Annotated in this window: 43 protein-coding genes and 2 pseudogenes; 5 read left to right on the top strand and 40 right to left on the bottom strand. The window is 41.7% G+C overall.

Annotated features, from left to right (window positions below):
- Nucleotides 1-56: 56 nt before the first annotated feature.
- Nucleotides 57-3,425 carry a type I restriction endonuclease subunit R gene (locus HT719_RS07535; protein ID WP_240156563.1) on the bottom strand — a complete coding sequence of 1,123 codons (3,369 nt, stop codon included), beginning with the start codon at nucleotides 3,423-3,425 and terminating at the stop codon, nucleotides 57-59.
- A 409-nt stretch (nucleotides 3,426-3,834) separates the two neighbouring features.
- On the opposite strand from HT719_RS07535, the gene HT719_RS07530 reads away from it, so the two are divergent.
- Both HT719_RS07530 and HT719_RS07525 read left to right on the top strand, forming a co-directional pair.
- Complete coding sequence (locus tag HT719_RS07530; RefSeq protein ID WP_000335401.1) at nucleotides 3,835-4,383, top strand: ImmA/IrrE family metallo-endopeptidase; 549 nt, start codon at nucleotides 3,835-3,837, stop codon at nucleotides 4,381-4,383.
- A 10-nt stretch (nucleotides 4,384-4,393) separates the two neighbouring features.
- Entirely contained in the window at nucleotides 4,394-5,671 is a 1,278-nt protein-coding gene (locus HT719_RS07525; RefSeq protein ID WP_023941419.1) for an FRG domain-containing protein, read from the top strand.
- A 115-nt stretch (nucleotides 5,672-5,786) separates the two neighbouring features.
- On the opposite strand, the gene HT719_RS07520 is transcribed toward HT719_RS07525, so the two are convergent.
- From HT719_RS07520 to HT719_RS07505, 4 genes are all read right to left on the bottom strand, one after another.
- A complete protein-coding gene (locus HT719_RS07520; protein WP_172928744.1) occupies nucleotides 5,787-7,034 on the bottom strand; it encodes a toxic anion resistance protein in 1,248 nt (415 codons plus the stop codon).
- A gap of 21 nt (nucleotides 7,035-7,055) precedes the next feature.
- The gene (locus HT719_RS07515) at nucleotides 7,056-7,862 is read right to left on the bottom strand and encodes a hypothetical protein (RefSeq protein ID WP_166731410.1); all 807 of its coding nucleotides are present in this window, start codon (nucleotides 7,860-7,862) and stop codon (nucleotides 7,056-7,058) included.
- Between the two features lie 635 nt (nucleotides 7,863-8,497).
- Entirely contained in the window at nucleotides 8,498-9,643 is a 1,146-nt protein-coding gene (locus HT719_RS07510; RefSeq protein ID WP_172928742.1) for an N-acetylmuramoyl-L-alanine amidase family protein, read from the bottom strand.
- 12 nt (nucleotides 9,644-9,655) lie between these two features.
- Nucleotides 9,656-10,894, bottom strand: coding sequence for a caspase family protein (locus HT719_RS07505; protein WP_172928740.1), 1,239 nt, complete (start codon nucleotides 10,892-10,894; stop codon nucleotides 9,656-9,658).
- 91 nt (nucleotides 10,895-10,985) lie between these two features.
- Between HT719_RS07505 and HT719_RS07500 the strand changes: the two genes are divergently transcribed.
- Entirely contained in the window at nucleotides 10,986-11,840 is an 855-nt protein-coding gene (locus tag HT719_RS07500; RefSeq protein ID WP_000427006.1) for an Rgg/GadR/MutR family transcriptional regulator, read from the top strand.
- Nucleotides 11,841-11,964: 124 nt separating this feature from the next.
- Here the strand turns inward: HT719_RS07500 and HT719_RS11650 are convergent.
- The 19 genes and pseudogenes from HT719_RS11650 to HT719_RS07410 all read right to left on the bottom strand — a co-directional run.
- Nucleotides 11,965-12,176: pseudogene (locus tag HT719_RS11650) on the bottom strand (IS3 family transposase); the annotation flags it as partial.
- Between the two features lie 88 nt (nucleotides 12,177-12,264).
- Nucleotides 12,265-12,612 (bottom strand): type II toxin-antitoxin system RelE/ParE family toxin, encoded by a 348-nt coding sequence (locus HT719_RS07495; RefSeq protein ID WP_000395510.1) that lies wholly within the window; start codon nucleotides 12,610-12,612, stop codon nucleotides 12,265-12,267.
- The gene (locus tag HT719_RS07490; protein WP_023939238.1) at nucleotides 12,602-12,889 is read right to left on the bottom strand and encodes a type II toxin-antitoxin system RelB/DinJ family antitoxin; all 288 of its coding nucleotides are present in this window, start codon (nucleotides 12,887-12,889) and stop codon (nucleotides 12,602-12,604) included. Before HT719_RS07490 ends, HT719_RS07495 begins: the two co-directional genes overlap by 11 nt.
- Before the next feature lie 162 nt (nucleotides 12,890-13,051).
- A complete protein-coding gene (rpsD, locus tag HT719_RS07485) occupies nucleotides 13,052-13,663 on the bottom strand; it encodes a 30S ribosomal protein S4 (RefSeq protein WP_000092760.1) in 612 nt (203 codons plus the stop codon).
- Nucleotides 13,664-13,857: 194 nt separating this feature from the next.
- Nucleotides 13,858-14,910, bottom strand: a complete 1,053-nt coding sequence (locus HT719_RS07480) for a HAMP domain-containing sensor histidine kinase (protein ID WP_101514402.1) — start codon at nucleotides 14,908-14,910, stop codon at nucleotides 13,858-13,860.
- A complete protein-coding gene (locus HT719_RS07475; RefSeq protein WP_000520643.1) occupies nucleotides 14,907-15,605 on the bottom strand; it encodes a response regulator transcription factor in 699 nt (232 codons plus the stop codon). Before HT719_RS07475 ends, HT719_RS07480 begins: the two co-directional genes overlap by 4 nt.
- 166 nt (nucleotides 15,606-15,771) lie before the next feature.
- Nucleotides 15,772-18,015 carry a PavB family fibronectin-binding SSURE repeat adhesin gene (locus HT719_RS07470; RefSeq protein WP_172928739.1) on the bottom strand — a complete coding sequence of 748 codons (2,244 nt, stop codon included), beginning with the start codon at nucleotides 18,013-18,015 and terminating at the stop codon, nucleotides 15,772-15,774.
- A gap of 115 nt (nucleotides 18,016-18,130) precedes the next feature.
- The gene (locus HT719_RS07465) at nucleotides 18,131-19,147 is read right to left on the bottom strand and encodes a glycosyltransferase family 2 protein (protein WP_023935431.1); all 1,017 of its coding nucleotides are present in this window, start codon (nucleotides 19,145-19,147) and stop codon (nucleotides 18,131-18,133) included.
- A gap of 277 nt (nucleotides 19,148-19,424) precedes the next feature.
- On the bottom strand, nucleotides 19,425-20,090 hold the full coding sequence (locus HT719_RS07460; protein ID WP_001283900.1) for a TrkA family potassium uptake protein: 666 nt from the start codon (nucleotides 20,088-20,090) through the stop codon (nucleotides 19,425-19,427).
- Between the two features lie 13 nt (nucleotides 20,091-20,103).
- On the bottom strand, nucleotides 20,104-21,483 hold the full coding sequence (locus HT719_RS07455; protein ID WP_138702530.1) for a TrkH family potassium uptake protein: 1,380 nt from the start codon (nucleotides 21,481-21,483) through the stop codon (nucleotides 20,104-20,106).
- A 213-nt stretch (nucleotides 21,484-21,696) separates the two neighbouring features.
- A complete protein-coding gene (locus HT719_RS07450) occupies nucleotides 21,697-22,461 on the bottom strand; it encodes a nucleoside phosphorylase (RefSeq protein WP_172928737.1) in 765 nt (254 codons plus the stop codon).
- Between the two features lie 140 nt (nucleotides 22,462-22,601).
- Nucleotides 22,602-23,456 carry a VOC family protein gene (locus HT719_RS07445; protein WP_172928735.1) on the bottom strand — a complete coding sequence of 285 codons (855 nt, stop codon included), beginning with the start codon at nucleotides 23,454-23,456 and terminating at the stop codon, nucleotides 22,602-22,604.
- Between the two features lie 200 nt (nucleotides 23,457-23,656).
- Entirely contained in the window at nucleotides 23,657-24,694 is a 1,038-nt protein-coding gene (locus HT719_RS07440) for an aldose epimerase family protein (protein WP_172928733.1), read from the bottom strand.
- A gap of 116 nt (nucleotides 24,695-24,810) precedes the next feature.
- Complete coding sequence (locus HT719_RS07435) at nucleotides 24,811-25,977, bottom strand: SIS domain-containing protein (RefSeq protein ID WP_172928731.1); 1,167 nt, start codon at nucleotides 25,975-25,977, stop codon at nucleotides 24,811-24,813.
- Between the two features lie 267 nt (nucleotides 25,978-26,244).
- Nucleotides 26,245-26,649, bottom strand: coding sequence for a PTS sugar transporter subunit IIA (locus HT719_RS07430; protein WP_172928730.1), 405 nt, complete (start codon nucleotides 26,647-26,649; stop codon nucleotides 26,245-26,247).
- Between the two features lie 6 nt (nucleotides 26,650-26,655).
- Complete coding sequence (locus tag HT719_RS07425; RefSeq protein ID WP_172928728.1) at nucleotides 26,656-27,471, bottom strand: PTS system mannose/fructose/sorbose family transporter subunit IID; 816 nt, start codon at nucleotides 27,469-27,471, stop codon at nucleotides 26,656-26,658.
- Nucleotides 27,458-28,363, bottom strand: coding sequence for a PTS mannose/fructose/sorbose/N-acetylgalactosamine transporter subunit IIC (locus tag HT719_RS07420; RefSeq protein ID WP_000617000.1), 906 nt, complete (start codon nucleotides 28,361-28,363; stop codon nucleotides 27,458-27,460). The genes HT719_RS07425 and HT719_RS07420 overlap by 14 nt, the downstream gene beginning before the upstream one ends.
- A 27-nt stretch (nucleotides 28,364-28,390) precedes the next feature.
- Entirely contained in the window at nucleotides 28,391-28,867 is a 477-nt protein-coding gene (locus HT719_RS07415; protein ID WP_000156967.1) for a PTS system mannose/fructose/N-acetylgalactosamine-transporter subunit IIB, read from the bottom strand.
- Nucleotides 28,864-30,651, bottom strand: a complete 1,788-nt coding sequence (locus HT719_RS07410) for a beta-galactosidase (RefSeq protein ID WP_016398676.1) — start codon at nucleotides 30,649-30,651, stop codon at nucleotides 28,864-28,866. Before HT719_RS07410 ends, HT719_RS07415 begins: the two co-directional genes overlap by 4 nt.
- Nucleotides 30,652-30,998: 347 nt before the next feature.
- On the opposite strand from HT719_RS07410, the gene HT719_RS07405 reads away from it, so the two are divergent.
- Nucleotides 30,999-31,715 (top strand): GntR family transcriptional regulator, encoded by a 717-nt coding sequence (locus tag HT719_RS07405; protein WP_001007202.1) that lies wholly within the window; start codon nucleotides 30,999-31,001, stop codon nucleotides 31,713-31,715.
- Between the two features lie 312 nt (nucleotides 31,716-32,027).
- Nucleotides 32,028-35,981 (top strand): LPXTG-anchored beta-N-acetylhexosaminidase StrH, encoded by a 3,954-nt coding sequence (strH, locus tag HT719_RS07400; protein WP_172928726.1) that lies wholly within the window; start codon nucleotides 32,028-32,030, stop codon nucleotides 35,979-35,981.
- 54 nt (nucleotides 35,982-36,035) lie between these two features.
- Here the strand turns inward: strH and purB are convergent, their stop codons facing one another.
- From purB to comA, 16 genes and pseudogenes are all read right to left on the bottom strand, one after another.
- On the bottom strand, nucleotides 36,036-37,334 hold the full coding sequence (purB, locus tag HT719_RS07395) for an adenylosuccinate lyase (RefSeq protein ID WP_100104650.1): 1,299 nt from the start codon (nucleotides 37,332-37,334) through the stop codon (nucleotides 36,036-36,038).
- A 63-nt stretch (nucleotides 37,335-37,397) separates the two neighbouring features.
- Nucleotides 37,398-37,625, bottom strand: coding sequence for a hypothetical protein (locus tag HT719_RS07390; RefSeq protein ID WP_023935448.1), 228 nt, complete (start codon nucleotides 37,623-37,625; stop codon nucleotides 37,398-37,400).
- Between the two features lie 9 nt (nucleotides 37,626-37,634).
- Complete coding sequence (gene purK, locus HT719_RS07385) at nucleotides 37,635-38,726, bottom strand: 5-(carboxyamino)imidazole ribonucleotide synthase (protein ID WP_023935450.1); 1,092 nt, start codon at nucleotides 38,724-38,726, stop codon at nucleotides 37,635-37,637.
- A complete protein-coding gene (gene purE, locus HT719_RS07380; RefSeq protein ID WP_000165491.1) occupies nucleotides 38,713-39,204 on the bottom strand; it encodes a 5-(carboxyamino)imidazole ribonucleotide mutase in 492 nt (163 codons plus the stop codon). The genes purK and purE overlap by 14 nt, the downstream gene beginning before the upstream one ends.
- 193 nt (nucleotides 39,205-39,397) lie before the next feature.
- Nucleotides 39,398-40,660: a phosphoribosylamine--glycine ligase gene (gene purD, locus HT719_RS07375; protein ID WP_172928724.1), complete on the bottom strand. Its 1,263-nt coding sequence runs from the start codon at nucleotides 40,658-40,660 to the stop codon at nucleotides 39,398-39,400.
- Nucleotides 40,661-40,781: 121 nt separating this feature from the next.
- Nucleotides 40,782-42,329 carry a bifunctional phosphoribosylaminoimidazolecarboxamide formyltransferase/IMP cyclohydrolase gene (purH, locus tag HT719_RS07370; RefSeq protein WP_000161907.1) on the bottom strand — a complete coding sequence of 516 codons (1,548 nt, stop codon included), beginning with the start codon at nucleotides 42,327-42,329 and terminating at the stop codon, nucleotides 40,782-40,784.
- Nucleotide 42,330: 1 nt separating this feature from the next.
- Nucleotides 42,331-42,795, bottom strand: coding sequence for a GNAT family N-acetyltransferase (locus HT719_RS07365; protein WP_050261349.1), 465 nt, complete (start codon nucleotides 42,793-42,795; stop codon nucleotides 42,331-42,333).
- Nucleotides 42,796-42,838: 43 nt separating this feature from the next.
- Entirely contained in the window at nucleotides 42,839-43,207 is a 369-nt protein-coding gene (locus HT719_RS07360; protein ID WP_002224354.1) for a hypothetical protein, read from the bottom strand.
- A 2-nt stretch (nucleotides 43,208-43,209) separates the two neighbouring features.
- Entirely contained in the window at nucleotides 43,210-43,764 is a 555-nt protein-coding gene (gene purN, locus HT719_RS07355; protein ID WP_002256676.1) for a phosphoribosylglycinamide formyltransferase, read from the bottom strand.
- The gene (gene purM, locus HT719_RS07350) at nucleotides 43,761-44,783 is read right to left on the bottom strand and encodes a phosphoribosylformylglycinamidine cyclo-ligase (protein WP_023935458.1); all 1,023 of its coding nucleotides are present in this window, start codon (nucleotides 44,781-44,783) and stop codon (nucleotides 43,761-43,763) included. Before purM ends, purN begins: the two co-directional genes overlap by 4 nt.
- 217 nt (nucleotides 44,784-45,000) lie before the next feature.
- Nucleotides 45,001-46,443, bottom strand: coding sequence for an amidophosphoribosyltransferase (gene purF / locus HT719_RS07345; protein WP_172928722.1), 1,443 nt, complete (start codon nucleotides 46,441-46,443; stop codon nucleotides 45,001-45,003).
- A 93-nt stretch (nucleotides 46,444-46,536) separates the two neighbouring features.
- Nucleotides 46,537-50,262: a phosphoribosylformylglycinamidine synthase gene (locus HT719_RS07340; protein ID WP_172928721.1), complete on the bottom strand. Its 3,726-nt coding sequence runs from the start codon at nucleotides 50,260-50,262 to the stop codon at nucleotides 46,537-46,539.
- A 56-nt stretch (nucleotides 50,263-50,318) separates the two neighbouring features.
- A pseudogene (locus HT719_RS12045) lies at nucleotides 50,319-50,461 on the bottom strand (phosphoribosylaminoimidazolesuccinocarboxamide synthase).
- Between the two features lies 1 nt (nucleotide 50,462).
- The gene (gene purC, locus HT719_RS07335) at nucleotides 50,463-51,170 is read right to left on the bottom strand and encodes a phosphoribosylaminoimidazolesuccinocarboxamide synthase (RefSeq protein ID WP_172928719.1); all 708 of its coding nucleotides are present in this window, start codon (nucleotides 51,168-51,170) and stop codon (nucleotides 50,463-50,465) included.
- A gap of 169 nt (nucleotides 51,171-51,339) precedes the next feature.
- Nucleotides 51,340-52,689: a competence pheromone export protein ComB gene (gene comB / locus HT719_RS07330; RefSeq protein ID WP_172928718.1), complete on the bottom strand. Its 1,350-nt coding sequence runs from the start codon at nucleotides 52,687-52,689 to the stop codon at nucleotides 51,340-51,342.
- A 12-nt stretch (nucleotides 52,690-52,701) separates the two neighbouring features.
- Nucleotides 52,702-54,855 carry a peptide cleavage/export ABC transporter ComA gene (gene comA, locus HT719_RS07325; RefSeq protein WP_138699534.1) on the bottom strand — a complete coding sequence of 718 codons (2,154 nt, stop codon included), beginning with the start codon at nucleotides 54,853-54,855 and terminating at the stop codon, nucleotides 52,702-52,704.
- Nucleotides 54,856-54,927: the final 72 nt, after the last annotated feature.

The raw sequence follows: 54,927 nt of genomic DNA, 5'->3' as shown, positions 1-54,927 counted from the left end.
TATATACGGCAAGGCGACGTTGACGTGGTTTGAAGAGATTTTCGAAGAGTATAAACCTATCTCCCTCTTAGCGGTAAGATATCCTCTGAAATCATGCGCATATAGTCCTCTTTGAGGGCTTTTTTGTATTTGAGTTTTGGTAGTGCCTTGTCTCCGTGGGCTTCCTTATAGGCCAGATAGTCCTGAGATTCCGTAATGGCTTTTTCACCATTTTGCTTGTCTCGTCCGATGCGGTAGTTGTCCACTACGAACTGGAGTTCATCCTCTCCTATCTGCCAATAATCTGCCGTTTCACGAATCTTTTTCTGGGTTGTTAGCTCAATCATCTCATCCAACTTATGGGTCACAGACTGCCCCTGATAGCTCTTAGCATCTGCTTGGACATTCTGCCAGAGTTTGGAGATGAGGCTGGATAACTTGGGATTGGATTTGTTCAAATCTTCGATATAGTTATCTACCAGACCCTTTTCCTTTTTACCGATAAGGTTTTCCCGATTTTCGATCAAGGCTTGGATGAGAGAGAGGATATAGTGATAGTTTATCTCGTCGGTGCGGATGGATTCGAGCTCATACTCGATATCCAGCAGCACACCTTCATCTTCTTGGTCTTCTTTTCTGCGTCTACGGAGCTCTTCGATGACATTTTGATATTGGCCGGCAAAGTTCTCGATATCTGCTAGGCTGAGACCAATCTCTCTGAGAATGACTTTCTCATCATAGTCCGAATAGACTTGTATAGAAGATAGGAGCTTGTCAAATTCTTGGAAGGCCTTGGCAAAGCGTTTTAATTCTGCATCTGTCGCTGTATCCAAATCAGGCACCTGCTCTGGACTTGGAGCGATGGCTAATAGTTGATGAACCTTCTCAAGAAACTTGGCCTTCTCCTCCTGCCATTCTGGGGCTAAGACACTGGTTTCACCACCATTTGAGTAGAGGCTCAGAGCTTCATCCACCTTTTCTTTAAAACGGCCAGGCGTTTGGAAGGTGACGATTTGGCCGAATTTCTTGCCTTCATCAAAGAGGCGATTGGTTCGTGAAAAGGCCTGAATGATATGCTGTGGTTTCATGGGCTGACGATCCATGAACAGGGTCGATAGGCAAGGGGCATCAAAGCCTGTCAACAAGCGGTCCACAACGATAACCAAGTCCAACTGTTCCTCACAGAAGGCAAAGCGTTCTTTCTTACGGGCCAGACGGTCGTTGAGGTCACTATTGTAGGAAGCAATTGTTGCTAGGCTAAAGTGGGTACCAAACATGGCATTGTAGTCTTCTAGGCTCTCCTCCATGTAGGCTTGGTTGACATAGGAGTTTGCTTCATTTTCTGTCACAGAGTAAGTAATGGCAACCTTAGGGAAGTCTGGCAAAACCTTTTTAACATTTTCCGAAATGCTTAGAGACTTCTCTCCATTTTTGACTTGCTTAATCAGGTTATAATAGGCCTGCGCACGGGCAATGCTTTTGACGGTCAAAATGGCTTCATAGGTTTTTCCTACCCCATTTTGGAAACCGAGTTTGCGTCTTGAGCGATTGAGAATGGCATCTAAAACGGCAAGCATATGGCCTTCGTCATCATAACGCTCCTCGTCAATCTCATCTTCTGCCCAACCAGGCATAGTTGTCTGATACTCCACATTAAAGCCAAGAACCGCCTTGTCATGGATGGCTTCTTTGACAGTATATTGGTGGAGGCAGTCACCGTACTGCTCTTCGGTCGTCTGAGCAAGGTCTCCTTTTTGTTCACGTTTATTTTCTGTAAAGATAGGAGTCCCTGTAAACCCATACCAGAGAGAATTTGTAAAGAAATGCTCTAGGTGGCGCTGGCGTTCAGGAGTCACTGCGCGATGGCATTCATCGACGACAAAGGCTAGTTTGAGTTGTTTGATACGATTGTAGACCTTTTGGTGACGTCCTTCATCAAACTGACGAATCATAGCATTGATTTTCTGAATTGTCGTCACAACGACACGGCGGTCATCAGAAGCCAGATTTTTAACCAATTCCTGTGTATCATCGGTCTCGTCGATATCAATCATATCGTTCTCTGCGTAAGACTGAAACGAACTGGTCGTCTGCTGGTCAAGGTCTGTCCTATCAATCACGAAGATTGTCTTCTCAATGGATGGTATCTGGAGCAGATTGCGCGAAACTTTATAAGAGGTCAGGGTCTTTCCTGAACCAGTCGTATGCCAAATATAGCCCGACTGGCGCTTGCGACTGGCTTCACGGATAGCCTCAATGGCATGTACCTGATAGGGACGCAATAAAATCAAGGCCTTCTTGTCATCATCGATGACAGAATACTGCATGACCATCTCGTGGGCTCTCGGTATCGACAAGACAGACTCTGCAAAGTCAAATAGTTGAGGTTGAGGTCTATTTTCACTATCCACCCACTTGGTCAAGAAGCGTTCATTTAGCTTGTTGGCTTTGGCAGCTGCGATGTAGCGAGTGTCTGTGACATTAGAGACGACAAACATCTGAAGACTTGAAAAAATACCTCTGAACTGTCCTTCTTGGTCGTATTTCTTAATCTGACGAAAGGCATCCATATAAGGATGAGAACGGCTTTTCAGTTCAATCTGAATCATGGGCAGACCATTGATTAACAAAGTCACATCCCCACGGCGCTGGCGAATCCCTTCTCCTCCTGTGATGACTTGGTTGACAACCTCATAGCTGGATCTGCCACCTGCGACATTGTTTCTCCACAAGACTTCCAAGCGAATGGTGCCTAGACTGGCATCTTCACGTTGAACCTGTACCTTGGCAATGCCATTTTCCCCTGCTATCCACTTGGCTGCTTCATAAAAGTTGACAAAATTGAGCTGGTTTTTGATTTGATTTTTCTCTGAATTTGTAAGGGGATGGTCTTGCAAAATGCGGACATTATTGGCTTCCAGCTTGGCAAAAAAGTTTCCCCATAGGAAGTCTTCTGTATTTAACTCAGGTCGATACACCCATTGACTTTCTCCCTTTGTCAGCTGATTGATTAAATCTCGCTCGATAGGCAATTCCTGTTTGGTTTTGGCTTTACCTGCTACAGGGATAGCAGTCTCATCTTTGGGAGAGAGTCTCTGGCTGATATGGAAATCCTGCAAGGCTGCTTGATTGAGATGTTGCAATTTTTTGAGAAGATCTTGCTCCGTCCCTTTTATGGCTTGATAGGCTGCCGTCAAGTCTTTATCTGCATCTAGGTAGTGATGCGGTTTCTTCTTTATTTGGATATAGCCCTGCACCAAATCTTCTAAACGTCCCAGCTGAATAGTAAGCTGGTTCTGGAGTTCCTGAGAATTGCTTCCAGATGCTTCTTTCTGGTTGATAGCTTCTAGGTATTCTACGATGGCAGCATAACTAGGCTGTAACTCAGGTGCTGAAACGATAAGTTCTTGCTCTAATTCTTTTGATAAAGTGTAAGCCATGTTCATACCCCATTTCTACAACGCAAAAAGCCTACCAAAAAGATTGGCAGGTTTTGAAAATGGGTATGAAAACGCGAGTTTATATATATATATATATGCAAGCTACTTATTTGCTTAAATCTGAAAACCATAGGGACTCTTCCTTTTCATTCATCCAAGGCGTTGCAGCATCGAAAAAACAGCGCCTTTACTTCCTTCTATTGTATCATAAAAGACTAGTAGTGAAAAGGTTTCCCATGGTTTTATCTCTTATTTCAGAGTAAAGGTAGTTTCTTTCTTAAATTTTCAATCTATCTATAGACTAAAAGATCTTTTTAGTTTAGAATAGTAATATAAACTATTTTTGTATCATGATAACTTAGAATAATTCATAATTTTTTAATAAAAATAAAAAATATAAATAGGAGAATTTATAATGTGTAAAGTCTATAAATATAGCGAACTATACTCAACAGATTTTATGTCTTATTTTGACAATAAAAAAGAAGTAATATCAGACATTGAACTTCAATCAGATGAATATAGTATAGATATTGATAAAATTATTGCTGAATTAGGAATTGAGGTTATAGAAACATACTTCGATTCGCATTCTGGAAAATATGATGCTGACACTAAAAAAATGTATGTTAATATTTTGGAACCGCTACAGCGTCAACGATTTACTAAGTCTCATGAATTAGGCCATTTTGTGTTAAAACATGAAGGAATTTCTGAACGTGAACAAACACCAGTAGCGAATGCTAAAGAAAGAGCTGCTAACCAGTTTGCAGCAGAACTACTAATGCCGCAAAAGTTAATCATAAAAGCAATCGATAGAATGGCAATAGATTATTCTATGACCTGGGAAGAATTAGATACTTTAAATGATGAAATTATTATTACTTATCTTGCTGAAAAATTAAATGTGTCCAATCCGGCTATGAAATATAGACTTATTAATTTGGGTGTATTGTCCATTTAAGGAGAATTTTATGTTACTTAGGGATAAATTCTATGAAAATTTAGGGACCTATTATTCATCCCCTGAAGAAATAAAAAATCAACTGAATTCAAAAATCTTTAATGATTTTAAAATAGTAATAAATATAATTGGAATAAACCAACCTCAGGAAGATTTAACACCAATTTACAAAATTCAAAATCTAGAACTCTCATCAACAAATAAAAACTCTAAATTGCAAGATGAAATCGATGATATCAATAAATATTTATTAAGTGCAGGTACGGGATTAGGATATAAAGATGAAAAAAATTCATGGAGTTTATTTTACTTAATAAAAGAAATGATTACATCGTTTCAAAGACAAGGCTATAATTACTATAGAGGACAAAGAGAAGATTGGGAAACAGTACCAGGGATATTTAGAAATTTACAAAATAGTGAAGGAAATAAATACTGTAACACTTTTGAATCTCTTTATCTAAATATCTCTAGAGAATTTCCTGATGAAGTTAAATATGTCCCTTTAAATCAAGAAATGTTAGATATCCGAGCTGATGAATTAGCTATCTTACAACATTATGGTTTGCCAACAAGTCTACTAGATATTTCCGAAAATCCATTCATAGCCATGTTGTTTATGTTAGGTTTTGGGAAAATAAAAAATCCTCAGTTAGAGTTCTATAAAATTGACTCCAGCAATGATAGTGAGAATGGAATAATTTCTTTAGTTCATAAGAAAATTACAAATAAGAGAATACGGGCACAAAAAGGTGCTTTTATAAATTTTGATAAACTTATTAAATTTATAAATTTTAAAAAAAATGAAATAGAATTAGAAAATTATAAACCTATCGATAGAATTATTCTAAATATCAAATTTAATATAGAGGCCTCTATTAAGTCTTTAAAAAATCAGCAAAGCTCTAATCATACTAAGCCAGAAGATGATCTATCTTCTAAAAATTTAGACGGAGTAATTAAATTTTTAGAAGGAAAGTCTGTCAAATCAGGTTCTGATAAAAATAATCAAGAGGAAAGAATTTCTGGCGACTACTATGAATTAATTCAAAGAGAACTTTTACGAAAGTTAAAAGAGTACAATTATGAAACAAATGCCTTATTTCCAGATTTTTCAGACTATTTGATTTATAAATCTAAAGAATTCGAATTAAAAGATGATAAAAAATCTAATAGAGCGGTACTTAATGAATTAAAAAAAAATTCAAATAACCTGCCTTATCATAAAAGCAAAAAGAATAGAAAAGGTAAATATAGAATCACAAGAGTCTGGAGAAAAAGTCTTTGAAATCAAAAAAACGCATAATATCAAGAATTATACAACCTTGATATTATGCGTTTTATTGTAGAAAGATTTACTTCATTTTCTCCTGAAATTGAGTTTTTCCCAGCATCCTTGTGTATTATTCTTGTACTTCTTTCTGGGCGTCCTTGCCTTGGTCGAGAAAGGCTTGGACGATTTTCTCATCGCGTAGTTTGACAGAATCGTTGATCATTTCTGCGGACTTGACGATAGTTGTTTCTAGTTGGGCACGTTTCTGACGACCCAATTCAATGGCAGCGACGATACCCTGGTTTTGAGCGACCAGACTTTCAGCCAGTTTGGTAACAGACTCAACAGCGACTGTCGGGCTTTGGGCAATTCGTTCCATCTGCGGAATCACTTCCTTACTGGTTTCAGCTAGCATCTGAAGGGCAGCATTATTGGCATTGACAATGGCATCTGCCACGACACCTGATTTCATGGATTGTTGCAAAATACCCAGTTGGGCAATGGAAAGTTTCATTGTCGGAATCGTATTACGACGAAGCATTCCCAATTTTTGGCGCATATCAGATGACACCTTCACAAGATTTCGCATCTGAGGTGTTGTTGCCCAGGCAACATAGAGACGGCTGACATACTCAGTATGTTGTTGTTCAAGGGTATTGACCACTTCAGCCATGCGGGCCAATTCTTGTGACTTGGTTTGGTATTCTACCGTACTTGTATCGAGTTGGTCAGCTTGAGCTTTCAGTTCTGCAGCGCGCTTGCCAGCTTCTGTCTGGCTGGCTTCGATAAAGGAAATCACTCCCACTAGATTTTCAATGGATTTGGTATTGTCCTCAATCAACATCTCAGCAGAGACGATATTTCGAGCTAGCACATCTTCTTGCTTGACCACTGCGGCAGCCATGCCATCGAGCTTTTGCTCTACTGTTTTTGAGTCAAAGTAAAATTCCTGTAGGGTATTCTTGCTCTTGTTAAACAGTCGTTGCAAAAAGTTTGGCTTCTCTTCTAACTCAGCAATTTCAGCGTTCTTGTATTTAACTACAAAGCCTTGCAACTCACGGTTGGTATTTTTGAGTAGATCATCCACTTGAGGAATCTGCAGTTTCTTTTGTTCTGACAAGATACGGTTGACTGTATTGTTCACACCTTCGACAGCAGATTGTCCAAAATCCAAAAGAGCATTTTGATTGGTGACAAACTGGTCTACCAACTGGGGCACGTGCGCCTTGATCCCTTCTTGTTGCTCAGGGCTCAGCTTCTCAAGGAAGGTCAAGGTCTTGTCTGAGCCAGTATTGGTCTCGATGATTTGGGTTGTCTTATCCACCTTAGCTACCGTATTATTGGCAATCTGGTCAATATCAAAATTAAATTCTGTCATGGTTACTCCTTTGTTTCTAACCTATTCTTTACGATCTTTTTCTAGGATACGCAAACTAATATCAAAATCACGCATATCTGTTTCATTGAGTTCTCTCAACACCTGGTCCAGCTCAAGGTCAAATTGTTCGATAGCTGATTTAGCTTGCTGTAAACGTTCTTCTGCTCGATTATAGTTTTTAGGATTGGCCTTAATCTTCAAATAGCCTTCTAAAATCGTTTGGAATTTCTCCATCTTCAAACTATGAATGGCAGTCAATTCTTCCTTATCTCCCTCGGAAGAGGTGGCAATCTTGTCTAAAATGGCCTGATGGTCAATAGCAATATTGGCCAAGGTCTGGGACAATTCTGGAGCTAATTCCTCTGGCTCCGCATTTTCAAGATCTACCTGACTTTCCCTATCCAAACGTTCTAGCTGAACATCGATGTTTGCCCTTACTGTACGAACCTTTTTGTCAATACGGTTGTAGACATCAGCATTGATATAGGACTTTAGACGATCCGCCTCCTGATGGATTTCCCTCAGTTCGATTAATACTTGATTAGCCAGGCTCTTATAGGAATCTGAACCTTTTTCTACTAAAATTCCCTCTAATTGCTGAATATCTTTGTCCGCCTGACGAATCCGAGCTTTTAAAAGCTCAATCCGATCGTCTAGAGAGGCATCTTGCAAAAGAGGATAGCGCCAACGTTTATAGAGGCGATAACCACCATAGACTAGCAGGACACAAGCCGCAAGCGGAAGAGCATATTGGACCAACAGGCCTAATAAGAACAAGAAGCCCCAAAAATAGAGACAGCCTTTGCAAAAACCATTACCTGATTTCATAAACATTCCTTATTTTCAATTTATAAATCTATTTTAGCACAAAAGAGCAAAATGAGGGCGGAAATCCCCTAGAAAAGAGTTGATTTCTTTGCTGTAGAATGGAGGCTAGTAGAGCGTGGGCTAATTTCAGTAAAGCGGACTCAAACCACAGGCTTCAGTGTTATAAGATTGCGAAATGACCTCTGAGGACATATCAAAACAAAAGCTTGAAATATCGGAGGGGTTGTGTTAGAATTAGAGCATAAAGGGAAAATAATGCTTCTAGCATATATAACTAAAAAGCCCCACCGTGCCACCGATGGGGTTTTTTGCTACCCTCTTAAAGGGTTAACTATTACTTCTTACGTTTCTTAAGACATAACTTGAAAAGTTCAGATAACACGTTAATAAGTAACGGAGCTAGAAACACTGTGAGTAAAGTTTCTAGCATATGTAACACCTCCCTTCCTTAAATTGAGGGAGCCAAAATATAGTAGATTGAAACTAGAATAGTACATCTGGATTTCTAAAATATTACTAGAAATTGATTTGATTGTCCTGATTGATTTGTCCTATTTTTATTTTATTTTACTATATATTATTCACTGACTAAAAAAGAAAACCTACCTTCTCAGTAGATTTTCTCTGTTTAAAATTTATTTCCAAGCGCCACTGCCATCTACATAATAGCCATCTGGTGTGCGTGTATTGCGAAGCATATTACCAGATGATGCGAGATAGTACCACTTATCATTATCTTTGACCCAACCAGTCGCCATAGAACCTGAGTCTTTTAGGTAGTACCAAAAGCCGCTATCTTTTACCCATCCTGTTGCCATAGAACCTGAGTTGTTTAGATAATACCAAGATCCACTATCTTTGATCCAACCTGTCGCCATAGAACCTGAGTCCTTTAGGTAATACCAAGAGTGATTATCATATAGCCAATTGCTAGCAATCATGGCTCCTGATGATTTAAAGGCATACCAGTTGCTACCTTGATAGAGCCAAGTTTGATTGAACATGACTCCTTTATCATTCATAAAGTACCAAGTTCCCTTGTCCTTAACCCAAGCATTTTGAACCAATTGACCTTGTTTTTGATAGTACCACTTTTCACCTTGATTATTTTTTAGATTTAGCCAGCTTTCTGCTTTTACAATCGGATAAAATTCTTTGAAAACTCCTCCATCATCATATTTATGACTGATAGTCCCTGGTTTTACAAGTTTAATATTACCATACTCCTCTGCCCAAGCATAGACTTTTTGACCATTGATAGTTTCTGGTAAGGTAGCAGTGTAGGTCTTGGTTTGATAATCCCATTTAGTATCAAGGTAGGTGTATTGATTATTTGATTCTTTAATATGGTAGTAGCCACTCTTTCCACCATTATATACGTCATCTACCACTTTAGTGGACCAGGTTTTTACTTCATTTCCGCTCTTGGCTTCTACCTTGATATCTCCTCTATAGCCATAAGGTACATAGAAATTCAGGTAACGTCCTTCTGTACCGACCATAGATTTGTCCTTTTCTTGACCTAGGAAATTGATAGTCTGATCTTGACCATTGAGACTGACCGTCCACTCGATTTTCTCAGTTTTTGGCAAATCCAAGACTTTGATATCCACTTCATGGCCATTATTAAATCGAAGAATTTTGCCATCTTGATACCAAACGCCACCCTTAATAACCCATTCTTCTTCCAATTCGAATGCCTTTCCTGAATGAGGGAAAGCTAGTAAAGCTAAACCTGCTAGAGACAAACCAAATAGTGTGATTTTTTTTGATACTTTCATTTTCTTAACTCCTTATTTTTGAAATAAAACAAATTGACTGTTTTCTGGATAAACTGATACATGTTGCTCCTTATTACTGCTTGATGCAGCTTCAAGGACTAGAGGATAAGAGTATTGATACAGTTCCTCTAAAGTGATTTTTCCGTTAGTATTGGTGTCTGCCATAGGCGAAATCATTCTTTTTTGAAGTGAATCCCAACCTGTACCCATTGCCCAGTATCTGGTGGCAAGACTACCTATTCCGACTGCACTATACGATTTTTCACCTTTCCAAGAGGCACATAGTACGAGGAATTTAGAATCAAGCATTTCACCATTCTTGCTTGCTAGATTTCCTGTTGAGAATCCTGCCAAAAATGCTTGTTCATCAAATCTTTCTTCAGACTTGGAGGCAACCTTTTCATCTGATTTACCTACATCTATAATTGTTCCTGAATAGCAACAATCCAGCATAACCACAAACTTACCTTTATATTGTTTCAGTATAGATGCCAATTCCCAACCTGAAAAGGATGTTTTATCGCTACCAATGGCTATCGTCCCATCTTCTCCACCATGACAAGTAAAGTAAAGATAATTTACATCGCTTTCGCTAGAAGATTCAAACAGTTCTTGCATTTTTGCAATAATTTCAGCTTTTGTTTTATCAGGGAAACAAACAACGTTACTAAAGTTTTGATTGCTAAAAACCTTTTCCATAGCATTAACGTCTTCGATAGGTACTGCTCTCGTTGATGTTTCACCAAGAACTAAAGCACGGCGATTAATCGTTTGTCTTGCTCCACTACTAGCAAAGAAATAAGTATCATCTCCAATATTGTGCCAACCTGTCTGCATAGCACCGCTGGCAGCCAAATAATATTGTTTTCCTTCGATAGTCTGTAGGCCAGTTTGCATGACACCGCTAGTATTTAAATAGTACCAACTACCAGAAATCAAACACCATCCTGTTTTCATAGCACCACTAGTATCTAGATAATACCAATTTCCATATTCATTAAACCAACCTGTTTTCATCCAACCTTCACTATCAAAATAGTACCAGGTTTCATTGATCTTTTCCCACCCGTTTTTAGTGTAAGAACCGTCAGAGTGTTTATACCACCAACGGCTATTCGATTGAATCCAACTGCCATTAGAGTGACTATAAGACTTGGGAGAGATAGATTCTTGAGCAGAAACTGGACTATTTACTGGTAGTGTTGCCACTAGGCTCAGTAAAGCAACTGATGACAATAAAATTTTTTTCATAATCATATTGTCCTTTCTGTTTTATTTTTGTATAATCATATCACAAATAAAAAACAGGTTTTATTTTTTGCAGAAATGGAAGAGGAATACTATGGAAAATTTTGGAGCAGTTTTAAAGGATATCCGTATTTCAAAAAATTTTCGTCTTAAAGATTTGGCTTGTGATAAGATTAGTGAGTCAACTATTTCTCGTTTCGAAAATGGGATTACAAAATTATCTATTGATCATTTTTACATATTGTTAAATCGCCTGGGGATATCATTTTCGGAATTTGAAGAATTAGTTCATTGCTATTATTCCAAAAAAGAATGCTTTTTTGAAGAATTAGAACATGCTGTAAACTCTTCAGATATCATTTTGTTACAAGAACTAATAAAGAAAATAGAGCTAAAACAAAAGCAGGAAAGAAGTTTATGCAATTTTCACATAAAATTGATTGCTGAACAACAGATTAATCGCCTTGTAAATCTTCCTTATAATACATCTAAATGCAATGAGATAATAAAGTATTTGCTTTCGGTAGATACTTGGATGGAGTATGAACTGAAAATTTTTTATAATTCGGTGTTTTTTATGAACACTAAAACCATAAGCTTATTATATAGAGCGGTAATCAAGAAAACACGACATTTTTTAAAAACAAATATGGGAACACATAGAGTAATTCCTTTATATTTATTTAATTTAGAATTATTATTAAAAAATAATTTGTTAAATAACGCTCAATTTTTTATAGATGATTTAGAAAATTTACTGACCAGACAAGGATATTATTTTGAAAAGAATTATTTACTCTTCCTAAAAGGTATTTATCTTATAAAAACTAATCAAATAGAGTTAGGTAAAAAAGAATGTTCTAAAGCTATGAGAATATTTAAGGAATATAATGATAGTGATACAATAAATGAATTAAACCAGAAATTTAAGCTAGATCTAACAATTTAATTGTTAAATGATATTGTTTAGAGATATAATTCCTAAAAAATTAGACAAATAATTTATCTATAAGATTTGGTTCTGTATTACACTGAGCTAAGTCTTTCTTAGTTTTAATACATTTGTTATTATATAGGCTTTTATTGATTATTTCTTGTTTTAATTCAGGGGAATAGTAACGATTCTTCCCATTTTTAACACTCTCTATTCCATAACGATCAATTCATCTTGTCACATACCTTAGCCCGAAACATCTACACAAAATCTTTTTGAAAGCTGATTAAAGATTTGTACTTGCTTTCTAAGTTCATAGATCTGAACCTTAACCTCATTTGTCAATCCCATAATAAAAATAAGGACATTCCAATTGAACTGCACCCCAAAAGTTAGACAGAAAAAATCTAACTTTTGGGGTGCAGTTCATATATAGGCGCTATTTTTTCTTGAACAAGCGGATGTAGTCCTGTTTGCTATGAATAATATCTGATACAAAGACAGCTTTTCTGTCCTCTAAAATATGATAGAATGCTAGGTAATCTCCTAAAATGATGCATCGAGTTTTGTGGGGTGGGTATATAATCCCTCCTACTCTTTCGTCAGCATCAAATCCTGCTTCTGGGAAGACTTCAAGACGCTCCAAACCATAAAGAACATTCTTAACTGTGTTTGCTCCTGCCTGTTCTGAAAAGTAGTTAGCTGAGATATAATCTTTAATACCTCTTAGCTGTTCTTGTACCGTTTCGGAGATAATGATGCTATATGCCTTCTCGTTAAATTCCAAGGTTAGCCCTCACTTCATCAAGACTGTAAGTTCTTCCATGTTCTAAATCCTCAAAGCTACGAGCAATTTCAGCACGCAACCCTGATAGAAGTTCTTCTCTTTCTTTATCTACTTGAGTTTCAAATGGCAAGGCTTTATTTTCTACAATATGTTCTAAAAACAAGTTAAAACTGGCTGTCATATCAAGATTTTGCGCTGTGATAATAGCTTTAGCTTTCTCTAACAAGTCTCTGTTAGTCTTAAAATTTACCTGTGTGTTTTTTTCTAAAACATTCATGGTAGCACCTCCTTTAGACTATTATATCACTTTGAACTATACAGGTCTAGTTACGTATAGACGATTATAGCTGGATACTAAGAGAAATCAAAAAGCACTAGGGGAAAACGCCCCAAAGTGCTTAATTTCAAGGCTTTACAGCCTATCTTATTTAATAAAATATTACAACATTTTGTTGTAGAATTCAACGACAAGTGCTTCGTTGATTTCTGGGTTGATTTCGTCACGTTCTGGCAAGCGAGTCAATGAACCTTCCAATTTTTCAGCGTCGAATGATACGAATGCTGGACGTCCAAGAGTAGCTTCTACTGCTTCAAGGATTGCCGGAACTTTCAATGATTTTTCACGAACTGAGATCACTTGACCTGGAGTTACGCGGTATGATGGGATATCAACGCGTTTTCCGTCAACAAGGATGTGACCGTGGTTTACGAACTGACGAGCTTGACGACGAGTAGTCGCAAGACCAAGACGGTAAACAACGTTATCTAAACGACGTTCCAAAAGAAGCATGAAGTTGAAACCTAGGATTCCGCCTTTGATTTTTGTAGCTTGTACGAACAAGTTACGGAATTGTTTTTCACCTACACCGTAAGTGAAACGAAGTTTTTGTTTTTCAGCCAATTGCAAACCGTATTCTGACAATTTAGAACGGTTGTTTGGTCCGTGTTGTCCTGGTACGTAGTTACGACGTGCCAATTCTTTACCTGTACCTGTAAGTGAAAGGCCAAGGCGACGAGATTGTTTCCAAGATGGTCCTGTATAACGTGACATGTGAATGTCCTCCTGATATAAATAATATTTCGGTGGAAATAGTCACTTAGAAAGCCCTGATTCGTGCAGATGCCCTTCGCCTAAACAGCCAAGGTTACTTATTATAAGACACCTGTTGACGAGCTTCATGCTTTCCTGCTGATATTTCACACAAAATCTATTTTACCATGAATAGCTGGATTTGTAAAGGGGTTTTAGGCTTTATTTTCACTACCAGAGAGATTGAGAAGGAGGGTAAAGGTACTTCCTAGACCGTACTGGCTGCTGACTGTGATTTCCCCACCCAATTGATGAGCCAATTCACGCGCAATCGCAAGACCAAGACCATGCCCACCTGTTTTCATGTTACGCGAAGTTTCGACACGATAAAGGCGTTTGAAAATATTCTCCAAATCCTCTGGGGCAATGCCCTGCCCCTCATCGGTCACACTGATTGAAAGCTGGTTCTTCTCCAGCTTAGCCACCACTTCCAGCTTGGTTCCTGGAGCAGAGTATTTAAAAGCGTTATTGAGCAGATTCACCAAGATACGAGAAAGCTTAGCATAATCTCCTTCAGTCCGAGCAGACTCTGGGATTACCTGCAAGTGGACATCTCTTCTCTCCTGCTCAATCAAAAACTGAAATTCACTCATGCACTCAATCAAGAGCTGATCCAGAAAAATGCTGTCTTTGCTGGTCGTTTCCATCTGATTTCTAGCTGTATTTAGAGTCAAAAAATTCAACTCTTCAACCAGTTTATTGAGTCTTTCCGTCTGACGCCCAATGGTTGCTAGATAATGAGCTTGCTCCGACTCCTTGATAACCCCATCCAAAATCCCTTCTACCGTCGCTTGGATCGAAGTGATAGGAGTCTTAATATCATGCGATAACTGGGCAATCATCAAGCCCTTTTCTCGTTCGCTTTCTTCCAAGGAATCAAAGCTTGCCTGCAAATCATGGGACATTTCATTAAAAGCTTGGCCTAATTGTTGAAATTCTAAAGGGCCTTGAACCTCCAAATTTGAAGGAAAATCCTTGTCCGCTACCCGCCTGGCATGCTCCTTGAGTTTGCCCAACGACGTAAAGACCGGCGATAGGAGAAAGAGACTAATCCCAGCACCGACAAGGCTGGCAACGATGGTCATCCCAAGCAAAAAGTAAATCTCGCCTTTCGCAATCAGCATTTTTTGAACAGCCCAAAAAACAACCAAAATGGTTAAGAGGGTTGAAATAATATATCCAACCAAAATATAACTTTTTAGTTTCATGTTTGTCCTCTCGGTTTCTCTATCTTATATCCCAACCCCCAAACTGTCTTAATAGTGGGCGTTTGGTCACTACTATATTTTGCCAACTCCTGTCGAAGAGCATGGATATGCACATTCAAGGTATTGGTGTCATCCACATAGTCTTCTTGCCAGACTTTTTCATAGAGGTCTGTCTTGGAGAAAACTCGCTCTGGATTGCTAGCTAAAATCCACAGCAATTCAAATGATTTAACAGTTAAATCCAGCATTTCTTCTCCTATTTGAACTTCATGGCTACTATGATTCATTTTTAGATTGCCAAGGGAAATCAGCTCTGTTTCGCCCCCACGATGAAGGCGGCGCAAAATATTATGGACACGCAAAACCAGCTCACGTGGGCTAAAAGGCTTAGCAATAAAATCATCTGCTCCCAAGCTCAGGCCGTAAATCTTGTCCTGTTCACTGGTCTTAGCAGTAATAAATAGGAAAGGCTGCTCTGGTGATAAGTATTGAACCTCACTGATTAAATCATAACCATCCATCCGAGGCATCATGACATCTGTGATAATCAAATCAATCGGTTTTTTCTTGAACAGCTCTAGCGCTTCCAGTCCATCATGGGCTACCAAGACCTGATAACCTGCCTGAATTAAGTATCTCTGATGAATATCGGTGATTTCTACCTCGTCGTCAACGAGTAAAATTGTCTTTCCCATCTGTCTCTCCTTTGATAAAAACAGTGCTATACTGCTTTAAGTATAACACTATTTTTATTGTTTTACGATGATTTTAATCTGCTATTGAAAGAAAGTCCTGATTGCTGATTGAGTTGGTAAACTAGCCTTAGTCAGCCCACTATCCATCATTTATTTCCTTAGCTGATTAGTTTTCTTCTTTTTTGTTTTTCAAACCTAGACCACCGAGTAAACCTGCAAGCGCAAGCCCAAGGAAACCAATACTTGCCATTGATGTTTGAGCTTCACCAGTATTTGGTAGCATAGCTTTATCATCTGACATCATCTTGTCTGACATCATCGTATCAGACATCTTGTTAGCAGAAGCAGCCATATTTTCACCTGCCATCGTATTGGTAGAGCTTGTCATGGTGTCAGCAGGCATGCTATCTGTAGTACTTGGAGCTGGAGTCTCAGTCTTCATACCTGATTTTTCCATTTGGTCATTTGCTGGCATTGCTTTATCAGTCTCTTTGGCTGGTGCCATCGTGTCCTTATGGTCAGCAGCTGTTTGATGAGTCGCACCTGTAGCAGGATTGTGATTCATCGGAGTCACGCCAGAACCAGAGTTAGAAGATGAGAATGAAGCATTTGCTGTGTCTGATGTTTCTTTAACATTTATCTTAATAGTAACTTTTTTAGCTGCTACGACATTTGTCAAATCTGCTTTACCATCTTTGTTGCCATAGACATTGACTGTAGCGCTGTAGGTTTTAGTGCCGTTTGCTCGGAACTGGTCAATGAGTTCTTGTTTTCCTTTGCCAGCCACGTTTCCGTCCAAGGCTACTTGATAGAAGTATTGACCTTTGGTCTTCACGTTTTCGCCTAGTGGAGATAGGGCTGGGTTTTTAGCGTCGCCATTATCTGACCATGGAGCCTTGTCAGATGCCTTAAGCAAGAGACGAGTCAACATGCCATCACCTGCGAATAGTTCGTATGGAATCACATGGTTGACACCTGCTGTGAATGGACCTTCACCCTTGGCTTTTTCTAGATAGGCTGCTGGAACATCGATACTGTCTTTAACGTTGTCTGCAACGGCTTTTTGAACTGTTTCTTTAGAAATTAAACCGTTTATGTTAATAGTGACTTGTTTAGTTGCTACGACATTTGTCAAATCTGCTTTACCATCTTTGTTACCATAGACATTGACTGTAGCGCTGTAGGTTTTAGTGCCGTTTGCTCGGAACTGGTCGATGAGTTCTTGTTTTTCTTTGCCAGCCACGTTTCCGTCCAAGGCTACTTGATAGAAGTATTGACCTTTGGTCTTCACGTTTTCGCCTAGTGGAGATAGGGCTGGGTTTTTAGCGTCGCCGTTATCTGACCATGGAGCCTTGTCAGATGCCTTAAGCAAGAGACGAGTCAACATGCCATCACCTGCGAAGAGTTCGTATGGAATCACATGGTTAACACCAGCTGTGAATGGACCGTCACCCTTGGCTTTTTCTAGATAGGCTGCTGGAACATCGATACTGTCTTTGATGTTGTTTTTAACTGCAGATTTGACATCGCTTCTTGTTACAAGACCGTTCAAGGTAATATTGACTTTACGTTCCTTGACAACCTTATTCAAATTTGGTTTATCACCGGCTGCTTCATAGACAGTCAGGGTAGCTTCATAGGTATTTGTACCATTAGTACGAAGTGTATCTAATAAATCCTGATCTTGCTTACCTGTAGTGTTACCATTCAAAGATACTTGATAGTAATACTTGCCATCAGGTAAATTTTTCACTGGTGGAATTTTTTCATTTTTATCCTTACCATTATCTGACCATGGAGCCTTGTCAGATGCTTTGAGCAAGAGACGAGTCAACATACCATCGCCTGCGAAAAGTTCATATTTAAGCGGTTTGTTTACACCAGCCAAGAAAGGACCGGAAGCTTTGGCTTGTTCTAGATAGCCCGCTGGGACATCGATACTGTCTTTAACATCCTCATCGACAGCTTTTTTAATATCTTCTGGACTTGCTTGTTTCCCATCCACATCAGCTGTATCTACAGCTTCTTTTAAGACATCTGCTAGCTCTGAATTTTCTTGAGCTTCTTCACCTTTTTCAAAAAGTGTATCCAGACGAGAAGGGCTTGTCTCCTCGCTCACTTCAGTTACTTCTGTAGGTGTAGAAAGTGAGTTCGTATTTCCAGCAACGACCTCAGGTTTCGCTTGAGCAAGAACAGTATCTCCCTGAGTTTCTGCTAAGTCACCCTCTTTCGTTCCCGATGTCTCTTCAGGTACAACTTGAGCAGGGGTCGGATTGACCCCATCGGCACGTACAGAACTTGGCTGACCAACTAGGACAAAGAAGCCACTAGCCACAACAACTGAGGCAACACCAACACTGAGACGGCGAATAGACCAACGAGTATATCTTTGATTTGGATTGAATTTCATAGGGTTCTCCTTAGAGTTTTTCTTTATTTGATGACTCTAGTATAATATCCTAAAATTAAAAAGGACTAAGAAAAAGTTAAAATTTTTCTTAAATCCCTCTTATAAAATACTTATATCAATTAAATCCATAAACAGATTTGGTGATTTGATAGACGACATTGGACAGTTTGCGAGCTGGCAAGACTGAATGTTTGGTCAAACGGCTAAGCATGGTCTTACGGATAGCCTGAAAAACCTCTGGATTTTCCTGCTGAATATAGGTCCACAGCTCCCGTTTTTTTGCCAAATGCTCTGCTGTACCTGCTCGATTGAGCAGGGCACTGGAAATCACCGTCGTAATCTCGATATGATTCAGCAGATATTCTCGCATTTTGGGGTGGCTCACTTGGGATAAATCAAGCTGGTCTACCAAGAGTCGATTGACTTTAAGTTGCTGGTCAATGCGCTTAATCATCACTTGCTCATTGACAGACTGGTCCTCACGCCCAATCAAATAACGATAGAAATCGACAGGCAGATAGTACATGGTCTTGACCTGCTGAAGAGGGGTAAAGACAAAGAGATTATCGACATAAAAAGTATGCTCAGGCAGTTGGAACTGGCTAGCACGCAACAAATCTGTCCGATAAATCAGCGAGTGCATCATGATATACTGGCCTTTGGAGAAATTTCCGACCTGGTCCCAGCCAAAAATCTGCCGAACAGGCAAGACTGACTCGTAGCACATACTCTTCTTACGAGACTGACCTTCCTTTTCGTAAACAAAATTAGTTACAAAGGCGTCAACCTCTTGACCCTTACTCTCAAGTTCCTGCAAGGTTTCAAGAGTTTTCAAGTAGGCACGAGGATCCACCCAGTCATCACTGTCAACTACTTTAAAATAGCGCCCAGAAGCCTCTACCAAGCCACGATTGACCGCACCGCCATGGCCCTTATTTTCCTGATAAATGGCTCTAACGATGTTAGGATACTTGTCGGCTAAACGCTCAGCGATTTCCTGAGTCTGGTCCTGAGACCCATCATTGATAATCAAGATCTCAACTTGCTCACCACCAATCACTAGCGACTCCACACAGTAATGAAGATAGGCTGCAGCATTATAGCTAGGAATGGCGATAGACAATAACTTCATAATCTACTCCTTTAGGGGACTGATTTTTCTTATACTCTTCGAAAATCAAAGAGCAAACTNNTGAGGTTGCAGATAGAACTAACGAAGTCAGTTACCTATACCTACGGCAAGGTGACGTTGACGTGGTTTAAATTTGACTTTCGAAGAGTATTACTCTCTCTTGTCACTGCTTTCTATTCTACCATAAAGTCCAGCCTTTGAAGAACTTTTACTAGAATACAAGGCTTCTGTCTCTATTTACCATCTTAAGCATCAAAAAAGAGGGAAGCTCCCTCTTTTACAAATTCAATGCTGCTAGGGTATCCAAATACTGGTTGTTGATGACCGCCAAAATATAGGTATCTGCCTTCAAGAGGTCATCTGGTCCAAATTCAACATCCAATGGGGAATTTTCCTGCTCTCGGAAGCCCAAAATATTCAGATTATATTTGTCACGGAGGTCTAATTTACTCAGACTTTGACCTGCCCAAGACTGAGGAATTTTCATCTCCACAATAGAGACATTTTTATCCAACTGAAAGACACCAACACTATTATGGAAAAGAATGGTATGTGCTAGAGACTGCCCCATTTCATACTCTGGCGAGACAACCGAGTCAGCTCCAATCTTTTCTAGCACTTTCTTAGCAGTCTGACTTTTGACCTTAGCAATAACAGTCGGTACCCCCAAACTCTTACAGTGCATAACCGCAAGCACACTCGACTCCAGATTTCCACCTGTCGCGACGACAACGGTATCGCAGGTATCAATCCCTGCTGATCTCAATAATTCTTCATCTGTGATGTCACCAATCACTCCACGCGCCAAAACTGGCTCAAACTGATTGATGCGCTCTGCGTGGTCATCAATAGCGATAATATTCATATCCTGCTTGGCTAGGGCAGCTAGGACACTGCTCCCAAAAATTCCCAATCCTAAAATTCCAATCGTACGATCTGACATTCTCTTTCCTTTCTTAACCAATACTAATATCTGCTTTCATATAGTGAATCATATCTTTCTTTTCTGGATGGTAATCTGCCAAGCTAACAAACAAGGTCAAGGGACCAATTCGTCCCATAAACATAAGTGGCATGATAACACTGAGAGCCAATTTCCCAAGATCAGAAGTCAGATTTGCCGTTACACCAACTGTACTAAGAGCTGAAATGGTTTCAAATATGAGGTGGATAAAGGGAGGATTGCCTTTGGCTGTCATCCCTAGCAGGATCAATCCTACCAAGAAGCTCATCAAAAAGATAATAAAGACACTAAAGGATTTTTGAACCGTTCGCGGCGCAATCGTTCGTCTCGCAACATTGGCATGAGGCAAGCCCAAAAGCTCACTTCGCGCAAAGACCAAGAGGACAAAAAATGTCGTAATCTTGAGCCCCCCAGCCGTTCCCCCAGGTGCCCCACCTAGAAACATCTGTAAGATATAAATTAAAAGAGTCACAGGATGAGCCTGAGTATAATCTATCGTAGAAAAGCCAGCTGTTCGCATCGTCACTGTTTGAAAAAAGCTAACTAAAACCTTATCGGCAACAGGGAGATTGCCAATCGTTCCAGCATTGTTCCACTCAAGAAAGAGAGTAGTTGCCGTTCCAAATAACAACAAACCTATAGTCAACAATAGTACAAGCTTCGTATGAAAGTGCAGACGTCCTTTTTTCTTTCTTCCTACATGACCAGCCAAATCAAACCAGACCATAAAACCAAGGCCGCCTGTAATAATCAAGCCTGCAATCACCAGATTGACCAGTAAATCGGTCTGAAAAGCAAATAAACTGGTGCTCCCTAAATTATCAAAACCGGCATTACAGAAGGCGGATATAGCTAGAAAAATGGAACTAAAAAGACCACGTCCCCAGCCAAGTTGAGGAATAAGGCGAAAACTGAGGAATAGAGCTCCCAAGCTCTCAACCAAAAAGGTCGTGAGAAAAATAGAATGGACAAACTTTCTCAAAGATCGAGTTTCTCCATAACTAAAACTATCCTGAATAGTTGCACGGCTACGAAGACTAAGCTTTTGCTTGCTCTGGATATAGAAAACCCCAATAAAGGTCATGAGCCCTAGACCACCGATCTGAATCAAGAGCAAACAGATTATTTGACCCCAGATATTATAGGTGTGAGCTACTGGAAGGGTTGAGAGACCTGTCACACAGACTGCAGAGACAGCAGTGAAAAGATGATCAAAATAAGTCGCTCGTGAGCTTTCAACTTGGACAAAGGGCAAGCTCAAAAGAAGAGAGCCTAGTAAAATGACCAAGGCAAAACTCAAAAAAATACGACGGGCTGGCGATAAACGAGATAAGCCTAGCTCTATTTTTTCCTTAGATAATTTGAATAACATGTTTCCATTGTACCATAAAACAGAAGAAATATCTCAAATAGGAATGGACAAAACATCGCGTACGCTTATCCTAAAAAAGAGGTTATCCAAACTCGTCCATTTCTAGAAACGTCTAAAAACTACCGACTTCCTATTTTATTCGGCAAAAAATAATCAGCAATCAAGCTTTTAAAGTTCTCCTTCACTAAGATAAGAAACTGCCGAGAAAAGCGACTAAAGTTGCACAACACTTGCTAAACTCAGTTCTAACGCCTTCTCAAAAGCTTCCGATCCCCAGTCACGACTATCGTACTGGTCCAAGTCTGCTAAGGAATCAGCTGTGAACAACAATTCTCCCCAGAGAACCCCACGCAGTTGGGCTACTGCCACAAGCGCAGAACACTCCATCTCCACAACAGCACAGCCCTCTGCCTTACGATAAGCCACCTTTTCAGCCGTTTCTCGGTAAAAACCGTCTGTCGTCCAGGTCATGACTTCTTCATAGGGAATCCCTCTGACTTCCAAAACTTGCTCAATGGCAGCAATAGCCTCTGGCTGAATTTCCATATAACGGGAAGGTCCCACATAGTGATAACTAGCTCCTTCATCTCGTAGAGCACGAACAGGGACTAGAAAGGCATTTTCCTCTATATCGGCTAGCACACCACAGGTACCTGTGGAAATAATCTGCTCCACACCATAGCCAATCAACCAATCCATAAACTGGGCTGCTGGAGCTGAACCAACAGGAGCCTGAGCCAGACAAATCTCCTCGCCCTTGTAGCTCATGACATAAACTGGATAGGTCTTGGTGGCAGAAACAAATTCACCGACACAGTTGGCCCCTACTTCCCTCGCATAGCGGTCAATCTCCTCACCTAAAAAGGCATAAACACACTTCTTGGGCAGGTGCAAGTCCAGCCCCTCGTGATTGGGCATGATAACCGCCTGAGAATTGTCATCAAACTCTAAAATGGGAATCGCATGTTTCTGAATCATAACCTACCTCCTCTAATTTTGTACTATTGTATCAAAAACTGACAAAGTGTCAAGGAGGAAGCTGATGAACTGAGGAAAAGCTAATACTAGAATAAAAACCACTTTCTACAATTGATGCTCTGATTTTCATCACATCCTGTCTATCGAGCTAAGCAAATACGAGTCACAATTCCATCTGAGTCTGTGATTTCCAATTGGCTCGATGTCATACATTTGATTGGTGCGTCAACTTCTTGTGCTCGTTGGGCAATCGTTAACAGTTCTTCTTTATGTGCGACTTCGATGACATAGTAGGCTAAACCTGGTAAGCCTTGCTTACGCGAATCCAGACCTTTTCCTCCCCATTCGTTAACTGCTAAATGATGATGGTAATCTCCAGCCGCAATCCAACTAGCGCTAGGCACACTGAATTTATCCTCTAGCCCTAACACCTTTTGATAAAACTGGCTGGACTTTCGACTATCCTTGACGGAAAGATGAATATGCCCCATTCTCGTACCTTCTGTCAAGATAAAGGGCTCTACTCTTTCCCCCAACTCATAAATGTCCTGCGCCGCAAGAGCCTCCGTCACTCCGATAATGCATCCATCTTCTCGAATATCCCATGTGGAAACTGGCTTATCTCGATAGAGTTCAATGCCATTTCCCTCCAAATCTTCCAAGTAAATAGCTTCACTGTAACCATGGTCTGCACCGCCGACAAGAGGAATCTGTAAATCTGTCAGGTGTTTCAAGACATCAGCCAAAGCCTTGCGTGTGGGCAAGAGAATGGCCAAATGGTAAAGACCATAATGTTCCCTCACTTCTCCGCTCTCTTGTGCTTGAATCAGCTGTACCAAGACTTTTCCACCAAGGCCTAGAATGGACTCTGTCTCAGTTTGAGATAAGATTTCTAAACCAATAACTTGCTGATAAAAGGCTGTTTGACTGGCCAAATCCTTTACATTTAAAACTGTCTCTGCCAAATAAATGTGACTCTTGTATTCATAGGTCATAAATGGTCCTCTTTTCTCGTTGTAATTATTACAATTATTGTATAATTTCCATCAAGAAAGTCAAGCCAGATAACTCAAAAATAACACCATTTCAGGATAATATAAAGTAAATCATTTCATAATAAAACGCATATTATCAAACTTTTCATCACCTGACAATATGCGTTATTTTAATTTTAAAGACTTTTTGACCAGCTTTTTTATTTCACAACAAGTTCATAACGTGTCTTACTGGTGAAGGTTTGACCAGCTTTAAGAATGACTTGGTCTTTGAGGTCGCTGTGAATGGCATCTGGTAAAGCTTGCGCTTCAAGGGCAATCCCATTGTGCTGCACCATTGGCTGACCAGCCACAAGTACACTCTCATCCACAAAGTTTGCTGTGTAGACTACAAAGCAAGGGGCCTCTGTCTTGAAAAGTAGAAAGCGACCTGAGTTTTGGTCATAAAGGAATCCAGCATTGTCATGACCTGCAGGAAGGGCAAATGGATGATCTAAGCCAGATACCAACTGGATTTGCTCATCTTCTTCTGCAAAGATATCTTTCAACAAGGCACCATTGTAGATGTGTTTGACCACATCACGGTTGGCTTCTGGAGTTTTGGCAGGAACACCGTCGGGAGCAATTGGGTAAATGCCCTCTGTATTTAGTTGGAAGACATGACGGTCAATCGTCTGCGTGAAATCACCAGACAAGTTGAAATAGCTGTGGTTGGTTGGATTGACCAGCGTATCCTGATCGGTCGTTACCTTGTAGCTGATTTCATAGGCACCAGTTTCTTCCAAGTGATAACTAATCCAAATCTTGAGATTTCCAGGAAATCCCCCTGTCCCATCTGTACGCTCTGTGTAGAGGGTCAAGCCATGGTCGCTTACTTCAACCAATTCAAACAAGCTAGAATCCCAACCAGTTGAACCACTATGGTTACAGTTGCTAGCATTGTTGACTTCAAGTTCATAGGTTTTGCCATTTAATTCAAAACTCGCACCTGCAATACGACCTGCCACAGGACCTACGCTAGCTCCATGCTTGGGACTATTTCCCATATAGCTTTCAAAATTATTAAATCCCAAGATAACATTGGCAAAATTTCCAGCCTTATCAGGTGTGACATAGCGCAAGATGGTCGCACCATAAGTCATAACATCAAGCTGGTAGCCACCGTCCGTCTCAAAGCGATAGGCCAAGACATCCTTGCCCTCAACATTTCCAAATACACGCTCTGTGTATGCTTTCATTCTGTTCTCCTTTTACTATTTCTCTCAAGCAAACAAACCATAGAAAGCCTACTGACAATCTATGGTTTACTTGTATGATTTACAAACTCCTTTATCAAGAATTCATAAACACTGTCTTACTTTTGATATTCGTGGATGATAACACCTTGTACCACACGGTTTACTGTACCTGTAGGAGACGGTGTATCTGGTTTGTTTTCTACCTTGAGTGAAGTCAATAGGGCAAAGAGTTGGGCATAAACGATGTAAGGGAAGACACGGTAAATATCATTCAAGACACCGCCACAACCAAGGGCCACTTCTTTGACATTTTCAAGGCCAAAGGCTTGATCACTCAAAAGCACAACACGACGAGCAATCTGATCACCCGCAACTTCACGAACCAAGTCCAAGTCATACTTGCGAGTGTAGTCTGTCGTTGTACCAAAGACCAAAACAACTGTATCTTCATTGATCAGTGATTTTGGACCGTGACGGAAGCCGACTGGGCTTTCATACATGGTCGCAACTTGGCCAGCTGTCAATTCCAAAATCTTGAGCTGAGCTTCATGAGCAAGGCCGAAGAAAGGACCAGCACCTAGATAGATGACACGGTTAAAGTCTAGGTCAACAAGCTCTTTGACATCTTCTGCATTGTCTAGGATTTTACGGGCAAGACTAGATACAACTTCAAAACGTTCAGCTTTCACAGCAAATTCTGTAGGATCAAAGACCAAGAGAGCTGTCAACATCATAGACGTAAAGCTAGAAGTCATGGCAAAGCCAGCGTCATTAGAAGCAGCTGGTTGCAAGAGCAAGAGATTGCGGTCATCTCCATGAGCTTGAAGAGCCAATTTACCATCTGCTGCACAAGTAATCGTCACTTGGTAAAGCTCATCCACCAAGGCTTTGGCCAAATCAACAGTCGCCACACTTTCAGGCGAGTTCCCACTACGAGCAAAAGACACAAGGACAGTCGCCACATCTTTTTTCAAATAGGTTGCTGGATTGGCAACGATATCAGTTGTCGCAATAGCATTGAAATTCCATTTGCGTTCGTCATAGACTTCCTTAAAGTAAGGCACCAAGGTATCTCCCACATAAGCAGAAGTCCCAGCACCTGTCAAGATAACCTTGATATAGTCATGTTTATCCGCAATTCCTTGTAGGAAGGCTGCAATTTCTTCACGTTTTGCTTGATAAGATTCAAAAGCTTCTTTCCATACATCAGGCTGTTGGTAGATTTCACGAGTCGTGATTTCTGCACCCAATTCGAGCAAGTCTTCTTTTGTATAATGTAGCATTGAGTTCCTCTTTTTCTATTAAAGATGGGAATGGGAGTAAGCCCCATTCCCATGTATATTCTATATAAGTTGTTCTGACGATGTTCACGTTGTCACATGAATTGAATTAAGCTCCAACTAAAATCTGTAGGAAACTAGCCGCAGGNNAGACTGACGAAGTCAGCTCAAAACACCGTTTTGAGGTTGCCGGATAAGATTGACGAAGTCAGTAACATATACCTACGGTAAGGCGACGTTGACGTAGTTTAAAGAGATTTTCGAAGAGTATTATTCATCTTCGTCATCATCAAAGTCCGCTAACAGGTCATTAACTTTCACAATGCTTTCTGCAGCACGGATCTTATAGTCCGCATCTGCGCCTGTTAGGCTCGCATTGATAAATTCAATCACCATTGGAAGATTCATCCCTGCATAAAGTTCGATGTCACGACCTTCCATGATCAAACGGCTGACCACGTTGCATGGTGTTCCACCGAGAAGATCCGCAAAGACTAGGAAATCATCCAACCCTTCAATAGCTGCTTCAAATTTTGCAGTAAAGTCTTCTGGGCCATCTTCTGGAAGAAGAGCTACTGTGTAAATGTTGTCTTGTGGGCCCATAATCATTTCTGTGCTACCTTTAAGCTCCTCACAGACGCGACCATGGCTCACCAAAATTAATGATTTGGTCATAAGGAATTACATTCCAAGTACAAATTTACCAAAGGCAGAAAGAGCCAAAGCAAGTACGATAATAATACCGATAGCTTTAGTAGAGTTCATACCTTTCTTACCAAGCAACCAGAAGATAAAGGCAGTAAAGATTGCTGGAAGCAAGCGTGGGAAGATTTGGTTCAAGATGTCTTGGAAGTCAATCATCTTCTCACCGATTGCCCATTTGTAAGAAATTTCAAAGTTAATTACTGTTGCTACAAGAGCACCCATCATGAAGACACCAAGTACAGATGCAGCGTCAATCAAAGCTGTCAAAGTACTTTGCATGTTGTTGATAAGGTTAACCCCTTCTTTGTAGGCAAATTCCAACTGTTTCCAACGGAAGATGTCATACGCTACTGCAACTGCAATCCAAAGGAAGATCCCCCAAGGTTGACCAGCGATAGCCATAGTTGCTGCGACTGACCCCATGATAGCAGGTACAAGTGAACCAAAGATTGTATCCCCAAGAGGAGCGAATGGTCCCATCAAACCTGTCTTGATACCGTTAACAGCGTCTTTTGAACCCACACCATCTTTTTCTTCCATGGCAAGGTCAAAACCAGCGATAATGGTATGGAAGAATGGCGAAGTATTGAAGAATTGAGTATGAACTTTCATCATTTCTTTCAATTCAGGAGTTCCATCACCATACATTTTACGCAACTGAGGCAAGATCATGTAAAGGTAACCAGAAGCTTGCATACGTTCGTAGTTCCAACCTAATTGGAAAGTAAACAAGCTACGTTTGTTGATTTGATTAAAATCTTCTTTTGTAAGTTTGTAATTAGAATTCGTCATCTTCGATTTCCCCACTTTCTGATGGTGTAGAAGGTGCTGCTACAACTACTTTTTGGCTATTTTTGAAGTGAAGCACTGCAAGGAAAATACCTACGATAGAAATACCAATCATAGACAAACCTTTGAAGTTGTTCACGAAACCAATTTTTTCAGCAACTTCAGCAGGAAGAGTACCTACGATACCAGCAACAGCGCCACCAAGACCTGTTACATATGAGTAAAGAACAGTCAACATAGCTGTCAAACCAAATCCCATAGCAAGGTAGTGAAGGTTACGTTTAACTGGAAGGTAACGAAGCAAGATTGCAAATCCAAGACCTGGAAGCATACGTCCTGCGAGTGTCAAGCCATCTGCAACCCATTTGTAGGCTTCAACGAAGTCTACTACTGATTGTACAAAGGCACCACCAAAAGCAAGGGCAAAGAAGACTGGAAGGGCACGAGATAGAGCCCACGGAATCGCACCAAGCAAGTAGTTGCGTTCAATACCTTTATAGTCAAAGCGTTCGATTGCAGCATCCACACGGTGAGCGAAGAAGGTAGTAGTCATACGACCAAGAACGTCGAAGTAAGTCAAGAGAGCTGCTACTGGTACAGCGATTGTAGTAATTGCAAGCGGTGCATCAATTCCTTGTGAAACAGAGAAGGCTGTCGCAAGAACCGCACCAGAAGTTGCGTCGATACGAGAAGCACCACCGAAGGTACCAACCCCAAGAACGAACAGTTGCAAGTTACCACCGATAAGTAAACCAGTAGTCACATCTCCCATGATTAAACCAGTAATGAAACCAGCAAATACAGGGGAACCTGCAGATGAAACGATCGTCAACTCATCACAGATTTGATAAGCTGAGTACAAAGTGAGAAGTAAAATTTGCCACCATTGTATCATAACAATGACCTCCTAAAAATTTTTTTCCTATTTTAATAAGCTCAAAAAGTCTGAAATTGGATCATTTGGAACCATCTGAGCAGTAAGTTTAACACCTTTTTCTGCCAGTTTGTGGAAGTCTTCCACATCCTTGTCTACTACGTTGATAGAACGTGTAATAGAACGAGTTTCTGGTGTTTGAGACATATTCCCAACATTAAGAGTTTCAAGTGGTACACCTGCTTCTACCAAACCAAGGAAGCGGTCCGGTTTACGAGCCACGATAAAGAGACGTTGGCTATCGTATTTGCCAGCAAGAATATTGGCTGCAGCTTTCTCAACTGGCAAAATACTCAATTTCACACCTGGTGGTGTCGCAAGTTTCAAACCACTCTTTTCAATATCGTTGTTGACAACTTCGTCGTCTACAACCATAATGCGTGAAACATTTAGTTTTCCAGCCCAAAGATTGGCTACTTGTCCGTGGATCAAACGTCCATCAATACGGCATCCTACAATTGTCATAAGTTTTCCCCCTTTATATGTTTTAGTGTAGGTTTACGAGTTAAATGAATCTCTTCTTTATATTGACCTTCTGTTTCAAAGATAATGATGCGGTTGGCACCTTCCTTGAGATAGCAATGAGGGATATAAAGTGAGAGAGTTGGGCCAACGTTCCAAAAACGTCCTAGATTCTGCCCATTGACAAAGGCAACTCCCTTACCAAACTCAGACAAGTCTAGGTAAGTATCTTTTGGCTCTTCGACTGTAAAGTCATAAGCGTAAAAGGCTGGTTGTCCTTGAGTCCATCCTTTTGAAAAATCAATTTTCTCAGGATTGTCTAGTGGGAGTGGATAGTGTTTCCAGTTTAGTAAGAAATGCAGATCCTTACAGACCCCTGTCCGAATTCCCTTACGTTGCGTATCCGCTAAGAACTTATGCCCATAGTTGACACGCCCCATATTTTCTATCAAGATATCTAACCTAGATAGCCCTTTCTTTTTACCTTGATAAAAAATATCTTCCCCAATCTCTGTCTGATATTGAGTTTTAACCCACTGACCATCGACATACAGCTGAGCCCTATCTCGACCATCAATGATACGAAGTCTTTCTTCTTCTGCATCCCAGTTTGTTTCTGTTCGATAAAGTAGGTAGCCATAACTTTGTCCCAGCTCCTCCATCTTTTGAGGATAGAGACTTTCTACAGGACTTGACAAGCTATCTAAGGTTTCAAACAAAGAAACTTTTTCAACTAGTGGAATAGCATCCAACTCCATACTCTCTTTGTAGAGTGGTTCCAACTGCGGATACTCTGAAAAATGTGTTGCCATCATCTTCTTGACTGCAAGATATTTAGCAGTTGGATTTCCTTCTTCATCCAGAAGGGCATCGTAATCATAAGACGTAACTTGTGGCAGGTCCAAAGTTCCTCGAGCTGAGCAACCATTCATGAAACCAAAGTTTGTACCACCGTGGAACATGTAAAGATTGATAGAGCCTTGTTCCAAAACCTCTCGAACTGCATCTGCCAATTCCTTAGGATCCCGTGTGATAATCGGTTCTTTCCAGCGATTAAACCAACCATCCCAGAACTCCATACACATGAGTGGCCATTTCTTCCCATGTTCATCAAAGAATTCCTGCATCTGTGAAAAGTTGTAAGGTGCCTTAGAACCAAAGTTCCCTGTTACAAAGAGATCATCTTCTATTAAGGTTCCAGCTTTCAGAGTTGCTCTCCATGGACCATCTGATGTAAAGAGTGGACAGGTTACGCCACGCTCTTCCATCAACTGTCGAATCGCTCTCAGGTAAGCCTTATCTTCTCCGTAAGAACCATACTCATTTTCAACCTGCATCATGAGAATATTGCCACCATTGTCCAACAAACGAGGCACCAGTCTTGGCAATAACTGATCATAGTAGCGACCAACTGCCTCGATATATGCTGGGTCGGATGAGCGAATTCGCATGTTCTTGGTCAAGAGCGAAGCTGGTAAGCCACCGAATTCCCATTCCGCACAGATAAATGGAGACGGACGCACAATTGCGTAGAGACCCAAATCCTGCGCTATTTGGAGAAATTTCTCTAAATCCAGATCACCTTCAAAATGAAACTCACCTTCACGAGGCTCGTGTAAATTCCAAGCAACATAAGTCTCTACCGTATTAAAACCAAGAGCCTTCAAGTTATAGAGCGAATGATACCAATCCTCTGGAGGAACCCTAAAATAATGAATGGCACCAGATAAAATCTTAAATGATTTTCCATCGAGATAGAAATCATCTCGTATCTCAAATCGTGTCATAAAACTACCTTCCGACCGCGAAAGTTTGCGCTTTCATTTGTTGTTATATTAATTATAAACCAATCTGTTTGAATTGTCAATAGAAATTGTCGGGATATTTACTGCATTTTTACTATTATACACACATTCAATTAGTTTCAAACATTTTTAGACCCATTTCAAACGCTCTTTAAATTCGGAATATAGGACCTAAAATAATTTTGTATAGAATACATTGATAAAATATGAGCAATCCCTATATCGCTTAATTTTTCAAACTATTATTCTAATTTTTTATTCAAAAGACTACTATTTTTTTCGCTTTTATGGTAAAATTTTCTATGGAGAAGGAAAATAGAGGTAAAAATATGGCAATTCCCAAATATCAATACATAAAAGACGAATTAAAAAATAAAATCATCTCTGGGCAGTTTAGCAGTGGAGATAAATTTTACACTGAAGCAGAACTCATTTCAATGTACGATGTCAGCTCTATCACAGTTGTCCGCGCCTTAAACGACCTTGCTAAAGATGGCTATATTGTCCGCCAACAAGGAAAAGGAACCTTCGTTTCACGTGCACGCAAACACAAGCTTGTAGAGTTTTCAGATATTGAACTCTTTAATGCTAAAGATGATAAGGTAACTGTTCTTTCAATTGAACGCGGAAACAAGCTCGTTTACTTGGAAAAATTGGGTCTACGTGGCGATCAATTCTACTACAAGATTGAACGTATCCGCGAATCAAACGGTGTCGTTTATATCTACCATACATCCTACATCCCAGAACAATATATCAACGCAAATTATCCAAACCTTGAATACTATAGTTCTATCTATAATCGTTTCAAGTTAGACTACCACATTCACATGAATGATGAACACTTTGAAGAAATCAACGAAATAGTCTTTCCAACTCCAGAACATGCGGCTTCAGTCCTCGGAGTCGATGAACAATTCCCTACTGTCCTACAAACTAAAATCACCAAACTCGAATCAACTGGCCAAGTTTTAGAATACAGTGAAACTTACAAACGATCTGATTACTACAAGATTAAATTCATCTCATGTGACCGTGATCACTAAGAAGAAAGCCTGAGCCTAATCGCTCGGGCTTTTTCTATGCTTATTATACCACACCAAAAAGGTAGCGCTTACCTATTTTTGGAAGATTCTATAATTTGTGGAATATTTTATAGAAATAGAACCAAAAATTATACTAGATATATATGCATTTTTTCCGACCAATCTGAAATCTTAAGTTTAAATTTTATATTTTTTTATACTTATTATAGTTTTTGTCATCTCCTCTTGACTCTCGTTAATATAAGAAATAAAATAAGGGCGTTGATTTATATAATCGCTATCAATATAACAATGCAATCAGGAGGTTTTGCAATGAAACATGAAAAACAACAGCGTTTTTCTATTCGTAAATACGCTGTAGGAGCAGCTTCTGTTCTAATTGGATTTGCCTTCCAAGCACAGACTGTTGCAGCCGATGGAGTTACTCCTACTACTACAGAAAACCAACCGACCATCCATACGGTTTCTGATTCCCCTCAATCATCCGAAAATCGGACTGAGGAAACACCTAAAGCAGAGCTTCAACCAGAGGCTCCAAAAACTGTAGAAACAGAAACTCCAGCTACTGATAAGGTAGCTAGTCTTCCAAAAACAGAAGAAAAACCACAAGAGGAAGTTAGTTCAACTCCTAGTGATAAAGCAGAAGTGGTAACTCCAACTTCTGCTGAAAAAGAAACTGCTAATAAAAAGGCAGAAGAAGCTAGCCCTAAAAAGGAAGAGCAGAAAGAGGCTAATTCTAAAGAGTCGGATACAGACAAGACTGATAAGTCAGAAGCTGACAAGGAAAAATCAGCTAAAAAAGATGAAACGAAAGCTGAGGCTGACAAACCAGCAACAGAGGCAGGAAAGGAACGTGCTACAACTGAAAATGAAAAATTAGCTAAACGAAAAATCGTTTCAATTGATGCCGGACGTAAATATTTCTCACCTGAGCAACTCAAAGAAATTATCGACAAAGCTAAAGAATATGGTTACACAGATCTTCATCTCTTGGTAGGTAACGATGGCCTCCGTTTCATGTTGGATGATATGTCTATGAAAGTGGGCGATAAAACCTACTCTAATGATGATGTCAAACGCGCCATTGAAAATGGAACAAATGCCTATTACGATGATCCAAATGGTAACCATCTCACTGAAAGTCAGATGACAGATTTGATTAATTATGCGAAAGATAAAGGAATTGGAGTAATTCCAACTGTCAATAGTCCTGGACATATGGATGCTATGCTCCATGCTATGAAAGAACTTGGCATTGAGAATCCTAACTTTGATTATTTTGGTAAAAAATCGGAACGAACTGTTGACTTAAATAATAAACAAGCAGTCGATTTCACAAAAACTCTGATTGACAAATACGCTAACTACTTCTCTAACAAATCTGAAATTTTCAATATTGGACTAGATGAATATGCTAATGATGCGACAGATGCTAAAGGTTGGAGTGTGCTTCAAGCTGATAAATATTATCCAAATGAAGGTTACCCTGAAAAAGGATATGAAAAATTCATCTCTTACGCTAATGATCTCGCTCGTATTGTAAAATCTCACGGTCTCAAACCAATGGCCTTTAACGACGGTATCTACTACAATGGAGATACAAGCTTTGGTAGTTTTGACAAAGACATCATCGTTTCTATGTGGACTGGTGGTTGGGGGGGCTACGATGTCGCTTCTTCTAAACTACTAGCTGAAAAAGGTCACCAAATCCTTAATACCAATGATGCTTGGTACTACGTTCTTGGACGAAACGCTGATGGCCAAGGCTGGTACAATCTCGATCAGGGGCTCAATGGTATTAAAAACACACCAATCACTTCTGTACCAAAAACAGAAGGAGCTGATATCCCAATCATCGGTGGTATGGTAGCTGCTTGGGCTGACACTCCATCTGCACGTTATTCACCATCACACCTCTTCAAACTCATGCGTCATTTTGCAAATGCCAACGCTGAATACTTCGCAGCTGATTATGAATCTGCAGAGCAAGCACTTAACGAGGTACCAAAAGACCTGAACCGTTATACTGCAGAAAGCGTCGCGGCCGTAAAAAAAGCTGAAAAAGCTATTCGCTCTCTCGATAGCAACCTTAGCCGTGCCCAACAAGATACGATTGATCAAGCCATTGCTAAACTTCAAGAAACTGTCAACAACTTGACCCTCACGCCTGAAGCTCAAAAAGAAGAAGAAGCTAAACGTGAGGTTGAAAAACTTGCCAAAAACAAGGTAATCTCAATCGATGCTGGACGCAAATACTTTACTCTGGACCAGCTCAAACGCATCGTAGACAAGGCCAGTGAGCTCGGATATTCTGATGTCCATCTCCTTCTAGGAAATGACGGACTTCGCTTTCTACTCGATGATATGACCATTACTGCCAACGGAAAAACCTATGCTAGTAATGACGTTAAAAAAGCTATTACCGAAGGAACTAAAGCTTACTACGACGATCCAAACGGTACTGCACTAACACAGGCAGAAGTGACAGAGCTAATTGAATACGCTAAATCTAAGGACATCGGTCTCATCCCAGCTATTAACAGTCCAGGTCACATGGATGCTATGCTGGTTGCCATGGAAAAATTAGGTATTAAAAATCCTCAAGCCCACTTTGATAAAGTTTCAAAAACAACTATGGACTTGAAAAACGAAGAAGCGATGAACTTTGTAAAAGCCCTCATCGGTAAATACATGGACTTCTTTGCAGGTAAAACAAAGATTTTCAACTTTGGTACTGACGAATACGCCAACGATGCGACTAGTGCCCAAGGCTGGTACTACCTCAAGTGGTATCAACTCTATGGCAAATTTGCCGAATATGCCAACACCCTCGCAGCTATGGCCAAAGAAAGAGGGCTTCAACCAATGGCCTTCAACGATGGCTTCTACTATGAAGACAAGGACGATGTTCAGTTTGACAAAGATGTCTTGATTTCTTACTGGTCTAAAGGTTGGTGGGGATACAACCTCGCATCACCTCAATACCTAGCAAGCAAAGGCTATAAATTCTTGAATACCAACGGTGACTGGTATTATGTTATAGGCAATCACAAACAAGATGAAGCTTACCCTCTTTCAAAAGCAGTTGAAAATTCTGGAAAAGTTCCATTCAATCAACTAGCTTCTACCAAATATCCTGAAGTAGATCTTCCAACAGTCGGAAGTATGCTTTCAATCTGGGCAGATAGACCAAGCGCTGAGTACAAGGAAGAGGAAATCTTTGAACTCATGACTGCCTTTGCAGACCACAACAAAGACTACTTCCGTGCTAATTATAATGCTCTCCGCGAAGAATTAGCTAAAATTCCTACAAACTTAGAAGGATATAGTAAAGAAAGTCTTGAGGCCCTTGACGCAGCTAAAACAGCTCTAAATTACAGCCTCAACCGTAATAAACAAGCTGAGCTTGACACACTTGTAGCCAACCTAAAAGCCGCTCTTCAAGGCCTCAAACCAGCTGCAACTCATTCAGGAAGCCTAGATGAAAATGAAGTGGCTGCCAATGTTGAAACCAGACCAGAACTCATCACAAGAACTGAAGAAATTCCATTTGAAGTTATCAAGAAAGAAAATCCTAACCTCCCAGCTGGTCAGGAAAATATTATCACAGCAGGAGTCAAAGGTGAACGAACTCATTACATCTCTGTACTCACTGAAAATGGAAAAACAACAGAAACAGTCCTTGATAGCCAGGTAACCAAAGAAGTTATAAACCAAGTGGTTGAAGTTGGCTCTCCTGTAACTCACAAGGGTGATGAAAGTGGTCTTGCACCAACTACTGAGGTAAAACCTAGACTGGATATCCAAGAAGAAGAAATTCCATTTACCACAGTGACTCGTGAAAATCCACTCTTACTCAAAGGAAAAACACAAGTCATTACTAAGGGCGTCAATGGACATCGTAGCAACTTCTACTCTGTGAGCACTTCTGCCGATGGTAAGGAAGTGAAAACACTTGTAAATAGTGTCGTAGCACAGGAAGCCGTTACTCAAATAGTCGAAGTCGGAACTATGGTAACACATGTAGGCGATGAAAACGGACAAGCCGCTATTGCTGAAGAAAAACCAAAACTAGAAATCCCAAGCCAACCAGCTCCATCAACTGCTCCTGCTGAGGAAAGCAAAGCTCTTCCTCAAGATCCAGCTCCTGTGGTAACAGAGAAAAAACTTCCTGAAACAGGAACTCACGATTCTGCAGGACTAGTAGTCGCAGGACTCATGGCCACACTAGCAGCTTATGGACTCACTAAAAGAAAAGAAGACTAAGTCTTTTCGATAAAAAATAAACAGCGAGATTGAAGCTCGCTGTTTATTTTTTAATTAATCACCTAGTCCAAGACGTTCAAAGATATCATCCACTCGTTTGGTGTAATAAACTGGGTTGAAGATTTCATCGATTTCTTCTTGTGTGAGACGTGATGTTACTTCTGAATCTGCCTCAAGAAGTGGTTTAAAGTCTACTTGGTTGTCCCAAGAGTAGGCTGTTTTTGGTTGCACCAAGTCATAGGCTTGCTCACGGGTCATGCCTTTTTCAATCAATGTCAACATAGCCCGTTGGCTAAAGATAAGACCAAAAGTCGAGTTCATGTTGCGGATCATATTTTCTGGGAAAACTGTCAAGTTCTTGACGATATTTCCAAAACGGTTGAGCATGTAGTCAATCAAAATGGTCGTATCTGGTGTAATGATACGCTCAGCTGATGAGTGGGAAATGTCACGTTCATGCCAGAGAGCGACATTCTCATAAGCCGTAATCATGTGACCACGGATAACACGCGCCAAACCTGTCATGTTTTCAGAACCGATTGGGTTGCGTTTGTGAGGCATTGCAGATGAACCTTTTTGCCCTTTAGCAAAGAATTCTTCCACTTCGCGTTGTTCAGATTTTTGCAAACCACGAATCTCAGTCGCCATACGTTCGATTGAAGTCGCAATGCTGGCAAGAACTGCAAAGTACTCAGCGTGAAGGTCACGAGGAAGGACTTGTGTAGAGATTTCTTGAGCACGGATACCAAGCTTGTTGCAGACATACTCCTCTACAAATGGTGGGATATTGGCAAAGTTCCCAACCGCACCAGAAATCTTACCAGCTTCTACACCAGCAGCCGCATGCTCGAAACGCTCGATATTGCGTTTCATTTCGCTATACCAAGTTGCCAATTTAAGACCAAAAGTTGTCGGCTCAGCGTGCACACCATGAGTACGCCCCATCATGATGGTGAACTTGTGCTCCTTGGCCTTGTCAGCGATGATATTAGTGAAGTTTTCAAGGTCACGACGGATGATGTCGTTGGCCTGCTTGTAGAGGTAACCATAGGCCGTGTCCACCACGTCAGTAGAAGTCAAGCCATAGTGAACCCACTTGCGCTCTTCACCAAGAGTCTCAGAAACCGCACGCGTGAAAGCCACCACATCGTGGCGCGTCTCCTGCTCAATTTCCAAAATACGGTCAATGTCAAAATCCGCTTTCTCACGAATCAAAGCCACATCTTCCTTAGGGATTTCCCCCAACTCAGCCCATGCCTCATCAGCCAAGATTTCCACTTCAAGCCAAGCACGGTATTTATTTTCTTCGCTCCAAATATTCGCCATCTCAGGGCGAGAGTAACGGTTGATCATGTTGTTCATTTTTCCTTTCTTCTTAAGCTGTTGGGAATAAGCTATCTAGGTAAACCAAGATTTCTACTCAAACTCCTCTTTTCCAATAAACACAGACGGGTAATGATCTAGTATATTCAAATCCGTATCCAGCGGTACATCATAGATAGCTAAATAATTTTCGGGGTATTGTGCAGCTAGTTCTTCATATTTAGCTTGTACCTTATCTTGGTCAGCACTGGCATACAAGACTTCGACAACTGCTCCAGTCTTATCCTTTTCAATAAATGTATTAACGATAATTTGTATCATGAACTTGTCCTAAAAATCAATCCCTTCCCCAAACTCTTCCACACTATCCGGTACATCACTAAACAAAGTCACATGTCCCATCTTACGATTATGCTTTGCTTCTATTTTACCATACATGTGGAGATGGGCGCTTGGATTTTCTGTGACATATTTTTTAGCGACCTCAACATGCTGGCCGAGAACGTTAAGCATGACGGCAGGCGCATGTAGTTTTATGGCTGGCAATGGTGCTCCGAGAACACCGAGAATATGGGTGTCAAACTGAGAGAAATCACAGGCTTCAATAGAGTAATGGCCTGAGTTGTGTGGTCGTGGAGCAATCTCATTGACAATGATGTCATCAGCTGTCGCAAACATTTCCACACAGAGAGTTCCAGACAAGTTGAGTTGTTCTGCGATTCGCACTGCCATAGCTTTAGCCTTGTCTGCTAGACTTTCAGAAATGCGGGCTGGTACGATGGTCTTAGACAGGATATTGTTGCGGTGGATATTTTCCTGAACTGGGAAAAACGTCACCTCCTTGCCATTTCCTGACACGATGACAGAAATCTCAAGGTCAAAGTTGACAAATTCTTCCAAGACGCAGTCTGCTGAGTCTGCTAGCGCATAGGCTGCTTCCAAGTCTGCTTCTGAACGAATAACCTTTTGTCCATGACCATCGTAGCCACCAGTCGCAGTCTTGAGGACATAGTTTTTCGACAAGTCGATATCTGCCAAGTCTAGGCTAGAAGTCACGACCTTGTAGGGTGCCACAGTGACTTGAGCCTTGTTTGACAAAAAGTCCTTTTCAAAAATACGATTTTGCGAAATGCGGAGCAGATCTGTTCCTTGAGGGAGTTGTCCATCCTTGATAACGGCATCCAAACCGTCAGCGTCGACATTTTCAAACTCGTAAGTGAGGACATCGCAACGGTCTGCCAACTGACGGAGGGCGTCCACATCGTTATAAGGTGCCACAATGATTTCCGCCACGCGAGAGGCCGGGCAATCCGCCGCAGGATCCAGCGCGATAACCTTGTGCCCCATGTAGATAGCAGAAATGGCCATCATCTGACCCAGTTGACCGCCACCGATAATTCCGATTGTTTTAGATGAGCTCATTGGTAGACTCCTCTGCGATTTTTCCTTGTTCTTCTGCAAAATCTGCCAAAGCCGTCGCGATAGCTTGATCCTCTACTGAAAGAAGACGGAGGGCGAAGAGAGCCGCATTTGTCGCACCAGCTTCACCGATAGCCATTGTCGCAACAGGCACCCCACCCGGCATCTGAACGATAGAATAGAGTGAATCCACGCCACTAAGGGCACGAGATTTGACTGGCACGCCAATGACTGGAAGGGTTGTTTTGGCAGCTACCATTCCTGGCAAGTGGGCTGCGCCACCTGCACCTGCGATAATGACCTTGATGCCACGGCTACGAGCTTCTTCGGCATGTCTGAACATGAGGTCTGGTGTGCGGTGGGCAGAGACAACCTTCTTCTCGTAGGCTACACCGAAGCGGTCTAGGACTTCTGCTGTTTTTTGCATGGTTGCCCAGTCGGATTTTGAGCCCATGATGATGGAAATAATTGGTTTAGTCATAATTTTTCCTTTTTTCTTCTTTTTTGATAATGGTCTTAGGTGGTGGGGACGGAAGCAAACCTTCGGTTTCATTCCTAAACTTTGAGCCTAAGGTCTCAAAGTTTCCCCCTGACCAGAACATTCACTGTTCTGGTCTTTTCACCACGACGACCATTATCGTGTTTGGCGACTACGGCGCGTTATTCTTATATCTTTACTTAATTGCCTTGCTTCCGATATCTGTTCGGTAGAAGAGTCCTTCTATTTTTTGTTGGGATAGTTCTTGGTAGATGCTGGCTTGGGCTTCTTTGACGGTGGCTGCTGTGGTAACGAGCATATAAACTCGTCCGCCGTTTGAGATCAGTGCTCTGCTATTTTCTGCAAACTTAGCCCCTGCATAATAGGTGATAATGTCGCCATCGGTTTTGGCTGGCAACTTGACACCTTTTTCATAGTCTAGCGGGTAGCCGTTTGATGCGACAACCACACCCAGAGTCACACCCTTATCCGTCCAGGTGATGTTTGGCTCCTTGCTATCCAGAATATCTGTAATATTTTGTGCAAAGTCAGATGTCAAACGAGGCAAGATAATCTGTGTTTCAGGATCTCCAAAGCGAGCATTGAACTCGATGACTTTAGGACCTTCTGCTGTCAGGATAAGCCCTGCATAGAGGATGCCAAGATACGGACGGCCTTCTTTGATCATCCCTTCAAGGATTGGCTTGACAATAGTCTCAGCCGCTGTATCAACTACACTCTGTGGTAAGTGTGGAACTGGCGCATAGGCCCCCATCCCACCAGTGTTAGGTCCCTTGTCGCCATCGTATGCACGTTTGTGGTCCTGAGCTGTTGGCATGATGTAGAACTTGTCTCTATTGACAAAGGCAAAAAGTGAAAATTCCTCTCCGTCGAGGAATTCCTCAATAACCACACGCGCACCTGAGTCACCAAATTTATTGTCCAAAAGCATCTCGTGAGCTGCTTCGACTGCTTGCTCAACCGTCTCCGCAACGACAACACCCTTCCCAAGCGCCAAGCCATCCGCCTTGACTACGATAGGCGCCCCCTGCTTTTCGATATAAGCCTTGGCTTCCTCGAAATCTGAAAATGTGCCATAGGCTGCTGTCGGAACGCCATATTTGACCATGATTTCCTTAGCAAAATCCTTGGACCACTCCAGCTCCGCTGCCAATCTTGTCGGACCAAAGGCTTTGAGACCAGCTGCATGGAAATCATCCACGATACCAGCCGCAAGGGCGTCATCTGGACCGATAAAGGTCCAAGCAATATCGTTGGCCTTTGCGAAGTCAATCAATTTAGAATGTTCGGAAATAGAGATATTTACCAATTCCAGACCATCCAGAGTCATACCGTCATTCCCAGGAGCTACAAATACTTTTTCAACGTCTTTTGACTCAAGCAACTTCTTAGCAATCGCATGTTCACGACCACCCGAACCGACAACTAACAGCTTCATCCCTCAACCTCTTTTGCGAATTATTTAATAATATTATACCACAAACGTTCGTTTTAATCTTGTTTCAATCCGCATTTTTACGCAAAAAAGGAAAGAAACTGTTTTCTTCCCTTTAACGTTCTTAATGTCTAAAATGTCTCACACCTGTAAAGACCATTGTCAAGCCATATTTGTCAGCAGCTTCGATAGACTCTTGGTCACGGACGGATCCACCCGGCTGGATGATAGCCCTGATCCCTGCTTTGGCGATTTCTTCCACATTATCCGCAAATGGGAAGAAGGCATCCGAAGCAAGAACAGCGCCGTCAAGACGGTCTTTAGCTTGCTCAATAGCGATGCGAACAGAAGCCACACGGTTAGTTTGACCCGGACCGACACCAAGTGTCATGTGGTCATTGGTTACGATGATACCGTTTGATTTGACGTACTTGATAGCTTTCCAAGCAAACTCAAGAGCAGTCGCTTCTGTCTCAGTTGGCTGGCGTTTGGTCACCACTTGCCAGTCAGCTGGGCTTTCTTTGACCACGTCTTGGTTTTGTACCAGAAGTCCACCGACAACACCTGTGTATTCTGCTTCCACTTCGCTAGCCTCTTGAGCATCAAATGGCAAGGCAAGGATACGCAAGTTTTTCTTTTTATTGGTCAAAATAGCTAGCGCTTCATCCGTATAACTTGGTGCGATGATGATTTCAAGGAAAACACCATGCATCTTCTCAGCTGTCGCAACATCCAACTCACGGTTGAGAACGACGATTCCACCGAAAATTGAGACTGGGTCAGACTCATAAGCATAGTCCCAAGCAGTCTCGATGTCGTCAGCTTGACCAATTCCACATGGATTCATATGTTTGAGAGCCACAACGGTTGGACGATCTTTGAAATCACGAATGATACGAATGGCAGCATCCGCATCACGGATATTGTTGAATGACAATTCTTTCCCGTTAAGCTGTTTAGCAGATGCAATCGAGTAGTCAGTCGGCAAGGCTTTTTGGTAGAAATCTGCATCCTGTTGAGGATTTTCCCCATAACGCATGGCCTGCTTGAGGTCATAAGTCAAGGTCAGCTTTTCAGGTTTGCTTTCACCCACTTGAGTTGTGAAATACTCTGCAATCAAGGCATCATAAGCCGCTGTGTGACGGAAAACCTTGGCTGCCAAACGTTGGCGAGTTTCGTAAGTGGTTTCGCCGTTAACTGACAACTCGTCCAAAACCACTGTATAGTCAGCAGGGTCTACCACAACCGTCACACTGGCATGATTTTTTGCTGCTGAACGAAGCATAGATGGCCCACCGATGTCAATGTTTTCAACTGCATCAGCGTAAGTCACATCCGGTTTGAGGATTGTTTCCTTGAATGGATAAAGGTTGACCACAACAAGGTCGATGAACTCAATCTGATTGTCCTTAGCTGCTTCCAAGTGACTATCCAAGTCACGACGAGCCAAAAGTCCCCCGTGGATATTTGGGTGAAGGGTCTTGACACGACCATCCATCATTTCTGGGAACCCAGTCACATCATCAATCGCAATGGTATCTACCCCAGCATTATTAAGGGCAACCTTGGTCCCACCTGTTGAGATGATGTCCCAACCGAGTTTTTTAAGTTCTTGGGCAAATTCAACAATACCCACTTTGTCTGAGACGCTGATTAAGGCTTTTTTCGTCATTCTATTCCTCTTTCTTTAAGTCCAAGCGCATAGCGACTTCGTTATTTTCTTCTATAAATCCTGTTTCCTGAAAACCCAAACTAGTCAACAGGTGCTTCATTTTTTCATTTCCAACCACATAATCTGCAACAATATGACTGCAGACTCTATCCATCTGAGCCTCTTTGATTAGAACTTCCAAGGCTTTTCTACCATAACCTCTTCCTTGGTACTGCTGACCAATCATTATCCGCCAGATAAAGTATTCCGCTTCATCCTTGTCTATTTCCAGCAGGAGAAAGCCAACCACTTGCTTATCCCAATAGATTGCCCTCGGAAACACATCTTCATTTTCCCGGTAGAGCCATGCGTCAGCTAAAGAGCGTACATTTGGAGCCACAAAACGTGCTCGTTCATCAGCTTCAGATATTTTCAAATCCAGCACTGCCTGAAAACTGCTCTCATCTACTAATTTCAGCTCAATCATTTTTTCTCCTTTTGAATAAATAGGGTTTTGAGGTGATTAAAGACTAATCTAACTCATATAAAAGGTAGTTATCAAAATTTATGATTCCTTTGAGGTAATCTCGGTCTGCTTTAGACAACTCAAATTCTGGAAAAGTCGCAATTAAACTGGACAAATAAAAATAATTCGGGTGCCTACGATAAGAAAAACCTGCTTGACCGAATTTCCCTTGACAAAAATCATAGGCAAGTTTCAATTCTTGACTTGTGACACCGTCTAAAATTTTATCTAACTCTGAAAGCTGACTTTTATCAGTATTTTCTATCATAGCTTTCACTGTATTTACTAAAACAAAAAGAAAATCATTAGTATTATCCAGTAGGATTGGTCTGTTAGATAACTTATTCTTTAACTCCATATAGTATTGGTCCATAATCATTTCTTCCTCTCCACTCCCAAACTATCCAACAATTCTGGATACAGTTTGTACTCTGTTTCGTGTATGCGAGTCTCGAAAGTATCTAGGGTATCCCCTTCAAGCCGTGGCACACGCACTTGTTTGATAACCTTTCCTGTATCCACACCTGAATCCACCCAATGAATGGTCACGCCGCTCTCAGCAACGCCAGCATTCCAAGCATCCTCAATCCCATGAGCTCCTGGAAATTCTGGCAGGTAGGCTGGATGAATGTTGACAATCCTGCCTTCATAAGCCGCCAATAAGGTTGGCCCAACGATTTTCATGTAGCCTGCTAGACAAACCAAGTCAATCTGGTGTTCTTCCAAGAGTTCGACAAGGGCCGCTTCGTAGTCTGCCTTGCTCTCAAACTCCTTGAGTTCAAAATCATAGGACAGAACGCCGAGCTTGTCTGCACGTTCGAGCACATAGGCGTCACGATGGTCTGAAAAGACAAACTCTACTGGAAATTGTTCCGCTATCACCTGAAAATTTGAGCCATTACCAGAGGCAAAAACCGCTATTTTTTTCATTTGATGATGACACTTTCGTTTTCTTTCTTGACGATGTGACCAATTTCATAGACTGGTTCATCCAGCAATTCCTTGACACGACCTACATTTTCAGGGCTGACTGCTAGCATAAGTCCCACACCCATATTGAAGATTTCAAACATTTCTTCATGTTTGATTTTACCATATTTTTCAAGAGCTTTGAAAATAGGAAGCACTGGAACTTTGCTTTCATCAATCTCAGCAGCTAGGTCATCTGCAAACATACGAGAGACATTTTCGATAAAGCCACCACCAGTGATGTGGGCAATGCCATTGACCAAGCCTTCCTTGATGAGTGGTAAGACAGCCTTGACATAGATACGAGTCGGTTCAAGAAGAACTTCCTTGAGTTGCTTGCCTTCCAATTCTGGCAAGATTTCCTCACCTGTGTAATCCGCAAAGACACGACGAACAAGAGAGTAACCATTGGAGTGAATCCCACTTGAAGCAAGTCCGAGAAGAATATCTCCTTCTGCCACCTTTGAACCGTCAATGATTTGAGATTTTTCAGCCACACCGACCGCAAAACCAGCCAAGTCATAGTCATCTTCGCCGTACATGCCAGGCATTTCAGCCGTTTCTCCACCAATGAGGGCAGCGCCTGCCTGCACACAACCTTCTGCCACACCAGCGACAACTTGTTCTAGCTTAGCTGGTTCATTCTTCCCTGTCGCTACGTAGTCAAGGAAATAGAGGGGTTCCGCACCCGCAGCGATGATATCATTGACACACATGGCCACACAGTCCTGACCGATAGTATCGTGCTTGTCGTATTTGATAGCCAACATGAGTTTGGTTCCGACACCATCAGTTCCTGAAATCAAGACAGGTTCTTTGACACCTGTTTTTGAAAGGTCAAACATACCACCAAAGCCTCCCAGAGCTCCCATGACACCTGCACGCTCCGTACGAGCCACGTGCTTTTTAATCCGTTCAACAACTTCATAACCCGCTTCAACATCCACACCAGATTGAGCGTACGCATTTTTATTTGCCATTTTATTTTTCCTTTTCTTTTTTTGGGAAAGACTGCGACGTATTTTTAGATAAACAATTATTTTATCTAAAAATACTAGTCAGGTCTCTAGCTTTGGTCCCATAGGAGAAAGCGTCTACTGACAAATGCTTTAACTTTTAGTCAGTAGTGAGACGTGAAGCATAAGCATTCTTATTTGTCATTTTTATATTCCTTTTCTTTAATGGAGAATCTGTCATCTATTTGTAAAAACTGGTCTTTTCTTCCAAACTTCGACGATAGTCTTCTTCATAGTCGTAGAGAGGTGTTGGGTAGTCACCGTCAAAGTAAGCGACACAGAGACCACCATTTGGCGCATCCGTTTCAATCCCAATCGAATCAATCAACCCCTCAACAGAGAGGTAAGTCAGGCTGTCAGCTCCAATGATTTTGCGAGTTTCTTCAATCGTATGATTAGCCGCAATCAGCTCCTGACGGGTCTGGATATCAATCCCGTAGAAGCATGGATAAGCTAGCGCTGGACTGCCAATAGCAACGTGAACTTCAGTCGCACCTGCTTCTTTCAAAAGCTGAACGATACGACGAGAAGTTGTTCCACGTACAATAGAGTCATCAATCATAACCACACGCTTGCCTTTGACAACACCAGAAACTGCAGACAATTTCATCCGCACCCCTTGCTCCCGCAATTCTTGAGTCGGTTGGATAAAGGTACGTTGGGTGTATTGGTTCTTGATGAGGCCCATTTCATTTGGCAAGCCTGATTCTTCCGCAAATCCCATGGCTGCGCTGAGGGAAGAATTGGGCACACCGACCACTATATCCGCCTCATGCTTGAATTCACGTGCCAATTGGGCACCCATACGTTTACGTGCCGTATGAACATTGACACCATGAATGTTAGAATCAGGGCGGGCAAAATAGATATACTCCATAGAACAGATTGCTAACTGAGTATCATCCGTATAGCTATCATACTGGATGCCCTTGTCATCAATGATCACAATCTCACCTGGCTTCAAATCACGAATCCATTCAGCACCAATAACCTCAAAAGCACAGGTTTCAGAGGAAACCACCACCGCTCCGTTGGCCATTTTCCCGATAGAAAGCGGACGGAAACCATTGGGATCAAGAGCCGCAATCAACTTATCTTCAAATAGCAAGATATAGGCAAAACCACCTTTAACTAGGCTGAGCGCCTCCTTGATTTTGCCCATCAGACTAGGATTGTGACTGCGACGAATGAGGTGAGCCAAGATTTCAGAGTCCGAAGTCGCACTGAAAATCGCGCCTCTTTGTTCCAGTTCTTTCTTGAGAGAGGCTGCATTGGTCAGATTTCCATTATGAGCCAACCCAAACTGCATATCATGAAAACGGAAGAGGAAAGGCTGGATATTATCTACAGAAGCTTCGCCAGCAGTCGCGTAACGCACATGCCCAATCGCACCAGTCCCCGTCAATTTATCCAAATTAGCAGGATTTCTGAAGACTTCTGATAAAAGTCCCATGTCACGATGGCGCTTCAATTGTCCCTGATCATTGGAGAGGATTCCTGCCCCCTCCTGACCACGGTGCTGAAGACTATGGAGACCAAAATAGGTCAATTTAGCAGCATCTGGATGTCCCCAGATACCGAAAACACCACATTCTTCATTAAGAGATTTTACTTCGTATGTCATTTTATATACCTAATTTTTATTTGTGTAGCACCAAGAGCTAAATCTACATGACTTTTACATTACTGATACTATCTATTAGAAAATCTGCAAGTCTTATTTTCCAGTAAAGTATTTAACCGCTGACGCGAACAGGTGCTGGTCTTTATTGCCTGGGATATTTTGGAAAAGACCATCCTCATAACGTTCTGAGTGGCCCATCTTACCGATAATTTGGCCGTTCTTGCTAGTAATTCCCTCTATAGCATTTACAGAACCATTTGGATTGTACTTAGAATCCATACTTGGTTTGCCTTCGAAGTCTACGTATTGGCTAAAGATTTGACCATTGTCACGGAGTTCAGCGAATTCCTCAGCCGTCACGACAAACTTCCCTTCACCGTGCGAAACAGGAATAGCGTGGATATCGCCCACTTGCACCCCAGCCAACCATGGCGAGTTGATATTGGCAATCCGAGTTTCCACCATCTTGGCCACGTGTTGGTTGGCATCATTGTAGAAGAGGGTTGGGCTAGTACTAGTAGCTTCTTCAAAGTTCCCGTATGGAAGAAGACCTGATTTGACCAAAGCCTGAAATCCATTACAGATACCGATAATCAAGCCACCACGAGCGATAAAACTATCAATAGTTGCACGCACTTTTTCATTGAGCAGGATGTTGACGATAAACTTAGCTGAACCATCTGGCTCGTCCGCAGCTGAGAAGCCACCTGCAAAGAAGAGAATGTTAGCTTTACTGATGTTGTCAACCATAGTTTCAACTGACTTGACAATAGCCTCTTCATTCAAGGTCACAAATGGCACCAAGTTAACCTCTGCACCTTCTTTTTCAAAAGCTTTTGCTGAGTCATATTCTGAGTTGGTTCCTGGGAAGACTGGGATATAGACCACAGGTTTTCCAACCTTTTCTTTGGCTTCAATCGCAACATCTGATGCCACAGCTGGTACTTCAGCTAGTTCTTTGGCTTGGGCAAATTCTGTCGGGTAAACTTCTTCCAATTTGCCTTGGAAGGCACTGTCAAGCTTGTGTCCATCTAGCTTCACACCGTTGACAGTCAGTGTAAAGGCTGCACTTGTTTGACCGATTTTCTCTACTCCAGCAATTTCTTCAGGAGAGGTAAAGACAAAGCCGCCTAATTGAGCTGTCAAAGCCGTTTCGAGTTCAGGCAAGGTTACCTCCGCACCGGTATGGTTCCCAAAGGTAGCAAGAGCCAAACTTTCAACCACACCACCATATTTGACAGCTGATGCAGATGTCACTTTGTGAGTTACTTGGATGGCTTCAAACTGAGCAAAGTTAGACTTAATCAAGTCAAAATCAATCTCTGTAGTAAGGGCTTGACCTGGGATGTAGTAGATATTTTCACCAACATTCTTGAACTCAGGAGAGAGTACCTTCCGGCTATCCGCTGTCGTCACCCCAAAAGCGACCAAGGTTGGTGGCACTGTCAATTCTTCAAAGGTACCAGACATGGAGTCCTTACCACCGATAGATGGCAAGCCAAGCTGAATTTGTGCTTCGACAGAGCCTAGGAGAGCAGCTACTGGCTGACCAAAACGCTCTGCTTGTTTATCCATACGCTCGAAATACTCTTGGTAAGAGAAACGAGCCTTAGACCAGTTTGCACCAGCAGCCACCAAACGAGCAGTTGCTTCGATAACCGCATAAGCAGCACCGTGGTATGGAGACCATTCAGCTACATATGGGTTGAATCCTTGAGCCATGACTGACGCAGTATGAGTCACACCGTGTTGAACTGGTAATTTCTGCACAGATGCCTCAGTTGGTGTGAGTTGGTAACGACCACCAAGTGGGTGATTAACCGTTGAGCGTCCAACAGAGCAGTCAAAGATAGTTTGCAATCCTTTTTGACTGGCATGGTTCAGGTCAGCCAAGACTTCAAGAGTATCCGCTTCAAGGGTTTCAGCAGATGTTTGACGTTCTTCTGGAAGCTTGACATCCTTGTCCACAACCTTGGCATCAACAACGACACGCACACCGTTGGTATCTAGGAAACGACGTTCCAAGTCGACAATCGTTTCACCATTCCAGTGCATGACTAGATTTGGTTTTTCAGTTACTGTCGCAACCACAACAGCGTCAATATTTTCTTTGTTACATTCAACAACGAAGGCATCTACATCCTCAGGACGAACCACGACTGCCATCCGTTCTTGTAATTCAGAGATGGCAATTTCTGTACCATTCAAGCCCTGGTATTTAAGAGGCACCTTGTTGAGGTCGATTTCAAGACCGTCTGCCAATTCACCGATAGCCACACAGACACCGCCTGCCCCAAAGTCATTGGACTTCTTGATCAGACGAGTGACATTGCCATTACGGAAGAGGCGCTGAATCTTGCGTTCTTCGATGGCATTTCCTTTTTGAACCTCAGCACCAGCAGTCTCTACAGACTCAACTGTTTGAACCTTAGAAGAGCCCGTCGCACCACCGACACCATCACGACCTGTTTTACCTCCGAGAAGGATGATCACATCACCTGCTTCAGGTTTTTCACGGACAACATTGCCCTTGGGAGCCGCACCAACAACGGCACCAAGTTCCATACGTTTAGCTACAAAGCCTGGGTGGAAGTATTCACGAACGTAGGTTGTGGCAAGCCCAATCTGGTTACCATATGAAGAATAACCATGAGTTGCTGTTTTAGAAATGACTTGTTGTGGCAATTTCCCAGCACGAGTTTCCGAAATCGGTGCTGTAATATCACCAGCACCTGAAATACGCATGGCTTGGTAAACATAGGAACGGCCTGACAACGGATCACGAATAGCTCCACCGATACAGGTAGCCGCTCCACCAAATGGCTCAATTTCTGTTGGATGGTTGTGGGTTTCGTTTTTAAACATGAGGAGCCAAGGTTCCTTGACACCATCAACGTCCACTTCAATTTCAACTGAGCAGGCATTGATTTCGTCAGAGACTTCCATATCATCCAATCGTCCATTAGCACGCTCATAACGACCGAAAATAGTCGCCATATCCATCAAGGTTTGTGGTTTTTCAGACCGACCTAATTCCTCGCGCATGGCAATATACTTGTCATAGGTTGACTGCAATTGCTTTTGAAATTTAGAAGCTGAAAAGTCGATGTGTTTCAACTCTGTCTCAAAAGTCGTATGACGGCAGTGGTCAGACCAGTAAGTGTCCAAAACCTTGAGTTCTGTTTCCGTCGGCACGCGCCCGATTGACTTAAAGTAGTCTTGGATAAAGAGCAAATCATCCACTTCCATGGCCATCCCTTGCTCGGCCTTGTAGCGGGCAAAGTCTTCTGCCCTATAGCTTTCAAAGAAAGTCAATTTAGGAATGGTCTTGTCTGACTCAGAAAATTCCTGCTTGGCAATCCCTGTCGTGATGTCCTTGAAACGAGAATCAACTGGGTTGAGCAAGTAGTTCTTGACCGCTTCCAACTCAGTCGCATCAATATCCTTATTGACCAAATACAATTGTGCTGTATTGACCGTTACATCACTCGAACTTCCCAGCAAAAGCAAGGCTTCTTGCGAAGAAGCTGCACGCTGGTCAAACTGCCCTGGCAGGCTTTCAATGGCAAAGAAAGCATAGTTAGCAAGATCCGCCTGTACAGCAGCTTCATCCAAGATATGGTCTGTCACCTGCTCAGAGAAAATGTGTTTCTCTGCAGGCGCAAACAAGTTCTCAGCCAAGTTAAAGACATCATAAACTTGCACGATGCGAATACTTTTCAAGCTTGAAAGTCCCAAGTTGTGCTGGAGTTCTCTAACCAAACTCTCTGATTTGACCTGAAAATCAGCCTTTTTTTCAACAAAAATACGTTTATCCATCAATCCTTATTCCTTTATTTCAGCTCTTGCAATGTTCCCAAACAGCCTTGAGGTTGTTATTTCAATTCCTGCAACTTTTCCCAAACAATCTCATAAACGTGGTTAGTTCTCCCAATCCTCTACGGAGTGAAAAGGTCTGGGGGACCTTTTCAGCCTGAGTCCTTTTAGTTGAGAGACGAAGGTTTTCCGTTGCAAACAGATTATTTCAAACCTTGCAACTTTTCCCAAACAATCTCATAAACATCGGTTAATTCACCTAGTCCTCTACGGAAAACATCCTTATCCATGTGGTTGCCATCCGCATCCCACAAGCGGCAGTTATCTGGTGAAAATTCGTCTGCTAAGATAATCTTGCCATCCTTATCAAAACCGAACTCTAGCTTAAAGTCAATCAACTTGAGGCCAATCTCAGCAAACCAGGCTTTCAAAAGTTCATTAATTCGACGAGTTTCTTCCTTCAAGTAGGAAATCTGCTGGTCATCCGCAATCTGTAGGAATTTTACATGCTCATCATTGATAAATGGATCATCCAAATCATCATTTTTATAGTAAAATTCGACAATCGGAGTCTCCAAGACGATTCCCTCATCCACACCAAAACGTTTTGAAAAGGAACCAGCAGTAGAGTTGCGGAGCACGACTTCCAAAGGAATAATCTTAACCTTTTTATTGAGTTGTTCTGTGTCTGAAAGCTTCTCCACAAAGTGAGTCGCCACACCAGCCGCATTTAATTTCTCAAAAATAAAAGATGAGATCTGATTATTCAACACTCCCTTACCTGCAATCTGCTCCTTCTTGACACCATTGAAAGCAGTCGCCTGGTCCTTGTAAGTTGAAATAATAAGATTTTCATCCTCAGTTGTATAGATATCTTTAGCTTTTCCCGAATAGATTAATTGTTTTGACATTTTAAAGTTCGCCTTTCGTATTACTTGAGCACATTCTACCATAAAAAACCTAAAATTACAAGAATTTAACCGAATAAATAAGGTAGTATCTCAAAAATCATAAAGAAAAAAACTGCAAGAAGAATCTTTCTCACAGTTTTAAAATCATTTAACTCTAAAAACACGAACATTACTCTTTGTTCAAAAATTGATCCAAATAATAACGCAGGTAACTTTTCTTACCTGTAATCATCTGTAGACGGCCTTCCACCCCGTACCTAAGTTTTTCAGCCTGATCAGAAGTTAGATCAGTTTCCGCCTCAATTTTAAAGAAATTCCCTTTCTCAGTCTTAGTAGCTGTCGCATCAATACTTGTAATAGTAGAATCTAGGAAAATTTGATTCTTGGCATCATGAGTCGTAGTATAGCGAACAGAATCACCGACCTTGATCCTTGCTACATCCTTTGAACTGAGATAAGCTGTTAGTTTGGCTTTCCCTTCTTTTTCCAAGGACGGATAGAGTTGGGCTAGTAGGGCACCTTCTGCTACCATGCTAGAATCACTGGTCTCAGGATTAAGATGAAGCACCCCATCCTCACTCGCCGTAATTTTCTCCTTGTCTAAAAGATTTCCCTGTACCTTCTTACCTGACTCCACCTCCAAGATTTTCTGGTCTAGAAGGGTCAATTCCTGACCAACCTTAGCCAAATGTTGGGATTTAAGGGACTCTAATTGACTACTTAAACCAGACGCATAGGCTTGCTGGGTACCTGAACCTGCATACTGAACACGGTAAGTAGCAAGACTAGATTCTAACTGAGAAAGCTGTGCTTCAACCTGCGCAACAGCCTGGGCCTTAGCTTGCGGATTTTCCTCGACCTGAGACTTGTAGGACTGGTAGAGAGAGTAGGCTAGATTCTGACTGGCCAAGGAAGCACCTGTTTCAATAGCTGACTTAGCTGTCTGGTAATCGCGAATTTTAGCCTCTGTTTGGCTGATGAGGTTGCCGATTTCGGCTTGGGTTTGACTAGCTGCTGCATTCTGGGACGCGATGGTCTCATTTTGTTGCGATGTACTAGCCCTAAGACTGCCTGCTTGGCTGAGGTAGTCGCGAAAGGTGGCTTGGTAGCCAAACTTATCCTCCTCTGGAAAGTGGTTCTCCCCTTCTTGCAGGCTCTTTTGCAAATACTCCAATTGCTTTTTTTGATCCTTGAGCATGTCCAACTGACTGGCATAGGCCTCCGCTTGGACACCCTCTGCCCCTTCTTGATATTGAACCAACAGTTCTCCCTTCTTAACCAGCTTATTTTCTTCCAAATGATTGACAAGAATGCGATTATTGCTAGTTGACTGGATATTTGCAAGGATACGACTAGGTTCGACAGTCGCTCTAGTGGATAAACTCATCTCTTTCTCTGCAACAGTTGCAAAGCCAAGTAAAAACACGAGCAGAAGCGACATGGGGACAATCACTCGACTGGAAAAATTATGGTAACGACGATTATAAAACTCCGCACTTTCTAAAAATTCTGGTTTCATCCTCTCCTCTTTCTAGCTATTGACCAAATGGGCGTAAAAGCCTCCCTGTGCAAGCAAATCAGCATGCTTTCCTTCTTCGACAATCTTGCCCTGATCCAAGACAACCACCTTCTCTGTCCGCTCAGCAATAGTCAAGCGGTGAGCAATGAAAATCAAGGTCTTGTCCAAAGCAATGAGATTATCGACAATCCGCTTCTCTGTCAAAATATCCAAACTGCTAGTCGCCTCATCCAAAATCAAGACCGGCGCATCTGTCAAGAGAGCACGCGCCAAAGCGATTCTCTGACGTTGACCACCTGAAATCCCTGCCCCATCCGAAGTCAATTCTGTCTGATAATTCAGTGGCATGCGCTCGATATCCTCTCGAATCTCTGCCAATTCGACCGCCCGTAAGATATCTTCCTGTGTCGTCCCCTCCTTGGCTCCCAAAAGAAGATTCTCCAAAATCGTTCCGTTAAAGACATAGGGCTGTTGAGGCAGATAGTTGATGTACTGGCGCAGGGCTTTTTTATCAATCTGATTGAGATTGACACCACCCAGACTAATCTCCCCTTGACTTGGGTCGTAAAAATTAACCATCATCTTGGCCAAAGTCGTCTTACCTGACCCTGAAATCCCCACAAAAGCCACCTTAGACCCTTGGGGAACGGTTAAATTGATATCCGACAAGACGTCTCGACCATAGCCATACTTGTAATGAACCTGCTTGAAGGTCATATCTCCCTTCATCAAGCTCAAATCCTCAACTGTTTTCTTCTCCTCAAACTCAGAAGCTACTAGATACACTTCATTTAGACGGTTATTGGCAACCTGCGCTGTCTGAAGCTTGGTTTGCAGATTGATGATATTTTCCAAAGGATTGGTAAAGTAAACCAGCAAGGTATTATAGGTAATCAACTGCCCCAAACTCATCTTGCCATCCATGACCAGAACAGCCCCCATCCAGAGAATGCCGACATTGAGCAAGAGATGGGCAACTTTTTTCAGAGCCTTTTGCTGACTCTCTGCCCGACTATAGGTAAAGGATTTCTTCAGATAATCCACAAATTCTTTGTCAATCTTTTGGTAACGCTGACTTTCACTGGTCAAAGACTTGATAGTCTCAATACCGTTGATGTCCTCAATGATAGAAGAAGACAGAACCGCATTGGCTTCCATGGTGTCCCGATTCATCTTTTCAAACGGCTTCATAAAGGCAAAGATAATCACTGTGTAGATAGGCAGCGCCAATAAGGTCATGAAAAAGAGATTGGTATTTTGTGAAAATAAAACAAGGGAAATAATGACAACCGTTGACACATCTAGGAAAATCGAAAGGATGGTCGAAGCCAGCGCATCAATAATACTATTGGCATCTGTAAAACGAGACACGATTTCCCCTGTTCTGCGTGTCGCAAAGAAGGACATGGGCAAGTGAAAAACATGCTTGATATAGGACAAAATCACATCAATCGACAAGCGTTGCCCCAAAACAAGTAAGAGATACTCCTGAGCGTAAGACAAAATCTGCTGGAGAATATAGACGATAACCAGCCCAATAGAAATAATCCCAAGCGTCGAACGCATCTGATCTGGCACATAGGTATCAATGATAGACTGCAGATAATAAGAACCCACAATGTTAATCAAGGTTACCAAGAGTGTTGCCAAAACGATATTGGCAATCAAGCCACGCTGCTTCACTAATATAGGGATAAAAGAGAGCAGACCATTCTTTTGATCCTTATGAGGCTTGTAGTCTGGACTAGGTGCCATAAACAGAGTCACTCCTGTCCATTCTTCCGCAAAACGCTCACGTGGCAGTTTGGTCAATTTCACCCCAGGATCTGGATCGGCAATATGAATGCTATCCTTATCCTGCCCAGTCACCACATAGTAGTGGAGCAATTTTCCTTCCTTAAGAACATGGGCAACAAAAGGAAAAGTCAAATCTGGCAAGTCAAAGAGCGTCATATCCGCCTTAATGGCTCGCGTCTCAAAACCAATTTCCTCTGCCACCTTGACCAAGCCCAAAGCCGTCGTCCCATCCATAGTCGTCTTAGCCAATTCTCGCAAGTGAGCCAAAGAATAATAACTACCATAGTAGCCAAAAACCATAGCTAATGAGGCTACACCGCAGTCCATCTGATCCACCTGCGGACGATAGTGACGTTTCCCAAATTTCATCTTCATCTCCTTTTTCCTAATACTCAATGAAAATCAAAGAGCAAACTAGGAAACTAGCCGCAGGCTGCTCAA

Origin of the sequence: Streptococcus sp. k-378 (genome assembly GCF_013277505.1) — a bacterium.
Taxonomy (GTDB): domain Bacteria; phylum Bacillota; class Bacilli; order Lactobacillales; family Streptococcaceae; genus Streptococcus; species Streptococcus pseudopneumoniae.
This window is presented reverse-complemented; position numbering and strand designations above follow the sequence as displayed.

Coding starts and splice junctions, on each gene's coding strand:
- HT719_RS07535 (WP_240156563.1), bottom strand. CDS start 3,425: ATGAACATGGCTTACACTTTATCAAAAGAATTAGAGCAAGAACTTATC.
- HT719_RS07530 (WP_000335401.1), top strand. CDS start 3,835: ATGTGTAAAGTCTATAAATATAGCGAACTATACTCAACAGATTTTATG.
- HT719_RS07525 (WP_023941419.1), top strand. CDS start 4,394: ATGTTACTTAGGGATAAATTCTATGAAAATTTAGGGACCTATTATTCA.
- HT719_RS07520 (WP_172928744.1), bottom strand. CDS start 7,034: ATGACAGAATTTAATTTTGATATTGACCAGATTGCCAATAATACGGTA.
- HT719_RS07515 (WP_166731410.1), bottom strand. CDS start 7,862: ATGAAATCAGGTAATGGTTTTTGCAAAGGCTGTCTCTATTTTTGGGGC.
- HT719_RS07510 (WP_172928742.1), bottom strand. CDS start 9,643: ATGAAAGTATCAAAAAAAATCACACTATTTGGTTTGTCTCTAGCAGGT.
- HT719_RS07505 (WP_172928740.1), bottom strand. CDS start 10,894: ATGAAAAAAATTTTATTGTCATCAGTTGCTTTACTGAGCCTAGTGGCA.
- HT719_RS07500 (WP_000427006.1), top strand. CDS start 10,986: ATGGAAAATTTTGGAGCAGTTTTAAAGGATATCCGTATTTCAAAAAAT.
- HT719_RS07490 (WP_023939238.1), bottom strand. CDS start 12,889: ATGAATGTTTTAGAAAAAAACACACAGGTAAATTTTAAGACTAACAGA.
- rpsD (WP_000092760.1), bottom strand. CDS start 13,663: ATGTCACGTTATACAGGACCATCTTGGAAACAATCTCGTCGCCTTGGC.
- HT719_RS07480 (WP_101514402.1), bottom strand. CDS start 14,910: ATGAAACTAAAAAGTTATATTTTGGTTGGATATATTATTTCAACCCTC.
- HT719_RS07475 (WP_000520643.1), bottom strand. CDS start 15,605: ATGGGAAAGACAATTTTACTCGTTGACGACGAGGTAGAAATCACCGAT.
- HT719_RS07470 (WP_172928739.1), bottom strand. CDS start 18,015: ATGAAATTCAATCCAAATCAAAGATATACTCGTTGGTCTATTCGCCGT.
- HT719_RS07465 (WP_023935431.1), bottom strand. CDS start 19,147: ATGAAGTTATTGTCTATCGCCATTCCTAGCTATAATGCTGCAGCCTAT.
- HT719_RS07460 (WP_001283900.1), bottom strand. CDS start 20,090: ATGTCAGATCGTACGATTGGAATTTTAGGATTGGGAATTTTTGGGAGC.
- HT719_RS07455 (WP_138702530.1), bottom strand. CDS start 21,483: ATGTTATTCAAATTATCTAAGGAAAAAATAGAGCTAGGCTTATCTCGT.
- HT719_RS07450 (WP_172928737.1), bottom strand. CDS start 22,461: ATGATTCAGAAACATGCGATTCCCATTTTAGAGTTTGATGACAATTCT.
- HT719_RS07445 (WP_172928735.1), bottom strand. CDS start 23,456: ATGACCTATGAATACAAGAGTCACATTTATTTGGCAGAGACAGTTTTA.
- HT719_RS07440 (WP_172928733.1), bottom strand. CDS start 24,694: ATGAAAGCATACACAGAGCGTGTATTTGGAAATGTTGAGGGCAAGGAT.
- HT719_RS07435 (WP_172928731.1), bottom strand. CDS start 25,977: ATGCTACATTATACAAAAGAAGACTTGCTCGAATTGGGTGCAGAAATC.
- HT719_RS07430 (WP_172928730.1), bottom strand. CDS start 26,649: ATGACCAAATCATTAATTTTGGTGAGCCATGGTCGCGTCTGTGAGGAG.
- HT719_RS07425 (WP_172928728.1), bottom strand. CDS start 27,471: ATGACGAATTCTAATTACAAACTTACAAAAGAAGATTTTAATCAAATC.
- HT719_RS07420 (WP_000617000.1), bottom strand. CDS start 28,363: ATGATACAATGGTGGCAAATTTTACTTCTCACTTTGTACTCAGCTTAT.
- HT719_RS07415 (WP_000156967.1), bottom strand. CDS start 28,867: ATGACAATTGTAGGATGCCGTATTGATGGACGTTTGATCCACGGACAA.
- HT719_RS07410 (WP_016398676.1), bottom strand. CDS start 30,651: ATGACACGATTTGAGATACGAGATGATTTCTATCTCGATGGAAAATCA.
- HT719_RS07405 (WP_001007202.1), top strand. CDS start 30,999: ATGGCAATTCCCAAATATCAATACATAAAAGACGAATTAAAAAATAAA.
- strH (WP_172928726.1), top strand. CDS start 32,028: ATGAAACATGAAAAACAACAGCGTTTTTCTATTCGTAAATACGCTGTA.
- purB (WP_100104650.1), bottom strand. CDS start 37,334: ATGATCAACCGTTACTCTCGCCCTGAGATGGCGAATATTTGGAGCGAA.
- HT719_RS07390 (WP_023935448.1), bottom strand. CDS start 37,625: ATGATACAAATTATCGTTAATACATTTATTGAAAAGGATAAGACTGGA.
- purK (WP_023935450.1), bottom strand. CDS start 38,726: ATGAGCTCATCTAAAACAATCGGAATTATCGGTGGCGGTCAACTGGGT.
- purE (WP_000165491.1), bottom strand. CDS start 39,204: ATGACTAAACCAATTATTTCCATCATCATGGGCTCAAAATCCGACTGG.
- purD (WP_172928724.1), bottom strand. CDS start 40,660: ATGAAGCTGTTAGTTGTCGGTTCGGGTGGTCGTGAACATGCGATTGCT.
- purH (WP_000161907.1), bottom strand. CDS start 42,329: ATGACGAAAAAAGCCTTAATCAGCGTCTCAGACAAAGTGGGTATTGTT.
- HT719_RS07365 (WP_050261349.1), bottom strand. CDS start 42,795: ATGATTGAGCTGAAATTAGTAGATGAGAGCAGTTTTCAGGCAGTGCTG.
- HT719_RS07360 (WP_002224354.1), bottom strand. CDS start 43,207: ATGGACCAATACTATATGGAGTTAAAGAATAAGTTATCTAACAGACCA.
- purN (WP_002256676.1), bottom strand. CDS start 43,764: ATGAAAAAAATAGCGGTTTTTGCCTCTGGTAATGGCTCAAATTTTCAG.
- purM (WP_023935458.1), bottom strand. CDS start 44,783: ATGGCAAATAAAAATGCGTACGCTCAATCTGGTGTGGATGTTGAAGCG.
- purF (WP_172928722.1), bottom strand. CDS start 46,443: ATGACATACGAAGTAAAATCTCTTAATGAAGAATGTGGTGTTTTCGGT.
- HT719_RS07340 (WP_172928721.1), bottom strand. CDS start 50,262: ATGGATAAACGTATTTTTGTTGAAAAAAAGGCTGATTTTCAGGTCAAA.
- purC (WP_172928719.1), bottom strand. CDS start 51,170: ATGTCAAAACAATTAATCTATTCGGGAAAAGCTAAAGATATCTATACA.
- comB (WP_172928718.1), bottom strand. CDS start 52,689: ATGAAACCAGAATTTTTAGAAAGTGCGGAGTTTTATAATCGTCGTTAC.
- comA (WP_138699534.1), bottom strand. CDS start 54,855: ATGAAATTTGGGAAACGTCACTATCGTCCGCAGGTGGATCAGATGGAC.